The sequence below is a fragment of the Arthrobacter sp. D5-1 genome, assembly GCF_017357425.1.
In the GTDB taxonomy this organism is placed as follows: domain Bacteria; phylum Actinomycetota; class Actinomycetes; order Actinomycetales; family Micrococcaceae; genus Arthrobacter.
On the sequence record NZ_CP014571.1, the window covers coordinates 4003091 to 4058211 of the forward strand.

General features: G+C 62.1%; 61 protein-coding genes and 1 pseudogene (2 of these 62 running past the window's edge). 34 read left to right on the plus strand and 28 right to left on the minus strand.

Annotation, left to right across the window (positions count from 1 at the left end; genetic code table 11):
• Positions 1–113 carry the final stretch of an LLM class flavin-dependent oxidoreductase gene (locus AYX22_RS18370; protein ID WP_207594790.1) on the plus strand. 1024 nt of this gene lie to the left of the window's left edge, so 113 of the gene's 1137 nt are visible here — the last part of the coding sequence; its start codon lies beyond the left edge, outside the window; the stop codon is at positions 111–113.
• 39 nt (positions 114–152) lie between these two features.
• Positions 153–608: a rhodanese-like domain-containing protein gene (locus AYX22_RS18375; protein ID WP_207594792.1), complete on the plus strand. Its 456-nt coding sequence runs from the start codon at positions 153–155 to the stop codon at positions 606–608.
• Here AYX22_RS18375 and AYX22_RS18380 read toward each other — a convergent pair.
• The 4 genes from AYX22_RS18380 to AYX22_RS18395 form a co-directional block, all read right to left on the minus strand.
• The gene (locus AYX22_RS18380; protein ID WP_207594794.1) at positions 572–2116 is read right to left on the minus strand and encodes an MFS transporter; all 1545 of its coding nucleotides are present in this window, start codon (positions 2114–2116) and stop codon (positions 572–574) included. The genes AYX22_RS18375 and AYX22_RS18380 overlap by 37 nt on opposite strands.
• 89 nt (positions 2117–2205) lie before the next feature.
• On the minus strand, positions 2206–3366 hold the full coding sequence (locus AYX22_RS18385; protein WP_207594796.1) for an LLM class flavin-dependent oxidoreductase: 1161 nt from the start codon (positions 3364–3366) through the stop codon (positions 2206–2208).
• 22 nt (positions 3367–3388) lie between these two features.
• Complete coding sequence (locus AYX22_RS18390; protein ID WP_207594798.1) at positions 3389–4048, minus strand: methionine ABC transporter permease; 660 nt, start codon at positions 4046–4048, stop codon at positions 3389–3391.
• A 2-nt stretch (positions 4049–4050) separates the two neighbouring features.
• A complete protein-coding gene (locus AYX22_RS18395) occupies positions 4051–5166 on the minus strand; it encodes a methionine ABC transporter ATP-binding protein (protein WP_207594800.1) in 1116 nt (371 codons plus the stop codon).
• Positions 5167–5388: 222 nt separating this feature from the next.
• On the opposite strand from AYX22_RS18395, the gene AYX22_RS18400 reads away from it, so the two are divergent.
• From AYX22_RS18400 to AYX22_RS18430, 7 genes are all read left to right on the plus strand, one after another.
• On the plus strand, positions 5389–6273 hold the full coding sequence (locus AYX22_RS18400; RefSeq protein ID WP_207594802.1) for a MetQ/NlpA family ABC transporter substrate-binding protein: 885 nt from the start codon (positions 5389–5391) through the stop codon (positions 6271–6273).
• A gap of 83 nt (positions 6274–6356) precedes the next feature.
• Positions 6357–7706: an LLM class flavin-dependent oxidoreductase gene (locus AYX22_RS18405; RefSeq protein ID WP_207594804.1), complete on the plus strand. Its 1350-nt coding sequence runs from the start codon at positions 6357–6359 to the stop codon at positions 7704–7706.
• Positions 7703–8242: a GNAT family N-acetyltransferase gene (locus AYX22_RS18410; protein ID WP_207594806.1), complete on the plus strand. Its 540-nt coding sequence runs from the start codon at positions 7703–7705 to the stop codon at positions 8240–8242. The genes AYX22_RS18405 and AYX22_RS18410 overlap by 4 nt, the downstream gene beginning before the upstream one ends.
• Positions 8243–8436: 194 nt before the next feature.
• Complete coding sequence (locus AYX22_RS18415; protein WP_207594808.1) at positions 8437–9423, plus strand: aldo/keto reductase; 987 nt, start codon at positions 8437–8439, stop codon at positions 9421–9423.
• A gap of 245 nt (positions 9424–9668) precedes the next feature.
• A complete protein-coding gene (locus tag AYX22_RS18420) occupies positions 9669–9839 on the plus strand; it encodes a hypothetical protein (protein WP_198318270.1) in 171 nt (56 codons plus the stop codon).
• A 242-nt stretch (positions 9840–10081) separates the two neighbouring features.
• A complete protein-coding gene (locus AYX22_RS18425) occupies positions 10082–11221 on the plus strand; it encodes a glycosyltransferase family 2 protein (protein ID WP_207594810.1) in 1140 nt (379 codons plus the stop codon).
• Between the two features lie 7 nt (positions 11222–11228).
• Positions 11229–11405, plus strand: coding sequence for a hypothetical protein (locus AYX22_RS18430; protein WP_207594812.1), 177 nt, complete (start codon positions 11229–11231; stop codon positions 11403–11405).
• Between the two features lie 97 nt (positions 11406–11502).
• On the opposite strand, the gene AYX22_RS18435 is transcribed toward AYX22_RS18430, so the two are convergent.
• Positions 11503–12828 carry a hypothetical protein gene (locus AYX22_RS18435; RefSeq protein WP_207594814.1) on the minus strand — a complete coding sequence of 442 codons (1326 nt, stop codon included), beginning with the start codon at positions 12826–12828 and terminating at the stop codon, positions 11503–11505.
• Positions 12829–13125: 297 nt separating this feature from the next.
• Between AYX22_RS18435 and AYX22_RS18440 the strand changes: the two genes are divergently transcribed.
• Positions 13126–13605: an NUDIX domain-containing protein gene (locus AYX22_RS18440; RefSeq protein ID WP_207594816.1), complete on the plus strand. Its 480-nt coding sequence runs from the start codon at positions 13126–13128 to the stop codon at positions 13603–13605.
• Between the two features lie 74 nt (positions 13606–13679).
• Here AYX22_RS18440 and AYX22_RS18445 read toward each other — a convergent pair.
• Positions 13680–14435 (minus strand): annotated as a pseudogene (locus AYX22_RS18445) (SDR family NAD(P)-dependent oxidoreductase); the annotation flags it as partial.
• Positions 14436–14459: 24 nt separating this feature from the next.
• Here AYX22_RS18445 and AYX22_RS18450 point away from each other — a divergent pair.
• Entirely contained in the window at positions 14460–15059 is a 600-nt protein-coding gene (locus tag AYX22_RS18450) for a TetR family transcriptional regulator (protein ID WP_207594818.1), read from the plus strand.
• On the opposite strand, the gene AYX22_RS18455 is transcribed toward AYX22_RS18450, so the two are convergent.
• The 3 genes from AYX22_RS18455 to AYX22_RS18465 are packed head-to-tail and all read right to left on the minus strand — an operon-like array spanning position 15056 to position 16515.
• Positions 15056–15835, minus strand: a complete 780-nt coding sequence (locus AYX22_RS18455; protein WP_207594820.1) for an alpha/beta hydrolase — start codon at positions 15833–15835, stop codon at positions 15056–15058. The two genes, AYX22_RS18450 and AYX22_RS18455, sit on opposite strands and share 4 nt — an antisense overlap.
• 54 nt (positions 15836–15889) lie before the next feature.
• Positions 15890–16081, minus strand: coding sequence for a helix-turn-helix transcriptional regulator (locus AYX22_RS18460; RefSeq protein ID WP_207594822.1), 192 nt, complete (start codon positions 16079–16081; stop codon positions 15890–15892).
• Positions 16078–16515, minus strand: coding sequence for a hypothetical protein (locus AYX22_RS18465; RefSeq protein ID WP_207594824.1), 438 nt, complete (start codon positions 16513–16515; stop codon positions 16078–16080). The genes AYX22_RS18460 and AYX22_RS18465 overlap by 4 nt, the downstream gene beginning before the upstream one ends.
• A gap of 64 nt (positions 16516–16579) precedes the next feature.
• Between AYX22_RS18465 and AYX22_RS18470 the strand changes: the two genes are divergently transcribed.
• Complete coding sequence (locus tag AYX22_RS18470; RefSeq protein WP_207594826.1) at positions 16580–17152, plus strand: MOSC domain-containing protein; 573 nt, start codon at positions 16580–16582, stop codon at positions 17150–17152.
• A 72-nt stretch (positions 17153–17224) separates the two neighbouring features.
• Positions 17225–17926, plus strand: coding sequence for a hypothetical protein (locus tag AYX22_RS18475; RefSeq protein WP_207594828.1), 702 nt, complete (start codon positions 17225–17227; stop codon positions 17924–17926).
• A gap of 51 nt (positions 17927–17977) precedes the next feature.
• Here the strand turns inward: AYX22_RS18475 and AYX22_RS18480 are convergent, their stop codons facing one another.
• Entirely contained in the window at positions 17978–19951 is a 1974-nt protein-coding gene (locus AYX22_RS18480) for an ABC transporter ATP-binding protein (RefSeq protein WP_278251938.1), read from the minus strand.
• Complete coding sequence (locus tag AYX22_RS18485) at positions 19948–21681, minus strand: ABC transporter ATP-binding protein (RefSeq protein ID WP_207594830.1); 1734 nt, start codon at positions 21679–21681, stop codon at positions 19948–19950. Before AYX22_RS18485 ends, AYX22_RS18480 begins: the two co-directional genes overlap by 4 nt.
• 155 nt (positions 21682–21836) lie before the next feature.
• Here AYX22_RS18485 and AYX22_RS18490 point away from each other — a divergent pair, with 155 nt between their 5' ends.
• Positions 21837–22322, plus strand: coding sequence for a PASTA domain-containing protein (locus tag AYX22_RS18490; RefSeq protein ID WP_207594832.1), 486 nt, complete (start codon positions 21837–21839; stop codon positions 22320–22322).
• A gap of 27 nt (positions 22323–22349) precedes the next feature.
• On the opposite strand, the gene AYX22_RS18495 is transcribed toward AYX22_RS18490, so the two are convergent.
• On the minus strand, positions 22350–23027 hold the full coding sequence (locus AYX22_RS18495) for an NAD(P)H-dependent oxidoreductase (RefSeq protein ID WP_207594834.1): 678 nt from the start codon (positions 23025–23027) through the stop codon (positions 22350–22352).
• A 123-nt stretch (positions 23028–23150) separates the two neighbouring features.
• Between AYX22_RS18495 and AYX22_RS18500 the strand changes: the two genes are divergently transcribed.
• Both AYX22_RS18500 and AYX22_RS18505 read left to right on the plus strand, forming a co-directional pair.
• Positions 23151–23567 carry a helix-turn-helix domain-containing protein gene (locus AYX22_RS18500; protein WP_207594835.1) on the plus strand — a complete coding sequence of 139 codons (417 nt, stop codon included), beginning with the start codon at positions 23151–23153 and terminating at the stop codon, positions 23565–23567.
• Positions 23568–23610: 43 nt separating this feature from the next.
• Positions 23611–24447: an alpha/beta hydrolase gene (locus tag AYX22_RS18505; protein ID WP_207594838.1), complete on the plus strand. Its 837-nt coding sequence runs from the start codon at positions 23611–23613 to the stop codon at positions 24445–24447.
• 4 nt (positions 24448–24451) lie between these two features.
• On the opposite strand, the gene AYX22_RS18510 is transcribed toward AYX22_RS18505, so the two are convergent.
• The 6 genes from AYX22_RS18510 to AYX22_RS18535 form a co-directional block, all read right to left on the minus strand.
• The gene (locus AYX22_RS18510; RefSeq protein WP_207594840.1) at positions 24452–25975 is read right to left on the minus strand and encodes a CYTH and CHAD domain-containing protein; all 1524 of its coding nucleotides are present in this window, start codon (positions 25973–25975) and stop codon (positions 24452–24454) included.
• Positions 25976–26101: 126 nt separating this feature from the next.
• Positions 26102–26596, minus strand: a complete 495-nt coding sequence (locus tag AYX22_RS18515) for an SRPBCC family protein (protein ID WP_207594842.1) — start codon at positions 26594–26596, stop codon at positions 26102–26104.
• Between the two features lie 114 nt (positions 26597–26710).
• Entirely contained in the window at positions 26711–27064 is a 354-nt protein-coding gene (locus AYX22_RS18520) for a hypothetical protein (RefSeq protein ID WP_198318271.1), read from the minus strand.
• Positions 27065–27540: 476 nt separating this feature from the next.
• Complete coding sequence (locus tag AYX22_RS18525) at positions 27541–27804, minus strand: hypothetical protein (RefSeq protein WP_207594844.1); 264 nt, start codon at positions 27802–27804, stop codon at positions 27541–27543.
• The gene (locus AYX22_RS18530; RefSeq protein WP_198318272.1) at positions 27801–27959 is read right to left on the minus strand and encodes a hypothetical protein; all 159 of its coding nucleotides are present in this window, start codon (positions 27957–27959) and stop codon (positions 27801–27803) included. Before AYX22_RS18530 ends, AYX22_RS18525 begins: the two co-directional genes overlap by 4 nt.
• Before the next feature lie 229 nt (positions 27960–28188).
• A complete protein-coding gene (locus AYX22_RS18535; RefSeq protein ID WP_207594846.1) occupies positions 28189–28953 on the minus strand; it encodes an IclR family transcriptional regulator in 765 nt (254 codons plus the stop codon).
• A 113-nt stretch (positions 28954–29066) separates the two neighbouring features.
• On the opposite strand from AYX22_RS18535, the gene AYX22_RS18540 reads away from it, so the two are divergent.
• The 8 genes from AYX22_RS18540 (at position 29067) to AYX22_RS18575 (ending at position 36498) form a co-directional block, all read left to right on the plus strand.
• The gene (locus tag AYX22_RS18540) at positions 29067–30446 is read left to right on the plus strand and encodes an SLC13 family permease (protein ID WP_207594848.1); all 1380 of its coding nucleotides are present in this window, start codon (positions 29067–29069) and stop codon (positions 30444–30446) included.
• Between the two features lie 27 nt (positions 30447–30473).
• Positions 30474–31721, plus strand: coding sequence for a CoA transferase (locus tag AYX22_RS18545; protein WP_207594850.1), 1248 nt, complete (start codon positions 30474–30476; stop codon positions 31719–31721).
• On the plus strand, positions 31718–32557 hold the full coding sequence (locus AYX22_RS18550; protein ID WP_207594852.1) for an enoyl-CoA hydratase/isomerase family protein: 840 nt from the start codon (positions 31718–31720) through the stop codon (positions 32555–32557). The genes AYX22_RS18545 and AYX22_RS18550 overlap by 4 nt, the downstream gene beginning before the upstream one ends.
• A gap of 65 nt (positions 32558–32622) precedes the next feature.
• Positions 32623–33228 carry an AAA family ATPase gene (locus tag AYX22_RS18555; RefSeq protein ID WP_207594854.1) on the plus strand — a complete coding sequence of 202 codons (606 nt, stop codon included), beginning with the start codon at positions 32623–32625 and terminating at the stop codon, positions 33226–33228.
• Positions 33229–33510: 282 nt separating this feature from the next.
• Positions 33511–34407: a phosphotransferase gene (locus AYX22_RS18560; RefSeq protein WP_207594856.1), complete on the plus strand. Its 897-nt coding sequence runs from the start codon at positions 33511–33513 to the stop codon at positions 34405–34407.
• Positions 34404–34877, plus strand: coding sequence for a hypothetical protein (locus AYX22_RS18565; protein ID WP_242703401.1), 474 nt, complete (start codon positions 34404–34406; stop codon positions 34875–34877). Before AYX22_RS18560 ends, AYX22_RS18565 begins: the two co-directional genes overlap by 4 nt.
• Before the next feature lie 340 nt (positions 34878–35217).
• Positions 35218–35673, plus strand: a complete 456-nt coding sequence (locus AYX22_RS18570) for a hypothetical protein (RefSeq protein WP_207594858.1) — start codon at positions 35218–35220, stop codon at positions 35671–35673.
• 561 nt (positions 35674–36234) lie between these two features.
• Positions 36235–36498, plus strand: coding sequence for a hypothetical protein (locus AYX22_RS18575; protein ID WP_207594860.1), 264 nt, complete (start codon positions 36235–36237; stop codon positions 36496–36498).
• A gap of 1373 nt (positions 36499–37871) precedes the next feature.
• On the opposite strand, the gene AYX22_RS18580 is transcribed toward AYX22_RS18575, so the two are convergent.
• The 3 genes from AYX22_RS18580 to AYX22_RS18590 form a co-directional block, all read right to left on the minus strand.
• Positions 37872–38177, minus strand: coding sequence for a hypothetical protein (locus AYX22_RS18580; RefSeq protein ID WP_207594862.1), 306 nt, complete (start codon positions 38175–38177; stop codon positions 37872–37874).
• A 91-nt stretch (positions 38178–38268) separates the two neighbouring features.
• Positions 38269–38826 (minus strand): RNA 2'-phosphotransferase, encoded by a 558-nt coding sequence (locus AYX22_RS18585; RefSeq protein WP_207594864.1) that lies wholly within the window; start codon positions 38824–38826, stop codon positions 38269–38271.
• A 47-nt stretch (positions 38827–38873) separates the two neighbouring features.
• The gene (locus AYX22_RS18590; RefSeq protein WP_207594866.1) at positions 38874–39230 is read right to left on the minus strand and encodes a hypothetical protein; all 357 of its coding nucleotides are present in this window, start codon (positions 39228–39230) and stop codon (positions 38874–38876) included.
• Between the two features lie 229 nt (positions 39231–39459).
• Between AYX22_RS18590 and AYX22_RS18595 the strand changes: the two genes are divergently transcribed.
• Positions 39460–40119, plus strand: coding sequence for a uridine kinase (locus AYX22_RS18595; protein WP_207594868.1), 660 nt, complete (start codon positions 39460–39462; stop codon positions 40117–40119).
• Positions 40120–40169: 50 nt separating this feature from the next.
• On the opposite strand, the gene AYX22_RS18600 is transcribed toward AYX22_RS18595, so the two are convergent.
• A complete protein-coding gene (locus AYX22_RS18600; RefSeq protein WP_207594870.1) occupies positions 40170–40388 on the minus strand; it encodes a hypothetical protein in 219 nt (72 codons plus the stop codon).
• Between the two features lie 278 nt (positions 40389–40666).
• Between AYX22_RS18600 and istA the strand changes: the two genes are divergently transcribed.
• The gene (gene istA, locus AYX22_RS18605) at positions 40667–42220 is read left to right on the plus strand and encodes an IS21 family transposase (RefSeq protein ID WP_071416161.1); all 1554 of its coding nucleotides are present in this window, start codon (positions 40667–40669) and stop codon (positions 42218–42220) included.
• On the plus strand, positions 42217–43005 hold the full coding sequence (gene istB, locus AYX22_RS18610; protein WP_071416162.1) for an IS21-like element helper ATPase IstB: 789 nt from the start codon (positions 42217–42219) through the stop codon (positions 43003–43005). Before istA ends, istB begins: the two co-directional genes overlap by 4 nt.
• A 69-nt stretch (positions 43006–43074) precedes the next feature.
• Here the strand turns inward: istB and AYX22_RS18615 are convergent, their stop codons facing one another.
• On the minus strand, positions 43075–43956 hold the full coding sequence (locus tag AYX22_RS18615) for a hypothetical protein (protein WP_207594872.1): 882 nt from the start codon (positions 43954–43956) through the stop codon (positions 43075–43077).
• 110 nt (positions 43957–44066) lie between these two features.
• Between AYX22_RS18615 and AYX22_RS18620 the strand changes: the two genes are divergently transcribed.
• Positions 44067–44747, plus strand: coding sequence for an ASCH domain-containing protein (locus tag AYX22_RS18620; RefSeq protein WP_207594874.1), 681 nt, complete (start codon positions 44067–44069; stop codon positions 44745–44747).
• A 1166-nt stretch (positions 44748–45913) separates the two neighbouring features.
• On the opposite strand, the gene AYX22_RS18625 is transcribed toward AYX22_RS18620, so the two are convergent.
• Positions 45914–46702 (minus strand): MOSC N-terminal beta barrel domain-containing protein, encoded by a 789-nt coding sequence (locus AYX22_RS18625; protein ID WP_207594876.1) that lies wholly within the window; start codon positions 46700–46702, stop codon positions 45914–45916.
• A 714-nt stretch (positions 46703–47416) separates the two neighbouring features.
• Positions 47417–47806: a tautomerase family protein gene (locus AYX22_RS18630; RefSeq protein WP_207594878.1), complete on the minus strand. Its 390-nt coding sequence runs from the start codon at positions 47804–47806 to the stop codon at positions 47417–47419.
• 668 nt (positions 47807–48474) lie between these two features.
• Here AYX22_RS18630 and AYX22_RS18635 point away from each other — a divergent pair.
• Together AYX22_RS18635 and AYX22_RS18640 are read left to right on the plus strand one after the other, a co-directional pair.
• The gene (locus AYX22_RS18635) at positions 48475–48858 is read left to right on the plus strand and encodes a DUF1304 family protein (protein ID WP_089596237.1); all 384 of its coding nucleotides are present in this window, start codon (positions 48475–48477) and stop codon (positions 48856–48858) included.
• Between the two features lie 211 nt (positions 48859–49069).
• The gene (locus AYX22_RS18640; protein ID WP_207594880.1) at positions 49070–49903 is read left to right on the plus strand and encodes a GNAT family N-acetyltransferase; all 834 of its coding nucleotides are present in this window, start codon (positions 49070–49072) and stop codon (positions 49901–49903) included.
• A 165-nt stretch (positions 49904–50068) separates the two neighbouring features.
• Here the strand turns inward: AYX22_RS18640 and AYX22_RS18645 are convergent, their stop codons facing one another.
• Entirely contained in the window at positions 50069–50803 is a 735-nt protein-coding gene (locus AYX22_RS18645; RefSeq protein WP_207594882.1) for an NUDIX domain-containing protein, read from the minus strand.
• Positions 50804–50906: 103 nt separating this feature from the next.
• Here AYX22_RS18645 and AYX22_RS18650 point away from each other — a divergent pair, with 103 nt between their 5' ends.
• The 3 genes from AYX22_RS18650 to AYX22_RS18660 all read left to right on the plus strand — a co-directional run bounded on the left by AYX22_RS18650 (position 50907) and on the right by AYX22_RS18660 (position 53874).
• On the plus strand, positions 50907–51923 hold the full coding sequence (locus tag AYX22_RS18650) for an SPFH domain-containing protein (protein ID WP_207594884.1): 1017 nt from the start codon (positions 50907–50909) through the stop codon (positions 51921–51923).
• An 8-nt stretch (positions 51924–51931) separates the two neighbouring features.
• Entirely contained in the window at positions 51932–52834 is a 903-nt protein-coding gene (locus AYX22_RS18655; RefSeq protein ID WP_207594886.1) for an NAD(+)/NADH kinase, read from the plus strand.
• 92 nt (positions 52835–52926) lie between these two features.
• A complete protein-coding gene (locus AYX22_RS18660) occupies positions 52927–53874 on the plus strand; it encodes a hypothetical protein (RefSeq protein ID WP_242703402.1) in 948 nt (315 codons plus the stop codon).
• Here AYX22_RS18660 and AYX22_RS18665 read toward each other — a convergent pair.
• Both AYX22_RS18665 and AYX22_RS18670 read right to left on the minus strand, forming a co-directional pair.
• On the minus strand, positions 53871–54374 hold the full coding sequence (locus tag AYX22_RS18665) for a GNAT family N-acetyltransferase (protein ID WP_207594887.1): 504 nt from the start codon (positions 54372–54374) through the stop codon (positions 53871–53873). The two genes, AYX22_RS18660 and AYX22_RS18665, sit on opposite strands and share 4 nt — an antisense overlap.
• A 17-nt stretch (positions 54375–54391) precedes the next feature.
• Entirely contained in the window at positions 54392–54781 is a 390-nt protein-coding gene (locus AYX22_RS18670) for a hypothetical protein (protein ID WP_207594889.1), read from the minus strand.
• Between the two features lie 156 nt (positions 54782–54937).
• Here AYX22_RS18670 and AYX22_RS18675 point away from each other — a divergent pair, with 156 nt between their 5' ends.
• Positions 54938–55121: the 5' portion of a hypothetical protein gene (locus tag AYX22_RS18675; protein WP_207594891.1), read on the plus strand. 215 nt of this gene lie beyond the right edge of the window; the window shows 184 of its 399 coding nt (coding positions 1–184); the start codon lies at positions 54938–54940; the stop codon falls past the right edge of the window.

Sequence of the window (55121 nt, forward strand, 5' to 3'; positions counted from 1 at the left end):
GCACGCTGCAGCGGGCCACAGGCGCCCAGGAACTGCTCATCACCACCATTGCCCATGACCCCGCCGATCGGCAGAGCTCGTACCAGTTGCTCGCCGAGGCCTGGGGTCTCTAGCTTTCCGATTTTCCACCCACCACCAACAAAGGGAGCACCATGTCCATCGAAACCGCCGTAACGGAAAACGACGTGCAGGATACCCAGCTGATCACCGCCCAGGAAGCGGCCAAACTCATCGAAGAAGGCGCGCTGCTGATCGATGTCCGCAGCGAAGGCGGCCGCGCCAGCACCGGAGCCGTCCCCGGTGCCGTGGTGGTCAACCGCGAGCATGTGGAGGAGGACTTCAGCCCGGAGTCCACCCACCGCCTGGCCCAGCTCAGCGGTACGGACCAGAAGATCGTGGTGTTCTGCGGCTCCGTCAACGGTTCACGTCCCGTCGCGCAGAAGCTCCAGGTCCTCGGCTACGCCAACGCCGTCCACGTGGACGGCGGCTTCCCGGCCCTGCGCGACGCCGGCGTCCCCACCACCGGGCCGACCGCCCCGCCCGTCGAATCGGCGCCGCCCGTCGGATCGGCTCAGGCATCCACCGATTCGGTGGCCTCCGAACGCTGAGTACCTCCCGCCGTCGGACGTTCCGGCGGTTGCACTCCCGCCGTCGTCGCGGCTTCCTTTCCGGAGGCCACGACGACGGCACGTACGTTTCGGCGGTTGCTTGCCTCGCGAAGCCAGTCGAGTCCGCCGGCGAGCAGTGCGACCCCCAGCAAAACGCAGCACATCACGATGCCTTGGTGGAAGGCGTCCTTGGAGGCTTGGCTGGTGGCCGCTCCGTGCGCCTGAAGGAACATGCCTGCGGCCGCAGCTGAGCACAGGGCCGCCGCGAAACGTTGGCTGAGTTGGTAGAAGCCTGCAGCCACCCCTGCGGCACCTGCGGGCGCATGGGCGAGGGTGAGTGTCTGGTTTGGCGCCACCACAAGGCCTGTTGCCACACCTTGTATAAGTCCGACGGCGGCCACCGCCAGAGCCGCCGTACCGCCGTCGAGCCCTTGCACGAAGAGGTCCTTGGCAATCAGGCAGGCCAGGCTGCCCACCAGTGCGTAGACGATCCCGGTGCGACCGTATCGGGAAAGGAAGCGCCAACTGAAGCTGGACGCCAACAGCATTCCTGCTGCTTGCGGCGCGAGGATCGCTGCGGCCGCCAACGGCGCCATCCCCGCCCCGGAGAGGAAGTAGAAGGCAGTCACGGCGGCCATTCCGGCACCGACGCCGAACTGGCAGAGTGCCACCACCGTACCCAAGGCGTAGCCCCTTGATTTCACCAAGGAGGCACTGAGCAACGGGGTTCGGCCGCGCCGGTGATAAAGGAGCTCCCAGCCAGCGAAGGCCAGAAGCGTCCCCGCACCGATCGCCAGCGATGTGGCTGCAATGATGCCGGCACCGTAGATCGTGGGAATGAGCGAGGCGATCACCACTCCGCCGAGCAGCAAGGCGCCCAGAACGTCGATGGAGGGTTTCGCGGTTCCGTCGTCGGGGTGTTTGATGGCAGGCCTCGGGAGGAGCCGGAAGGCAAGGGGAACCAGGATCAGCACCAAGGGAACGTTGGCGAGGAACAGGATCCGCCAGCCGATGGATGGGTCGCCCAAGGAAAGAACCACTCCGCCGAGCAGCGGTCCGCAGACCGCAGCCGAACCCCCGGCGGCAGCGTAGGCGCCGAGGGCTTTGGCGCGGTCGTGTCCGGAATAGATGTCCTGCAGGAGTCCAAGGACCTGCGGGTTCAGGGTGCCGGCGCCGAGTCCTTGGAGGAGCCTGGCGATGATGACCAGCGATGGGTCCGTGGCCAGGCCACCCACCAGGCTGGAGGCCCCGAAAACAGCGATACCCGCAATGAAGAGCGTGCGCCGTCCCACGATGTCGCCCAGTCTGCCCGCGGGAACCAGCGCGACGCCGAACGCCAGCGAGTAGCTCGCCAGGATCCACTGCACGGACCCGGAATCGGCGTGCAGGGACGCAGACATAGCCGGTACCGCCAGCACGAACATTGACTGGTCCAACAGCGTGATGAATCCTGCGCCCAGGCAAAGCCACAGGGCGGAACGTTTAGCGTGGTTTCCGTGGCTCCTCATAGCGTTCCTTCCTGACCTGCTTTGCCGCCTTGGATGCTGAGAAACAACCAAAAAGGTTTGATATTGCTGGTTGTGGCGCTGAAAGTGGGTCAGGAAGGTACGCCCACGACGCGTGCCCGGGCGGCGGCATGACTTGCCCGGATTTCCTCGGCGGTGCGGCCCTGCTCCCGATGCGCCACTTCCTGCTTCAGCTGTGGAATGACGTGCTGCCCGAACTCAAGGGCATCAGGAACGAAGTCGTAGCCACGGAGGCCGAAGATCTCGAATCCGAGGTCGTGGTAGTCCAGGATCGCCTGGGTGACAGTGTCGTAGGAGCCAACCAACGCCGTCGCGCTTCCTCCCCCGCCACCTGCCGCTTTGGCAAGGGCCGTCCACAGCGCGCGGTCGTGGAGGTCCCCGCGCTCGGCCGCGGCGAGGAGTCGCTGGGTGCCGGCGGCCTCGGGCTTCTGGTTGTAATGCCGGACAGGATCAATCACCTCGCCGGCCGACCGCCGCGCCTCGAAGGTACTCAGGATGGCGTGCGCCTTCTCCCACGCCAACTCGTCCGTTGCCGCCACGATGGGTCGGAAGGCAATTTGCCAGCGCAATGGTTCAACCCGTCCCAAGGCAGCGGCCCGCGCAAGGATCTGCTCCTGTTGCGATGCGGCATCGGCAAGGGGTTCGCCGAACAGTGCGTAGATGTCAGCCTCTGCAGCGCCCACCTCCCACGCCGCCTCGGAGGACCCACCGAAGGAAATGCCTGGACGCTTGCCGGCAAAGGGCCCCAAGCCAGAGGCAAAGTTTTCAAATCGGTAATGCTCGCCGGACCAATCGAATGACCCACCGGACCATACCCGCCGCACGATCTGCATGTACTCCTGCGTTCGGCCATAGCGCGCATCCTTGGCAAGGAAGTCGCCTTCGCGGGCCTGATCCGCCTGGCTGCCGCCGGTGATGAAGTGCACGGTCAACCGGCCTTGCGCGATGTGGTCCAACGTCAGGAAGGATCGCGCTGCGAACGTCGGGTGGGAAACGTTGGGGCGGTGCGCCAACCTCAACTGGATCCGTTCAGTATTTGCTGCAACCCATGCCGCGTGGACTGAGGGATCCTGTGTGGTGGAGTTGTAGGCGAACAGGACGTGGTCCCAATTGTTGTCCTCGTGGATCCTGGCGATCCGGGCCGCGTACTGGGGGTCGAAGAACGGCGTGGTGGCAGGCGAAGTCTCCGTGGAGTCGTTGCCGGCACCCATGCCGAGGAATTCGATAGGCATTGTTGTTCTCCTGGGGGAAGAGTCAGCGGCGGAGGATGCGCTGCGCGAGGAAGTTGCCCAGTAACTGCGCGGCCTGGACCATGACGATGATGATCAGGACGGTCACGAGCGTGACCTCCCAGTTGAACTGCTGGTAGCCGTACATGATGGCGAAGTTGCCCAAGCCACCGCCGCCGATGTACCCGGCCATGGCGGACATATCCACGATGGCGATGATCATGAACGTGTAGCCCAGGATCAGCGGCGCCAGCGACTCGGGAATCACCACGGACCACAGGATGTGCAAGCGGCTGTCACCCATAGCCCGGGCGGCTTCCACAACACCGGGATCGGAGGCCACCAGGTTCTGCTCCACCACACGCCCAATCACCACACCGGCCATCAGCGCCATGGGCAGGATCGCCGCAGTAGTACCGATGGTTGTCCCCATCACGATCAGCGTCAGCGGGGCGATGGCCGTGATGAAGATGATGAACGGGATGGGCCGGATGATGTTGACCAGGAAGTTCAGGACCGAGAACACCGCCTTGTTGGCGAACAGGTTTCCCGGCCTGGTGGCGTAGAGCGTGACACCCAGAGCGAGCCCGGCAATGCCGCTGAGCAGCACGGTGATGACCACCATGTAGATGGTCTGTTGGAAGGATTCGCCCAGGACGGGCAGGAGGGTTGTCCAGTCGGTCATGGCTATTCTCCGGCGTTCACGGGGACAGGCAGGTGCGGTACGGCAATGTCTGCGGAGGCCGTCTTTTGCTCGACGGCGGCCGTTTGGCGTTCGACGGCGGTGATCTCGCCTAAGTCGGCGAGCGCGGCGTCAATCGATGCGTCGCTTCCGGTGAGTTCGTACGTCAGTGTCCCTAGGATCTTGTTCTGGATTTCGGTGACTCCGCCGAAGACGACGCTGGAGCCGACACCGTGCCGTTCGAAGGTGGACGCCACCAAAGGTGTGGGCGCAGCCTCGGAGATGCCGATGGAGACGAGCCGGCCCGGATGCGCGGCAGCAAGCCGGGTGACCGTATCTGGTTCCGGTGTGCCGTGCACAGCCGTGGAGACGAAGCGCTGGGTGGAGTCGCTCTGGGGATCGGCGAACACGGAGTACGTCGGCCCGGCTTCCACCACGCGGCCAGATTCCATCATCACCACGGTGTCGCAGATTTCGCGCACGACGTGCATTTCGTGAGTGATCACCACAACGGTGGTTCCGAGTTCCTTGTTGATGCGCCGGAGCAGGCGCAGGACGTCGCGGGTGGTCTCCGGGTCCAGGGCGCTGGTGGCTTCATCGGCGAGCAAAATGTCCGGGGCGTTCGCCAGCGCACGGGCGATGCCCACGCGCTGCTGCTGCCCGCCGGAGAGTCGCCGCGGGTAGGAACCGGCTTTATCTGCGATGCCCACGAACTCCAAGAGTTCGTCCACGCGCGGCTTGATCTTCGCTTTGGGCCAACCAGCCACTTTGAGCGGGTAGGCCACGTTTCCGGAGACAGTGCGGGACTTCAGGAGGTTGAACTGCTGGAAGATCATGCCGATGCCGGCGCGGACCTTGCGCAGCTGGCCTTCGGGAAGCGAGGAAATGTCCTGGTCCCTGACGAACACCTGGCCTTCAGTGGGTCGCTCCAGGCCGTTGAGCAGGCGCACCAGCGTGGATTTTCCGGCACCTGAGTAGCCAACAATTCCAACCACGGTTCCTTCTTCGATGTCCAGGCTGACGTTGTCGACGGCGCGCACTGGTTCCGTGCGCTGGCCGCGGTTGCTTCCTTGGACCGGGAACAGTTTGCTGACGCCGCGCAGCGAAACGATCGCGCTCACCGGAGCCTCCTTTTGGGGTTGTTTGGGTCCCCATTCCAACAGCGCCACAGCGCTCGCATCGAACCCAATGACCCCCTGTGACCTGCGGTTTCTTTCCTTGACGATGCGCGTCGGAGTGTTGCGAAGGCGTTCGATTCCCACGGGGCCAACTGCCTAGCGTGAGGCAGGGGGAACACCCCGTACCTTCCATTCGCATCAAGACCCTTTGTACGGAGAAGCATCATGAAGAACCGCTTGTTAGTTGCCGCCGTCGGCCTGGTTGCCGCCCTATCGCTATCGGCTTGCGGGGGTGCGTCAAGTGGTTCGTCAACCAGCGCCAACACCAAGGTGGTCATCGGTGTGGACGACGGTGCCGAGGAGCACTGGACCCTCCTGAAGAACAAGCTGAAGGATCAGGGCATCGACCTTGAGGTCAAGAACTTCACCGATGGTGCCCAGATCAACACCGCCACCCAGCAGGGTCAGGTGGACATCAACCTGTTCCAGCACCTGAAGTACCTGTCCCAGTTCAACGTCAACAGCAACGGCACCCTGATTCCTGTTGGCGCGACGGCCGTGTACCCGCTGGCGTTGTACTCGGAGAAGTTCAAATCCCTGGAGGAACTGCCGGCCGATGCCGAGGTTGCCATCCCCAACAACCCCACCAACCAGGCGCGCGCCCTGCTGAACCTGCAGACCGCAGGACTTCTCCAGCTCAAGGATGGCGGCAACTCGCTGTCCACACCCGCAGAGATCACCTCGAGCAAGATCAAGGTTGTCCCGGTGGACAGCAACCAGACGGTGAACGCGCTCAAGGGAACCACGGATGCCGCAGTCGTCAACAACACGCAGGCCCAGAAAGGCGGACTGGGCGACGAGAAGATCATCTTCAAGGAAGACCTGAATTCGGAATCCCTGGCGCCTTACATCAACGGCTTCGTGGTGAAGGCTGACCGCAAGGACGATCCCACGTGGAAGAAGATCGTCGACGCCTATCACACGCCCGAAGTTGAGGCTTCGGTGACCAAGCTCAACGACGGCAACCTTCAGTTCAAGGCTGACTGGACAGCGGCCAAGCTGCAGGAAGTCCTGACCGCTGAAGAAGAGGCCATCAAGAAGACCAAGTAGCACGCGAGGGGCGGCGGCCCTGCGTCACAGAGCGCCGCCGTCCCTCAACCATTTCCTGACTCCGAACAGCACTGAACAGGCCCATGAACCAGATACTCACCCGTGAACGCCAGCAGATCCACTTCTTCGCCTACCTGGTGGGCACCGGCATCCACTTGGCTTCATGGCGCCACGAAACAGCGTTCCCGAAGGCCAGCATTGACTTTGAACACCAGGTGCGGCTGGCAAGGGTCGCTGAGGACGCCAAGTTCGATGCGGTCTTCCTGGGCGACTCCCTGGCGATCGACGAGACGTCCAACCCGGGTATCCTCAACAGGTTCGACCCCATCGGCCTGGTCACGGCCCTTGGCGCGGTCACCAACAGGATCGGCCTCATCGCCACGTCCTCCACGTCTTATGACGAGCCCTACAACTTTGCCCGAGCAGCTCTCACCGCGGACCACATCAGTGGTGGCCGCGTCGGTTGGAACATCGTCACCACCCGGGACCTGACCAACAGCACGGCAGGTAATTTCAGCGCCGATCAGCACTTCGACCACAGCCTGCGGTACCGCCGCGCCGAAGAGTTCGTCGAGGTCACCCAGGGCCTGTGGAATTCCTGGGACCAGGACGCTTTCCTTTACGACAAGGAGGCCGGCAGGTTCTTCGACCGCCACAAACTCAGCCGGCTGGACTACAAGGGCGAGTTCTTCAAAGTTGCCGGTCCGCTCAACATCGGGCCCTCCCCACAGCACTCCCCCTTGTTGGCGCAGGCGGGCACCTCGGTTCCGGGGCAGCAGTTGGGGGCACGATTCGCCAACGCCTTGTTTGCCAGCCACGCGGACATTCCCCAGGCGAGAAAATACAGGGACTCGGTCCGTGCCCAGGCAGAGGCATTCGGACGGAATCCAGACGAACTCTACGTCTACCAAGCCATCTCGCCCGTTGTTGCGGACACCCCCGAGGAAGCCCTGGAACGCATCCGCGAGCTGGACAGCCTCATCACCGATCAGCAGGTCCTGGACTTCCTGCAGGAATACTTCGCGGGCCAACTCGACTTCACCGGGCTGGGACCGGACGCCACGGTAGCCCAGTCCGGCATTCCCACCATCGCGCGGCCGCGGACCGATTTCCGCTCCGCCGGGGAACAGATCCATGGACGTGAGGACGAGGTCACGCTCAAGGATCTCTACTCAATACTCACCGGCGACAAACGAAACCACGACTTCATCGGCACCCCGCAGCACGTGGCCGATTCCTTGGAGCGCTGGCACGCCGAAGGCGCCGCCGACGGGTTCAACCTGATGTTCTCCCTCCTCCCCCAGGACTTGGAGCGCTTCACCTCCGGCGTCATCCCGTTGCTGCAGGAGCGCGGACTGGCCCGCACTGAATACACGGGGGCCACGCTGAAATCGCACCTCGGACTCGATCCACAGCCGAAAGGACAATCATGACCACCACGCAGACCGTCGCCGCCGACACGTATGTGATCCGCGAGGCGCTTCCGGAAGAGTACGACGCCGTGGGGCGGCTGACGTACGAAGGGTTCGGTCATCATCTCCCAGGCGCGCATCAGCCCGACGAAGAGCGCCTCGGCCTTTTGCTGGATGCTGCGGCCAGGGCCCGCGAAGGTGTGCTGCTGGTTGCGGCAGACGAAGAAACCGGGCGCCTGGTGGGTACTGCCAGCCTCCTGCCCTTTGGCTCATACCTCAGCCGGCAGGCAGAAGAAGGCGAGGTGGAACTCAGGTTGCTGGCTGTGCTCCCTGAGGCCCGCCGTACGGGTCTTGGCCAAAAACTCCTCGACGAATCCGCCCGCCTCGCCGCATCCCGTGGTGCCGGGCGCGTGGTGCTGGACACCGCCGTCGACAATGAGACGTCTCAGCGCCTCTACCGGCGCCTGGGCTACGTCCGCCGGCCGGAACGTGAGAAGGAGCGGCCTGCGCCGAAGGTGCAGCTGGTGGTCTACACCCTGGATTTGCCGCCGGCCTAAGGGATCAGTGGAGTCTCCAGTGAAGGGGGTACCAGTGGGGACTCCCTCTGCGGCGGTGGCCGGAATAGCGTTGTCTGTATGAACGCCAGGGACGATGCAGGCCAGTTCCTGCAGGCCCGGACTGGCGGTTCCAGGGCACCGTCGCTTGGCGGGCTTCCGCCACTCAAGGACACGTTCACCACGAAGGACTGATCATGCACACCAGAACACTCGGCCAGGGCCTGAAGGTCTCCGCACTGGGACTAGGGGCCATGGGCATGTCCCAGAGCTATGGTCCCAACCCCGGCAGCAGGGACGAGATGGTCGCAGTGCTGCGCTCGGCCGTCGACGAAGGGGTCACCTTCTTCGACACCGCGGAGGCCTACGGGCCCTACGTCAACGAGGAACTGGTTGGTGAGGCTCTGGAGCCGATCCGCGACCAAGTCGTCATCGCCACCAAGTTCGGTTGGGACATTCGCGACGGCAAGAGCGTCGGCCTCGACAGCCGGCCAGACCAGATTCGCCGCGTCGCAGAGGAATCTCTAAAGCGGCTGCGTACCGACGTGATCGACCTGTTCTACCAGCACCGGGTTGACCCCGCCGTGCCGATCGAGGACGTCGCCGGCACGATCAGCGAACTCATCGCCGAGGGCAAGGTCAAGCACTTCGGCCTCTCGGAGGCCTCCGCGGACACCATCCGTCGTGCTCACGCAGTGCACCCAGTCACTGCTGTCCAGAGCGAATATTCGCTCTGGACGCGCGATCCCGAGGCCGAGGTGCTGCCTGTCCTTGCCGAGCTCGGCATCGGGTTCGTACCGTTCAGCCCGCTGGGCAAAGGGTTCCTCACCGGCACCGTGGACACCTCCACCAGCTTCACCGAGGGGGACATCCGCTCCCGGGTCCCGCGTTTCGAGGCAGGGAATCTCGCGGCCAACCAGGCACTCGTTGACCACGTGAAGACGCTCGCAGCGGCGAAGGGGGCGACGCCCGGGCAGATTGCCCTGGCCTGGCTGCTGATGCAGCAGCCGTGGATCGTGCCGATCCCGGGCACCCGCCGCACCGAGCGCATCCAGGAAAACGTGGCCGCAACGCAGGTCGCGCTTTCCGCCGATGAGCGCGCCGACCTCGACGCGATCGTCCGGAGCATCGGCGTCCACGGTGATCGGTACAACGCCCAGCACATGGGCTACGTCAACGGCTGACCAGGGGCGCCAGCGGGTTGGACCGCTGGTGGGAGCTCACTGTCAGCACCGGTTACACAGGGTATTCAAAAACGTGTAATCGGTCACACTTGGCCGGATTCGCTTGTCAACCGTGGTGGGCAACATGAACCATGAATGAGGGAATTCGTTCCCATACAAGCTGAATCAGCAATCCTCACCGACGAGGATGCGGCCCCGGGCGAAGAGGCTTGGGGCTGATACCGGCCTGAGTGAAAGTACTGACAATGACGACACATACTGACTCCATCACGCTGAAAATCTGGGACAAGTCGGCCATCGACCACACCATCGATGCCGCCGTCCAGTCCCTCTCACACCGGGCAGCTGCAGAAAACTGCGGAATCGCAGTCACCCTGAGCGGACCCAAAACCTTCACCGTGAGCCTGAGCCGCTAAGCAGCTCACAGCAAAAGCAAGAGGACGACGCCGGTACTTGCCGGCGTCGTCCTCTTGCGTTTAAGGGCCCCTCCGGAAGCATCCAAAAACGTACAAGTGGTCCTCGAATCCGCTTCGTGACGGCGTTCCTGAACTCCTGAGCAAACCTTGATATTTCCTTGACGCTTTCCCTGCGCATTTCTTGCGTTGGCGTTGGAACTCTAAGTGAGTCAACGCTTCAACGCACGAACGGAGGGATCACAATGCTCACGGAAATCACGGACTACACGGCCGACGCAGACTCACCGGCAACGGCCGCCGCACCCCGCGGGTCCCACCGCGCGGCCGGTGGTGTGGTCACCGTTCTGGTGCCGGCACACAACGAATCCGCCGGCATCACCGAGACCCTCACCTCGTTGAACAACCAGTCCCTCCGCCCGGACCGCATCATTGTGGTGGCGGACAACTGCACCGACGACACCGAGGCTCTCGCGCTTGCCCAGGGCGTCGAGGTGCTGCGGACCGTCGGCAACAAGGACAAGAAGGCCGGAGCCCTGAACTTCGCCCTCAGCGAGCTTCTTCCCGAGGCCGACCCCGAGGACTTGATCCTGGTTCAGGATGCGGACTCCCAGCTCGCCCTCGACTTCATTGAAAACGCCACCAAGAACCTGTTGGCCGACGAACTGCTCGGCGCAGTGGGCGGAGTGTTCAGCGGCGGTCCCGGCGGCGGTTTCGTCGGACACCTGCAGCGCAACGAGTACGCCCGCTATGCCCGCGACGTGAAGCGCCTCCACGGCAAGTGCCTGGTGGTTACCGGAACGGCAGCCCTGTTCCGGGTCAAGACGCTGCGCGACGTGGTCTCAGCCCGGCTGGAAGGCACACTTCCTCCGGGCAACGGCAAGGGCGGCGTCTATGACACCTCGGTTCTGACCGAGGACAACGAACTCTCCTTTGCACTGTTGACCCTCGGCTACCGCATCGCATCTCCTTCCAACTGCACTCTGGTCACCGAGGTCATGCCCACATGGCGTGAACTCTGGGCACAGCGGCTTCGCTGGAAGCGCGGCGCAGTTGAGAACTGTGTGCAGTACGGGTGGACCAAAATCACCAGGCCGTACTGGGGACGCCAATTCCTGTCCATGATCGGTGTCATGGTGACACTGGCCTACTTCAGCTCCATCATCTTCGCCTTCATCACCGGAGCGGGCCTGAACCTCCACCCCTTCTGGATAGCTGTTACCGCAATCTTCGTCCTGGAGCGCATCGTAACCCTGCGTTTCCGGGGCTGGAGGTACATGTTGCTGGCCGCAACCATGTACGAAACCGTCATAGATATGTTCCTCCAGGCCGTTCACGCCAAGGCGTACCTGGATGCAGCACTCAACAGAAAGAAAGTTTGGTAATCGACTCATGTACAACAATCCAGCAGCCCCCCTCGCAGGAGCCACCGCAGCCGGAATGGGCTCAGGAGCACTTGCAGTGACCGGAGCGGGCGATCTCTTCTGGTTCGCACTGGCTGCTTTCGCCATGCTGGCACTCGGCCTCGCCGTCAAGAGGATCGTCCCCGTCAAGGCGCAGAAGAACTAACCAGGCCTGGCAGTCCCGCAGTTGTGTCGCTTACCCCCCAGCGCGACACAACTGCGGGTTTGTCATTTAAATCGCCCCTGATTGTGTAGCCCGGAGATCAGGTGACCGGAGCCGAAACCGCCGAGAACTTGGCCACCGTTGTGTAGCCGGCCTTGGTGCCGGTGACCCTGACCCTCATGGTGTCCGCCTGGTCAGCGCTTACAAGGGTGTAGGTCTTGGCGGTGGCACCGGTGATCGCAATACCCGAGCGGTACCACTGGTACGTCAGCGTGGTTCCGGACGTCCAGGTACCTGGGTTTGCTGTCAGTGTGGAGCCCACGCTCAGCGTCCCGGTGATGGTTGGTGTGGGTGCCACCAGAGTCCCCGCAACCACTGTGGCTGTGGGCGCTGATTCCTTGGTGGTTGTTGCGTACCCGGACTTGGTTCCTGTGACCCTCACTGTCAGTTTGGTACCTTGGTCGGCAGCCGCAAGAACACGGGTGGCGGTCGTCGCACCGGAGATCGCCGCACCGTTCCTGTACCACTGGTAGGTCAGGGCAGTTCCAGTGGTCCAGGTTCCGGGGTTGGCTGTCAGCGTTGACCCCACAGCCGCTGTGCCATTCACCGTTGGAGTGGGAGCCGTCAACGGAATGCCCGGCACGAAGGAGAAATCACGGATAGTGACCGTTTCAGGACCGACATGGGCAGCATCGCCGCCTCCGCCCCCGGTCACCCACAGGTTGAAGTGGATTTGTTCTTTGGCCGGAAGCGGAACCGTGGATCCTTGCAGGATGGTCTTTTTCAGCAGCGTTCCGCTGTAGCCTTCCCCAGCGAAGGTCTCAAAGGTCAGCTTGCCCGGTTCCCAGACCATTCGATGGGTGAGGATAGGAGCGTTCGTGACGTCGAAGGTGACGGTGTTGTTGCCCTGGCCTGGAGGCTTCGTTGCATCGAACCAGTACCCGTGACCTTGGGTGACAGGCCAGTCTTCACCGTAGGCAGCCCCGCCACCCCAGGCCGATGCCTCACAGAGGTCGATCTCCGTGTATCCCGGTTCCGCTGCGGGATCGTAGGTGAAGAGGCAGCCCCACACCACTTCCTTCTGCAGCGCGCTGACGTCCTTCTCCACCGTGGTGCTGTACGTGCCGTAGCCGAAGCCTTCGCGTGTGGACTGGAATTCCGCGCCCTTCGGAGCGGATCCGGTGGGGTTGGAGATGGAGAGTTTCACGTACCCGTCAGAATCAGGATTGCTGACGTTGTTGGCATCCCAGCTTGCGTTGTACATGGGCGCCCCGCCCCAAAAACGCTTCTGCCAGTTGAACCCTTTCCAAGCAAAGCTGCCCACCGGTCCAGGGTCCTCAGCCATGGGCGTGGTGTCCGCGGCGTGTGAGGGGCTGATACCCGTGAACAGTGATAAACCTACCGCCATGACGACGGCCAAACCCATTACTTTTCTTCCCCCGGTAGGAAGGAGCCTCATTGACGATGCCATAGCTGTGTCCTCCTGCTGATGCGCCCAGAAACGCCTCCGGCAATTGCCGAAAGCCGCAGTCACGTTCCACCCCCGAGGAACGTGCAACTCCTCGATTATCAATGAGCAGGGACGCTGCCGGAAGCGAATTAGGCATTGAATATGACTGTTTCAACATCAATTGGATAACGGGGTTAACGCCCCCGCAGTACTCTGGACAGATCCGTACCTCATAAGACAGCCCGTTACGCAGCACGTCCTTCAGGAAGACACATGCCTATCCGCAGTGCCGGAATTCTTCTCTACCGAACCGTGAGCAGCGGCGAATTGCAGCTGTGGATCGCCCACATGGGCGGTCCTTTTTGGGCGCGAAAGGATCACCACGCCTGGTCCATTCCCAAAGGCGAATTCCCTGAAGATGAAGACCCTTTGGCAGCTGCGAAACGCGAATTCGCAGAGGAAATAGGCTCACCCCCGCCGGCCGCCGCCTACGAGCTGTTGGGCGTTTTCCGGCAGCCCTCAGGAAAGCTCATCACTGCCTTCACGGCAGAAGCCAATGACTTCCAGCCGGAGCAGATCATCAGCAACACCTTTCCCATGGAGTGGCCCAAGGGGTCGGGTGTCATGAAGGATTTCCCGGAGATCGACGACGCCCGCTGGTTCGAAGAATCCGAGGCCCGGACCAAACTCGTCAAAGGGCAACTGCCTATTGTGGACGCGCTGGTCCGGCACCTTGGCGCTAAAACCCTATAGAGCCGACCACCCGCCGTCGGATGCAAAATGGCGCCGTTGATATTGGTGCCGTCGTCACTCAGCAGGAACGTGATGGACGCAGCCAGTTGGGCTGCCGTGGCGGGGGTTGGAATCGTTGCCTGCATCAAAGGGCCAAGCCGTTCGGCAGCGAGCTGCGATCCCCAGTTGGCCACAATGTTCGTGATGGTGGGGCCAGGAGCCACGGCGTTAAAGCGCAATCCCTTGGGTCCGTACATCACTGCCGAGTTCTTGGTAAGGCCAACCACGGCGTGCTTGGATGCCGTGTAGGCCGCACCGGCAGCAGAACCACGCAGCCCTGCCTCGGACGCGACATTCACTACCGATCCGGTTCCGGCCTCCAGCATGAGTGGCACCACTGCACGGGTCAGGCGCATGAGAGAGGTGACGTTGATGCGGAAGACCCGTTCCCAGAGATCATCGTCCACCTCATGGATGGGGGCGAAGTTGTCCATGATGCCGGCGACATTGGCCAAAGCATCCACCCGCCCGCCGGCGGCTGCCAGAACCGCGGCCACGGTCTCTTCCGTGGAGATGTCGCCAGCTACGGGCACCAGGTCCAGACCGCTGTTTTCCTCCGCCAGGGCCTCCAGGCGGTCCTTGCTGATGTCGGCCGCAATGACCTTGCCGCCTTCTTTGGCGATGCGCAAAGCGGTGGCTTGGCCAATACCCGAGGCCGCTCCCGTGACAATGATGGTCTGACCGGCGAAACGGCCAGAGGTGATGGCCTCCTGCCATGAAGCGTCGTTGCCCATGATGTCCTTCCGATGGTTGCAGAGTGGTCCACCCCAGCTTATGACACTCTGTGTCATTATGTAAGAGTGAATACTGGAGGGATGATTTCGGAAGATGCCAAACCGGCACGCGCCAGCGGTCGCCCCGCCACCATCGACGCCGACGCCGTGGCCGGACTCGCCTTGGACCTGTTCGCCGAGCACGGGTATGAGAACACCTCCATGGAAGACATCGCCCGCGCTGCCGGTATCGGCCGCAAGAGCCTCTACCGTTACTTCGCCAGCAAGGCGGACCTGGTCTGGGGTGGCACCGAACCCGTGGTCGAAGCGTCAACGCTCGCCTTCGGATCGTTCCACCAGCACGGAAAGCCCGACGGCGATGTGCTGGCCGGGCTGCGTGAGGCGGCGGCCGCCGGGGTCGGGGTCATTCCCGATCTGGCCGTGACCCGCGGACGGCTCCGGTTGATCGCCGAGCACGCCGAACTGACCAGCCGCAGCTACGAGTCCCTGGCACCACAGCGCGAAAGGACGCTCGCCTTCCTTGTGGAGAACGGTCTTTCCGACTCCGCGGCACGCTACTTGAGCGCCGCGTACCTTGCCACCACCTTTGAGGCATGGATGCAATGGGCGGCGGGGTCAGATCCGGATCCGATCCCGTACCTTGTGGCAGCGCTCGAGGTATTGAGGGTTCCTGCGCGTTAGCTGGCCTTTCGGGCGATAAATTGCCGGATCCAGTCAACCGTCTCCGGGTGATCCAGATGAAGGCCGTGTCCAGCTCCGGGGACACGCACCAGTACCGAGCCGCGAATGTGCTCGCGAAGCAGGAGTGCATTGGGCAAGGGGGTCAACGCATCCCTGGTGCCGTGAAGGATCAGGGTGGGGGCTTGGATGGCATTGAGACTGCTCCAGGCATCATGCTCGCGGCTGGCCCTGAAGTGCCGGGCTTTAGCCCACGCCGATGAGCGGGAATTGAAGAATGTGTGGGTCGCTTCGGGATGTGCGCGGACCCACTCAGCCTCGAAGAAGAGCTCTTCCAATCGGGACATGTCCCCACTGACCAAGGCTTCCAGGGCAGCCTTTTTCGGCTGGGCGCTGGCATCCGGCCAAATGCCACCGCTCGTGGCTGCGAGGATCAGCGTACGAACTTTCTGGGGGTGATCAATGGCCAGCCATTGGCCAATACGCCCGCCCATCGAGTGGCCGTACACATGTGCTGAATCCGCGCCGGCGGCTTTGAGGACCACAGCAGCATCTTCGGCAAGCAGCCTCGTGGTGTAGCGCTCAGCGTCGCCCTTCCCGCTCCGCCCAATCCCGCGGTGATCGAAGCTGATGACACGGTAAGAGCGGGACAGAAGCTCCGCCGTCGGGCCCCAGCCATCCATGGAGGTTGCCTGTCCGGCGATCAACAGCATTGGCTCGCCTTCGCCTTTTGACGCCCAGGCGAGTTCGGTGCCGTCGGCAGCCTCAGCAAAGTTCACCGTGCCACAGTATCCGGGAGGCGGCCAAAGCGCTGCGGCGTAGGCCACAGCGCTTTAATCGGTAGTGAAAATGTCCTCGATGGCGCAGTCGAACGTCCTGGCAATGAGGAACGCCAAGGGCAGCGAGGGGTCAAACTTTTCCCGCTCGATGGAAATGACCGTCTGCCTGGACACCCCCAGGGCAGCAGCGAGGTCAGCTTGTGTCCATCGTCGCCCGGCCCGGCGCTCCGCGATGTTGTTCTTCACTTCAGCGCACGGTGCCGAACGGCAAGGTAGCGCAGGCCGGCATCCAAGGCGCTCAGCGCCACAAGCCCGAGCAAGACCGGGAGTGCTTCGATCTGAAACCGGCCAACCGCCAGGACCACGGCAGCAACGATGGTGGCAACCAGCACGTCGAGGAACGCTCCGGCACCGGCCTGCCGCATCCACTGGAGCTCCACACTCTGCTCGCCATGCTGATCACGGGTGACGGTGTGGCGTGAAACGAAGACCCTGGTTCCGAGAGACATGGCTGGGTAGGCGGCACACAGGGCGCCGATCCCTGCCGCAGGCCAAAAGTCGCCCGGGTTTGACGCTCCCACCAACAGTGCGACCGCGATGGTCAGGATGGCGCCGAGGATGACAGCAAGGACGTAGTGATGGACCGGCGTCCGCCTTGATGTAAAGGAAGCTTTACTCATGAGGGAAGTAAAGCACCCTTTACTTTTAGAGGCAATACTTCCGTCAGGGGATTAGCGTTGAGGGATGACCACCGAGTACAGGTACGACGTCGAGGTGCTTCACCTTTTAGTGTCGCCGGCGCACGCCTACTTTGGCCGTGCCCGGGAGGGCGCCGCCGATGTCACCACCACTGACGCCGACCAAGCGGAACTGGTGACTGGCAAAGGAATTGTTGGCGACAGGTTCTTTGGCAAGGCAGCGCACATGGACGCTGCTGTGACGGTTTTTGCCGTAGAGGCTCTTGAATCGATCGCCGCGGAACTCGGAGCCGGTCCCCTCGATCCCCTGCTGACCCGACGGAACGTGATGGTGCGGGGAGTCGAGCTGGCTCCACTGCTTGGCCATGAGTTCACCCTTGAGTCCGGTGGAGATGTGGTGCGGTTGAAGGCCGGCCGCCCAGCCCACCCGTGTGCTTGGATGGACGAAATGCTCGCTCCAGGGGCCCACAAAGCGATGCGGGGGCGCGGCGGCGTCCGATGCCAGGTGGTTGCCGGCGGCTTGCTGCATCGAGGGCCGGCTGTCTTGGTCAGTCCGGTGCTCTTGGACCCCAACAAGGCAGGGGACGCCAACGTGCTGAGGCCCTCCAGATTGCCGTGATGCTCGTAGCTTGCCGTGCCCATGAAAGGCAGGAGCCTGTCATTCGCCGTAGCACCCGCATAGGGTGATCATGTGGAGACATTGAGCAGCAAGATCCAAGCCATTGCAGGGTTCGCGTTTGCTGAGGTATTCCGGGCGATCAAAGCAGCGCGACCGCACCGGCCGATCCATCCACAGGGCATCCGCTTGGTCGGAACCTTGGAAAGGGACACCGGTGCTCGCCTGCCGTCCGGCATCCCATGGTTGGACACCGCCGGCACCAGCGAGGTGGAGGCCCGGCTCTCGCGATCAATCGGGCTCCCGTATGCCCTCCCTGACATCATCGGGCTTGCAGTGCGCTTTACAGAGCAGGACAAACTGGCGGACACGCTCCTCGCCACGACTGGACCGACCGGCGTTGGCCGTTTCATTCTCCGGCTTCGACGGGACGCCGCATTGGCCGTTTTTTCGAGCATGATGCCGTACAAGTCAGAGACAGGACCTGTTCTGATAGCAGCACGAACCATCGACGGGCCAGCCAAGCTACCTATGGAACCTGGTACTTTCCGTTCGATCCTTGGTAACGAATCCTGGACACTGGAACTGCATCACGCCACCCCTCTCGGTGCGTGGACCAGGTGGGGAACCCTGACGCTCACGCTTGCCGACGGTTTGGGCGAAGACACCACAGAGCGATTTGATCCGGTCCTCAATCCCCTGCCCACAGCCGGTACCTACGACTGGACGAGGCGACTCCGCGAACCTTCCTACGCTGTGGCCCGCCGGCGCGGGTAGGACCGTTGTTTCCTCCAATGTCCCTGTTGGCGAACAACCAAGCCGCCGCACTTAGGGCTCAAAAGCCACCGGAGCCGCGAACTGCGCCTCGTACAGCCGGGAGTAAGCCCCACCCGCAGCCAGCAGCTCCGAGTGGGTCCCCTGCTCCACGATCTGCCCGGCTTCCATCACCAGAATGAGGTCGGCGTCGCGGATGGTGGAGAGCCGATGGGCGATCACAAAGCTGGTCCGGTCCGAGCGCAGGGCGTTCATGGCTTTCTGCACCAATACCTCGGTCCGGGTATCCACAGAGCTGGTGGCCTCGTCCAGAATCAGTACGGACGGATGGGACAGGAACGCCCGGGCGATGGTCAGCAGTTGCTTCTCACCAGCCGAAACGTTGCCGCCTTCGTCGTCCAACAAGGTGTCGTAGCCTTCGGGCAGGGACCGCACGAACCGGTCCACATACGTTGCCTGCGCGGCTTCAATAATCTCGTCCTCGGAAGCAGAAGGCCGTCCGTAGGCAATGTTGTCGCGGATGGTCCCACCAAAAAGCCACGTGTCCTGGAGGACCATGCCCATCCGCGAGCGCAACTCGTGCCGCGGGATCGAGGCGACATCCACGCCGTCGAGCGTTATCCGTCCTGAGTCCAACTCGTAGAAGCGCATCATCAAGTTCACCAAGGTGGTCTTGCCCGCGCCCGTAGGCCCTACAATCGCGATGCTCTGCCCCGGCTCAGCCACCAAACTGAGGTCCGTGATCAGGGGCTTGTCGGGCGAGTAGCGGAAGGATACGTTCTCGAACACCAGCCGTCCGCGCGCCGGACCGGACTGTGGAACAGGATCAGGTTCGGCTGACTCTTCCTCCTCATCGAGCAGATCGAAAACGCGCTCCGCGGAGGCAACACCGGATTGCAGCATGTTGGCCATGGATCCGAGCTGCGCCAACGGCATGGTGAACTGCCGCGAGTACTGGATAAAAGCCTGCACATCACCCAACTGCATGGAACCGGAGGCCACCTGCAGGCCGCCCACCACGGCAATCCCCACGTAGACCAGGTTGCCGATGAACGTCATGGCCGGCATGATCAGCCCGCTCACGAACTGCGCCCCGAAGCTCGCCTGGTACAGCTCGCTGTTCTTCGCGCGGAACTTCTCCTGCACCTCGTTCTGCCGTCCGAACACCTTCACCAGTGCATGCCCGGTGTAGCTTTCCTCGATCTGGCCGTTGAGTTCGCCGGTGTTCTTCCACTGCGCCACGAACAGCTTCTGCGAGCGCTTGGCAATCAGGAGCGTTGTTCCGAGGGTGAGCGGGATGGTCACCAGCGCAATCAAAGCAAGCAGCGGCGAGAGCAGGAACATCATCACCAAAACACCCAGCACCGTCAGGAGGGAGGACACCACCTGGCTGATGGATTGCTGGAGGCTTTGGGAGATATTGTCGACGTCGTTGGTCACCCTGCTCAGCAGCTCACCGCGTTGGATGGAGTCGAAATAGCGCAGGGGCAGCCGGTGGATTTTCGCTTCGATCCGCTCGCGGAGTCGGTAAACGGTCCGCTGCACGACGCCGTTGAGAACGTACGCCTGCATCCACCCGAACGCTGAGGCCAGGACATACAACGCCAGCGCCCACAGCAGGACAGAGGCCAGCGCTGGGAAGTCGATTCCGACGCCGGGCGTCAGGGTCATGGCGCCGAGCATGTCCGCCTTGCTGTCATCACCCGCAGCGCGCAGCCCCGCAATGACGTCGGCTTTGGAGACACCTGCGGGCAACTGTTGGGAGACGACACCGGCGAAGATCAGGTTGGTGCCTTCGCCGAGCAGCCTGGGTCCGATCACAGACAACGCAACACTGACCACGGCGAACACCAGCACCAGGATCAGCCAGAACCGCTCCGGCCTCAGCGTCCCCAGCAAACGCCGGGCTGAGCCAGAGAAGTTGGACGCCTTCTCAGCAGGGATGTTCATCCCCGCGAACGGCCCACCTCGACCAGGACCCATCGCCGGCCTTTGGGGACCGCGCGGCCCGGCTGATACAGCGCTCATGCCGCCTCCTCCGCCGCGAGCTGGGAGGACACGATTTCCTTGTACGTTTCGGACGTCTCCAACAATTCTTCGTGCGTTCCGCGCCCAACGATCCTGCCGTCATCGAGCACCAGGATCTGGTCCGCGTCGGCGATGCTGGAGACCCGCTGGGCGACGATCACCAGCGTGGCGCCGTTGGTGTGGCGCTTGAGGGCCTGCCGGAGCCGGGCATCGGTGGCGGTGTCCAGGGAGGAGAAGGAATCGTCAAAGATGTAGAGCTCCGGCCGCTTCACCAGGGCCCGGGCGATTGCGAGCCTCTGCCGCTGCCCGCCGGAGACGTTGGTGCCACCCTGAGAGATGGCAGCATCCAGGCCACCTTCCATGTCCTCCACAAAGTCCCGGGCCTGGGCAACGGAGAGCGCCTGCCACAGCTCCTCCTCGGTGGCATCGGGCTTGCCGTACTGGAGGTTGCTGCGGACCGTCCCGGAGAACAGGTAAGGCCGCTGCGGTACCAGCCCGATGTGGCCCCACAGCAGGTCAGGATGGAGTTCACGGACGTCCACGCCGTCCATCAGAACGAACCCGCTGGTGGCGTCGAAGAGACGTGGCATCAGGTTCACCAGCGTGGTTTTCCCAGCACCCGTGCTGCCGATGATCGCTGTTGTCTGCCCGGCCAAGGCTGTAAACGTGACCCCGCCCAGCACTGGCTGCTCGGCACCCGGGTAGGCGAATCCGACGTCGCGCATTTCCAACTCGCCGCGGCGGATGCCGCCGATGACGGGGTTCGACGGCGGCTGGACACTTGAGTCGGTCTCCAGCACCTCGCCGATCCGGTCGGCGGAGACGGACGCACGCGGGATCATCACAGCCATGAACGTGGCCATCATGACCGACATAAGAATCTGCATCAGGTAGCTCAGGAACGCAATCAGCGTGCCCACCTGCATGGAACCGTCCTCGATCCTGAAGGACCCGAACCAGATCACCGCCACGGACGAAACATTCATGACCAACATGACCACCGGGAACATGAGTGCCATCAAACGCCCGGCCCGCAGCGCGACGTCAGTGACGTCGTCGTTCGCTTTACCGAACCTGGCGGTTTCCAAGTCTTCGCGGACGAACGCCCGCACCACACGGATACCGGTGAGCTGCTCGCGGAGGACACGGTTCACGGCGTCGATCCGGACCTGCATCTTGCGGAACAACGGCACCATCCGGGTCACAATCAACCCAACAGCCAGCAACAGCACCGGCACGCTCACTGCGATCAGCCAGGACAGCTGGGCGTCCTGGCGCACGGCCATGATCACTCCGCCAATGCTCAGCATGGGCGCCGCGACCATCAGCGTGCAGGACATCAAGACCAATTGCTGCACCTGTTGGACGTCGTTGGTGGACCGCGTGATCAACGACGGCGCCCCGAACCTGGTGACCTCCTGCTCAGAGAACTCCCCCACCCTGCTGAAAACCGCGTCGCGGAGGTCACGGCCCATCCCCATGGCAGCCTTCGCGCCGAAGTAGACCGCAACCACGGCACACGCGATCTGCAGGAGGGTGATCAACAGCATCAGCCCGCCCATGCGCAGGATGTAGTCGGTATCCCCGGTGGCGACCCCGTTGTCGATGATGTCGGCGTTCAGCGTCGGAAGGTACAGGGATGCGATGGACTGGGCCAATTGGAAGACGACGACGGCGATCAGCAACCGCTGATGCGGCCGCAGGAAGCGAACAAGTACCTTCCACAGCATGGGATCTCCGAGCCAGGCGATGTGAACCGAAGGCCAGTTTACGTCTGGTTGCTGCGGGCAACTAGAGAAATAGCGCTAAAGTTACCGCTGGTATTGCACCACGTGGGGTTGGCAAACCATGAGCCGGCCAGCGGACTATTTTGGGGGTATGACATATGAAGAAGACCGCAGCATTGGCGCTGGCATTGGTGATCGGCGCAGCGCTGGCAGGATGCTCCGGCGGTACGTCGGAAGCCACGCAGGCCAAACCCTCTGAAACCGCGGCCTCCAGCCCTGCAACGAACCTCACCACCGTTCCGGACATCGCAGGGAAGCCATTCGCCGATGCCAAAGCTGCTTTGGCATCGGCCGGGCTGACCATCTCGATCGTGGGACCTGATGGAACTCCTTGGACCACGCTCGAGCCGGGTCAGCAAGTAGCAGCCGTATCGACGGACCCTTCAGCAGGCTCCGAGACGGACGCCAAGACGATCAAAATGGTTGTCGATAAGACTGAAGTGGATCAGCAGATCATGAACGACGCCATCGCTGCAGCTGAGGGTGCCGTGGGCTCCGCCAATACTGCGGCCTCGGAAGCAGCAGCTGCGGCTGAAGCGGCTGCCGCTGCGGCCGCTTCAGCCGCAGCGAACTCCGGGAAGTAACCTGCCTGACGGGGTCGTCGTCGTTTCCTAGTCGTTCGCCAGCTGCAGCTTTGCCGCAGCACCGAGCTTGCCCGCGAACAGGAGCGCGGCGTCGGTGAGTTCATTCTCGGCAACACGGCGGGTTCCCTCTACGTCTGCGTTGAGGACGGTGGGTGCGAAGCGAACGTGCGTGGCATCCGCAATGCCCACAAAGCTCAGCCAATCGGCAAAGTAGGTGCTGCCGAAATCGGAGCCGAAAGCCGGCGAAACCCCGGGAGAATAGACCCCGCTGGTGTGGATGGCCAGCGCATGCTTGCCCTCCATGAGGCCGGTGTAGCCCGTTTCGGCGTCGAACCCGAAGCTCCACCCGGGTTGGGTGACGATGTCGATCCATTGCTTCAGGGCGTAGGGCACACCGGAGTTCCACAACGGAATATTGAAAACGTACGCATCGGCCGAGGCGAACTGCTCAAATACGGCGCGGGCGGACTCCCACGCCGCAATTTGATCCGGAGTCTGGTCCTGGCCGGTGAAGACAGCCATCTTGGCAGCCGCAGCTGTCCGTCCGAAAGCCGGCAACGCGCCGTCGTCGAACAGGTTCAGGGTTTCCAGCTCGAACGTCTCCGAAGCCGCAGCCTGAACCGAGTCAATGAAATGGCGGGCCAACCGCAGCGAATCGCTGGCGGCATAACGGGGTGAGGCGTTGATGTGGAGGATGGAGGGCATGCTTTTCCTTTCAGGCAGGGGACCCTTTGGCCCCTCATCGATCCTCACCCGGGGGTGTCACGCAGCGTAAGAACGCACTTTATTGTGCCCAGGGCACCTCCACGTTCCTGCAATGATGAGGTCATGACACTCACGGCTGAACAGAACCGTCGGAAAGCGCAACACCACTACAACGCTTCCTTGGAACTCTGCCCGGCACGCCAATTGCTGGAGGCGATCAGCAGCAAATGGGTGACACTTGTCCTGCTCGCCTTGGAAGAAGGGCCGCAACGCCACAGTGAGCTGCGCCGACTGATCCCGGGGGCGAGCCAGAAAATGCTGACCTCCACACTCCGCTCCCTGGAGCGCGACGGCCTGATTGACCGGGAGGTCACCGCGTCGGTTCCGGTCCGAACGGATTATGAGCTCACTGCACGCGGCCGTTCGCTCCTCCCGATCATCTTCGACATGAAGGAGTGGGCGGAGGACAACATGGACGCCGTGGCGGCGGCGCGTCAACTCCACGACAGGGCCCGTGCCGGCGCACCAACAGAACAGTAGGCTGGAAACGTTCGTGTTGAACCGCATCGAAGGGACTTGAGTTTTGGCTTACATCACCGTCGGAAACGAAAACAGCACTGAGATTGAGCTTTACTACGAGGACCATGGGACCGGCCAGGCTGTGGTTTTGATCCACGGCTACCCGTTGGATGGTTCGTCCTGGGAGAAGCAGACCGCTGCCTTGCTCGAGGCCGGTTATCGCGTCATTACGTACGATCGCCGGGGTTTCGGAAAATCCAGCCAGCCCACTGAAGGCTATGACTACGACACCTTTGCCGCAGACCTCAAGACCGTCCTGGACACCTTGGACCTGAACGACGCCGTCCTGGTGGGCTTCTCCATGGGCACCGGCGAGGTGGCGCGCTACATCAGCACGTATGGCTCGGCCCGTGTTGCCAAGGCAGTCTTCCTCGGTTCGCTGGAACCCTTCCTCTTGAAGACCGATGACAACCCCGACGGCGTGCCGCAGGACGTGTTCGACGGCCTTGCCGCCGCCGTCACCGCAGACCGCTACGCGTTCTTCACCGACTTCTTCAAGAACTTTTACAACAGCGATACCTTCCTGGGCACGGACCGGCTCAGCCAGGAAGCCGTGGACGCCAGCTGGAATCTGGCCAGCAAGTCCGGGGCCTTTGCCTCGGTGGCCGCGCAGCCCACATGGCTCACGGATTTCCGGGCCGACATCCCCAAGATCGACGTCCCGGCCCTAATCGTCCACGGCACGGCTGACAACATCTTGCCCATCGACGTCACCGGACGGCGTTTCAAGGACGCACTGCCCAGCGCTGACTACTTGGAAATCGAGGGGGCACCGCACGGCCTGCTCTGGACGCACGGCGCCGAAATCAACGACGCGTTGCTGACGTTCCTCAAGAAGTAGGTTCCTATTTCTGGAGCCTGAGCTTCAGCGCCTTCTTGCTGTGACGAAGATATTGCTCTTCCGTGGCGTCGGCGGCACTGCGTTCCATGGCGTGCAGGAGGCCATAAGTAAACGCAGCGCTGCTGATGCCGGGCGCAGAACCCAGCTTCAGCAGCTCCGCGCGGGCCACCACGCTGTCCTGGTGGTCACCGAGGATCGTTTGGATTTTGTGGGCTGCATCCCCCAGCTTCACGGCCCGCTTGCCGTGGACACCTTCAACGGCCGCGGCGGCAAACCGCAGCTTCTTGGCGGCCTTCCGGACTTCGTGAAACGCTGTGTCACGCCGGGGCCCGACGGCGGCAGCCACCGCGGCGTCATGGCGTTTGCCGAGGTGCTTGGCGGCTTTGTTGACGAGCTTCGCCGTGGTTTTCCGGGCCTTCGCCTCCCCTTGCGGCGTTACCGGTGGGGCTTCGATGAACGCCTCGAGTGCGTCCAAGAACTTAAAATACCGGGGGCTGTTCAGGCGGTTCTTGACAGCTCCCATTGCGGTGTCCGCCCTGACAGCCATGCGCTGGTCCAGTTCGTCGTGCAGCGGGCCCAGTACGAGGTTCGACGGCAGCTCGTCAAGGTGCGTCCTCAAGCGTGCGTGCAGGACCTCCGTGTCACGGTACCGGCCCAAAGTCTTGGCCAACGACTTCAGCTCGCGCTCAAGTTCCTTCACCGGGGCAGGCTCAAAGAGCTGGCGGTATGAGTGCAAAACCGATCGGACACGGCGGATCACTGACCGCATTTGATGGACTGAGTCATCCCGTCCCAACCGCACGTGGGCATCCTGAAGCAGGAGGTCGGCCTCTTGGTCCTGGAGATAGGTGAGTACCGGGGCCATTGCCGAGCCCTTGTCATAGGCCTGGTTGCGGCCGTTTCCTTTGAGATCCGGCCATGAATCACCCACGGCAGTAGCCAGCTTGGAGGTTCGGTTGCTGGGCTTCGCTCCTGCGTCTGAGAGCTGTCCCACGAGGCTTTCCAGGAGCGCATCGTCGGCGCCGTCCTGCGCGGTCAGCTCGACTTCCCACTCCCGCCACTCCGACCCGCGGGGCTCACCAAGGGAAACCTGGGCCCGTACATAGTCGTCAACGAAGTCGGCCAAACGTTCGCCGCCGTGTCCGTACAGCGCGTAGCTGGTGCGTTCTGTGGTGAGTGTGGCCACTGCGGCCACTGCATGGCCCCGCGTGTAAGCGAGCACGCGATCCATGAGTTCCACCGGGACCGTGTCAGCGGTGCCCAGCGGTGCGTGAATCTCCGTCCGCTTCCCGGGACTAAGGGGCAGTTTGAGGTGCCAGCCGGCGTCGGGTCCACCGGTGCGGCGCCGCAACGTTATTCCGCGGGCAGCCAGGGCGAGGTGGCGGGTATCGAAGTAGATGGCCTCCAGGCTGTAACTTGCCGGTTTACCCACTGCCCCCACCCCGTCGATAGTGTGCAGTTCGGGCAGCGGAGTCGATGCGTCGGCATCGAACTTCCGCTCGGACTCCACGGTGCTGGACACTGCCATGGCTGTCAGGACTCCCTCTGCCGTTGATGGTGCGTACGCCGGAGGGCCGGCCCGTAACGGTGGCCGGCCCTCGTTGGAGCTATCTATTGGTGCTGTATCCAGTGTGAGCCAGTCCCGGGCTTCGCGCTAGGGACGGACTCCGGGCGTCTGCCCCGTATCATCCACATCGCCGCCGGATACCGTGCCGCGCCAGGCCCCGGTTTCATGCCCCTGCGCCTCAATGAACTTCTTGAACTTGTCCAAGTCGGCACCCACGCGCAGTTCATCGACGTGCAGCGCCGATCCCGCCTTTTCCGCGAGGCTTTCGGGCTCCCAATCGATCGCCACGGTCACTCGGGTGCGGGCCTCTGCGAGCGGTTCGAAGCTGACCGTGCCTGCATTGCGGGGTCCATCGACGCTTGCCCAACTGACAAGCGCGTCCGGGACCTGCTCAATGATTTGGGCGTTGTACTCGCGCTTCACGCCGCCCACGTTCGTCGCGAAATGGAGTGCTGTGTCATCGATCTGTTGCACCGACTCCACACCGTTCATGAACTCCGGGAAGGTCTCGAACTGCGTCCACTGGTTGTAGGCGACAGATACGGGGACATCTACATCGATTGACTTGTTGACCGTAGCCATAAGGTTGCTCCTTCGATCGCGTCTCGGGTGCTCGTGCTGTACTGCTGGTGGCGCGCCAGCCAGCTGGCTGCTTAACCAGTGGCGCGCCTGTCTAAAGCGCGCCAGCCAAAGCTCTTAGCCGGCGTCGAAACTTTCTTCGTCATCGTCGTTGGGCGACTCTTCCTCGGGAAGGTCGTTGCCACTGCCATCCGGCAGGCTGTCATCGTTGCCGTCGGGCACGGTGGACTGCTCGGCGTGGGCCTGCTCTTCGGTTCCTCCGAAGCGGCCGGCTCCGGGCTCGCCTGCACTGTCTGAATCCTCCGGATCCAGGTGGCTGAGGTTCGGCGCGCCGGTACCTTCTCCGAGGCCGGCCTCTTCGATGTCCTCTTCCACGCGGGGCTGTGCCTGGCCTCCGCCGGCTTCCTGCTCTGCCGTAGGAGTGCCGTAGCCTCCCACTTCCTCTTCCGGTGTGGCATTCTGCTTGTCCATATGACCTGTCCTTTCCCTGAGCGGTGGAACGTGTTGATGGAACACTTCGAACCTATAAGGGTACTTAGTGTCATGTCCATGTCGAGACCAAAATCGTCAGTAATCTTAGCAATTTGTTGACAAACGTTGTATGGTGCGGCCTCGCGTCATGTCAGGACGGCTGCGGCACCTCACACCCGCCCTGAGGGTCCAGGCCCGTGTAATTCAGGGGGCCGGCGACGATATTCAAAGCTATGGTTGCAAACTGCGAGCACTGCGCAGGCGGGGCGCTGAAATAACCCCGCTGGCCGGCCGCAATTGCGCCGATGACGAGCCAAACTACAACGATCAGCCCGATGATTGAACCGATGCGCATTTTCTTCCGCCAATCGCTAAACTGACGACTTTTCAGGAATTAGTGGCAAACACCCGCCAGGGGTCACCAAGAACGCGGCCGCGGACAGGAAACCTCCCCGCCCGCGGCCGCGCTGCTCCGATCAATCCGTAGGATTGGTTTCGGTGGTCAGACCACGGTTGTCCGTGGTTCCTTCGTCCTTCTCTTCTGCCGGCCCTGGCGGGTTGGCTGACTCGCTGGGGCCAGCATCGACGGCGTCGTCCGGACTTTCCGACGAGGCGTCACCTACAGGTACCTGCCCGCTGGATTCAGGCATCCCCGGATCCCTGGGAATGGGATGGCCGGGGGTGGTGGTTCCATCGCGGACCTGGGCAAAACCGGCAACTTCGCTTGGATCAGTTGTCATACGCGCGACCGGCCACGGCCAAGAACCCAGCCCAGAAGGGCCAGCACCAAGAGGATGATTCCAACCCACAGCAGGAAGCTGAGGGCTTGGTTGAATCCGCCCACGAGGAGCAGGATGATCGCGATTACGCCGGCGATTATTAAAAGTGTGTTCATTGAGCTACGCATCCCTTCAATAAATTTTGTCTATTCAGGAAGGCGTCCGCTGGTACCCCGATAAGGGGCGCCACCCATGCCAACGGGCACCGATCGAAGAAATAGTTCTCCATATCGCTTTAGTACCCTCCGGAATCGGGTTCAAACGAAACCAATACTCCAAAGAAGCACGTCCACAGCATCATGATAGGCGCGCTTTGAGTTGCGGCGAAGTATTTTGACAGGAAACTTAGTAGCCCTTGGCGGAGAACGCCCCCAAAGCCCTGCTGATCTCACGCGCGGTGCCGGTGGCCGCCTCACCGTATTCCTGGTATTTGGCGGGGACTATCCTGCTGGAAGGCCCCGAGATGGAGATGGATCCGGCAGCGACACCGCCCGGCCCCAGCAGCGGCACGCCGATGGAAGTGATCCCCGTACTGAGGCCTTGTTCGTTGATGGAGTACCCACGGGCACGTGTGTCCGCGATCATCTCGCGAAGCCGTGTGGGATCCACCACGGTCTGCGGCGTCAGCGCTTCCAGCGGGCCAGCCAGGTAATCGTCAACGAAGGCCTCGTCAGCAGCCGATAAGTAGGCCATTCCTGTAGAGGAGGCGTGCATCGGCAGGCGCGAACCCAGCGGGAGGAAAGCCCTCAGGACGTGCGGGGTGTCGAGTCGCTCGATGATGAGCATGTAGCCGCGGTCCGGGACCGCCAAGTGAACCGTTTCCGTCGTGTCCAGCTGCAGCGCGTTCAAGGGGCCCATTGCCGCGTCACGGATCACTGATCCGCTGCTGCCACGGCTTGCCACAGCGAAGGCATGGTTGGTCAAAACCCACTTGCCGGCCTGGACCTCGGACTGCGCCACCCAGCCCAGTTCGGCCAACGTCCTGAGCATACGGAGCACGGTGGCCTTGGGCACGTCCACCTCGCGGCTGAGCTCGGACAAGCCTGCGGGCTGGTTGTCCGAGACTGCTTCCAGCACCCTGATGGCCGTGACGACGCTTTGCGTGCTCATGCAACCCTCCCGCTTGACCGACTAACTCCAGTGCCCTACATTACAGGCGACTTCCCAAAATGAACCGATGGTTCATCCAGTGAACCGACGTAGTTTGATTGGAGAACGGGCTTATGGAATTACAGATACTGGCCCTCGCCATCTTTGTAGGCGTCTTCGTCCTGGCCACCCTGCGCAAAGTGCACATTGGAGTGCTCATGTTCGCAGCGGCCGCCGGCGTGGGTGTGTGGATGGCCGGGATGACCATCGAGAAGGTGGTGGCAGGCTTTCCCATCGGAATCCTTGTCCTGCTGGTTGGCGTGACCTATTTCTTTGCGATCGCGCAGGCCAACGGGACCATCGACCGCATCATCGAAATGGCCATCACCAAAGTGGGTGACCGCGCCTTCTTCCTTCCCTTGGCTTTCTTCGCCCTCACCATCGGCATCTCTGCCATGGGCTCACCCCTGGCCGGACTGGTCATGGCACCCATCGGAATGCCCCTGGCCAAGCGGTACGGCATCGACCGCATGCTCATGGGGTTGGCCATCGGATCGGGGCTCAGCGCGGGCGGATTCGCACCCACCAGCCTGTTCGGCATCGTCACCTACGGCACCGCGAGGGCAGCCGGAATCGATCTGGATCCCCTGGTCCTTTTTGGCGTGGCCCTGGGCACCAACATCCTGCTGCTGGGGGCCGCCTACGTGCTCTTCGGCGGTTTCAAGCTGCTCAACACCCGCACGGCTGACGGTTTCGGCACCAACCTGCCGCGCTTCAGCGCAAGCCGCCCGACGCCGTCGCACCCTTTTGAACGCGAAGGCACCATTGCACGGGGCAAGAAGGCCGCCGAACAGGCCGTTCAGGTCCTCGACGAACTGGCCCCCGCGCCGCAGCCTTCGCGGCTGGACCGCAACCAGATCATCACCGTGCTCTGCATGGCCGGATTGGTTGCCACCGTCATCCTGATGTCCGTCCTCGGCGCAAGCCCGGACATCGGTGTCCTGTGCTTCGCGTTCGCCTCGGTCCTCACGCTGTGCGACCCACAGTCCGGGAAATCGGCCGTAGCCAAAATCGACTGGTCCACCGTCCTGCTGGTAGGCGGGATCATCACGTTCGTCGGAGTGCTTCAGACCATGGGAGCCGTCGCGTTGCTCGGCGAAGCAGCCGGCGCCGTCGGGACTCCCTTGCTGGCCGCGCTGGTGATCTGCGCTATCGGTGCCCTCATTTCCGCCTTCGCCTCCACCACCGGGATGCTCGCTGCGCTGGTTCCGCTGGCACTCCCGCTGGTGGCCTCCGGGGACGTCGCCGGATGGGCGGTTATCGCCACCCTTGCCGTGTGTTCGTCCATTGTTGACGTCTCTCCGTTCTCTACCGTCGGCGCCACGTTCGTGGCCACCGTCGACGCCGATGAACGCCCCCGCATCACCAGGTTCCTCACCCGTTGGGGCTTGTCCATGGTGGTGGCCGGGCCGCTCTTGCTGGTTGGCGCCCTGGTGCTGCCCTCCAGCCTCTAAAACCGTCTCAAAGTTAGGACAGCAATCATGCTCAAACCACTCCGCGGAATCACCGTGATCGACCTCAGCCGGGCCCTCGCCGGCCCCTATTGCACCGCACTCCTTGCCGACATGGGCGCCCGGATCATCAAAGTCGAAAGCGTCAATGGTGGCGACACAGCCCGCCAATGGCCGCCATTCCAGGATGGTCACAGCCTCTATTTCGACTCCGTCAACCGCAACAAAGCCTCCGTGTGCTTGGACTTCTATTCAGTGGAAGGTCGTGAAATCCTCTCCGGTTTAATTGCCGATGCGGATGTCCTGGTGGAAAACTTCAAGCCCGGCACTTTGGAAAAAATGGGCTTCACAGCATCCCGGCTTGAAGAGCTGAACCCGGGACTCGTGGTGGGATCCGTCACCGGGTTCGGCAACACCGGCCCGCTCAAGGACGACGCCGGACTGGACCAGGTCATCCAGGGAATGTCAGGGCTGATGTCCGTCACGGGGCCTGGCCCAGGTTCCGGCCCCGGCGAGGCCTACCGGGTCGGCATACCGATCGTGGACATCACCTCCGGGATGATCTGCGCCTTCGGAATTGTGTCAGCGCTCCTGGGGTCCCGGAATGGCGAGCGCCCCGGCCGCGTGTCCACCTCCCTGCTGGAGACGGCCCTGAATCTGTCCGCGTTCCAAGGGCAGAAGGCGCTCAGTCTCGGTGAAGCACCAACGCCGCAGGGCAACGACCACCCGGTCATCGCCCCCTACGGCATGTTCGCCACAGCCACGGAATCCATCAACATCGCCGTGGGAAGCGACAAACAATGGCGCGCGTTCTGTGGACTGCTCGAGATGCCCACCGCCGTGGAGGATCCCCGTTTCGTCACCGGCGCGGACCGCTCGGCCAACAGGGATCAGTTGACGGAGCTCATTGAAGCTGCCCTGTCCGCGAAGCCGGCAGCCGAATGGGTTCCGCTGATCAGCGCGGCCGGGATCCCGTGCGGCCCCATCTACAACTACACCCAGGCACTGGCCTCGGACCAGGTCGCCGCCCTGGGACTCGTCCAGCACAGCAGGCGTCGTGATGGGTCCGAACTCCCCCTGCTCCGCGGCCCGCTCAGCCTGGACGGAGAGGCCAGCAAAATCCTGGCTCCCCCGCCGCTGCTCGGCGAGCACACCGCCCAAATACTCATGGAGCGTGGAATGACGCACGACGACGTCACCCGGCTTGAGCGAGAGGGCCGCCTCGTCTGCGTGCCGGCTTCCGTCCTGGTTCCGGAAACTTTGGGAGCGCAGCGATGACCGTAGTATCCCCGGCAGACACTGCCCGTCCCGAGGTTTCCCGTGCCGGCGGCATCGTCGTCGCGATATCTGCCGGCGTGGCAACCGTGGAAATCTGCAACCTTGCGCAGCGGAATGCCCTGACCCGGGCCATGTGCCTGGAGATCCAGGAACTGATGCCGCAGTTGGACGCCGATCCTGACGTTGCCGTGGTGGTGCTGCGCGGCGCTGGGAACACGTTCTGTGCCGGGGCCGCCATCAGCGAACTCGCTTCCGTCCTGATCGATCTGCAAGAGGACGGTTCCACGGTAGATCACCTCAGCGCCGCAGACTCTGCCATCGCTTCCCTCGCCAAGCCCGCGGTGGCGCTGGTCGATGGCGCCTGCATGGGTGGCGGCTGGCAGATCGCCTCCGCCTGCGACTTCATCATCGCCAACGAACGGGCAGTCATCGGACTGACGCCGGCCAAGATCGGTATCATCTACCCGCGACCGGGCATCGAACGGCTTGTCCGCCTGGTGGGTCACGCCAACGCCAAGTACATCCTCCTCACCGGACAGACGTTCAGCGCCACTGAAGCCCGCGCGCTCGGCCTGGTGGCCGACGTCGTGCCTTCCGAGTTCTTTGAGGAGAAGTGCGCAGCACTGATCAATACGCTCCGGAGCCGTTCGCAGTTCTCCATGCATTCGATGAAGCGGCTGATGAACTTGACTGACGCCAGTTCCGGCCTGGCGGTAATTGACCAGGAGTGGGCGGAGGCGTGGGCGGCGATGCCGGACAGCCCGGACATGGAGATCGGCATCAAAGCGTTCCTGGACCGCGAGCAGCCCCGGTTCACGTGGCGGCCTGTGGGCTGACTCACGCCGCATCACGGCACAAGACGGCACCTCCCTTCGTTGGTAAGGAGACGAGGGGAGGCCTCATGCTCATTGTTCTGACTGGAATTGACGGTTCGGGAAAAACGACGGCGGCCCGCGCCTTGGTCGATTCTGCCCGCGCCGAGGGGCGGAATGCGCTGCTGCTCAGCAACCACGCCGCCCGGCGCCGTATGTCGCTGGTGTCCGAGCGGTTTGGCTGGAAATTGCCACCGCGGCCAGCCGACGTCATTGAAACCGGCGTCAGGTTGTTCAACGTGCTTCTCAACCATGCGCGCGCCCACAAGTTCGACGGCCTGGTGGTGATGGACCGTCACCTGCACTGCCAGCTCGCACTGCGTCAGGCCAATGGTTTAGGCCGCGGCCGGCTGCTTCCGTGGCTGCTGGGAAAGCTCCCAGCGCCGGACCTCTCAGTCCATTTCGACGTCGACCCCCGTCTCGCCCACCAACGGGTCACGGCACGCGGGACTGACAACGAAACACTGGCTGACCTTGAGGCTTTCCGCGCCGCATACCGTTCGCTGCCCGAGTTTGACGACTTTGAGGTGGTCGACGCAGGCGGGAATCCGGAGCAGGTGTTTGCCCAGCTGAACCGGGTGATCGCCGCCGGCGGGGAAGCTGCGGTCCCCCGACCCCACCAAGCCACGGCTTGACTTGCTCCCCGGCTCACGACGGATAGGCTCGCCCCATGCCAACTACGGCGTTCCTTGGGGGGAATTGATGAGCGTTAAAACCAGACGTAGCCTGCTGATCTTCGTGTTCGGATTCGGGACCTACGCCGTTCTTTTATCGACGTTGGGTCCGCTCCCATCTTTGGCATTGGGTGGTGTTGTGGCCGCCCTCGCCGTTTTTGTTGACCGGTGGATTCGGATACGGCGGGGAACCCCTATGACTCAATCACCCGATAACGCCTCCACTCTGGGTCAAGGGCATCCTTGAGTCAGGCCGCTGAACGCACGACGGCGGACATCGCCTTTGCAGTCGCCGCCCGCCGGGGTGCGGGTTCGGTGTCGTTGGGAGGAGCCGGGACCGAGTTCCTCTTTTATGAAGCCGCCGGTGGCTTAGTTCGTGAGGGCTACCGGATTCCCCGTTCGAGTGAATTCAACACGGCGAACAACAGGGATGTCTCAGCCGAGACCCTACAACGTCAGGAAATGATGTTGGCGCACTGGGCTTCGGACAACGGCATCCCCAGCGCCGCCGCCATTGATCTTGTGATGCAAGACGGCTTCCCCGTACTAATTCTGGAAGTCGTAGACGACGACGGTTCCGATCTGGATTGCTCGGCACTTGGATCAGTTATCGCCTCTATGCACCGTCTGCCAGTTCCCGGCCTTCCTTTGGTTGCCCAAGCAGGAAGGCCTTGGGATGCCCGGCTCGTAGACCGGCTGGAGGAACGATACTCGCGTCTTCGGATCCGCCATTCGCTCCCCAACCTGCCTCCCTCAGCAACACTGCAGGCAACGCTCGAACGCAACTCCAGCGAGCCCCGCCTTATGCATATGGACCTTCGACGCCAAAACGTCAGGGTCCGCAGCGGTCAGCCGCTTGCGATCTTCGACTGGAGCAACACCCTCGCAGCACCTCCAGATCTGGAGATCGCAAGGATCAGTGAGTACTCCGTCATCAGGGAAAACGGCATCGACTATACGGCCTTCCTGGACGGCTACTCCAAAGGTGGCGGGAGCATCGACGTCGGAAGCCTGTCCTGGCCCATCTACACTCTTGACGCTGCGGTGATGCTCGCGGGAGTCTTCGACACCGTTGCCCCGGATCCTGAAGTGCGCGAGCACTTTCTATCCCGCGCGCGGGCACTGGTGCGTGAACTGTGAACGGGACATCAACGCTGATTTCAGAGGCCCGGATCAGTCGCGGCTCCCAGAAGGTCATCGCAAGCGTGGTGGGCATGCTGTGCATATTCATCGTTGTGACCTCCATTCCCAGCGGTGTACTGCTGATCAGCGCAGGGCTGGTGGCGGTCATTGCGCTCCTGACAGTTTCGGTACTCCGCATCAGGGTGACCGTTGAAGCCACGGAGCAGAGCCTGACCGTCAGATGCCGGCCGTTCTATTCGAGGGCGATCCCGCTGAAGGACGTCGTCGATGCCTCCCCGGCGCCGTCCAGTTCAATGACCGAAGGCTTCGGCGTCCGGTACTTGGGCCAGCGGACGTGGGGGCTGCTGGTCGGCGGCCCGGCAATCGTCTTGGAGACCCCCGGCCGCACCTGGCTGATCTCCACGCCGGACCCGGAGTCCACAGCCGCGTCCGTCCTCGCCCACGCCGGCAGGCTGAAGGACAGATAACGGCAGGTGGTTTACCACCATCGTGGCAACAGTTTCGATGAACATACACGGTAGAGGGCCAGCTCGAAGAGCACCTCTACATTCAACGTGGACGTGTAGCGTTTAGGGCCCTTCACCGGGCAATTTTGCGGGCGGGTCTTACGGGAATCCGAGGCCCCAGGGAGTTACGGGGAATTGGCTCGGAGCTTCTCAGGAGTGAAGAGTGGCCGGTGGAGGACCGGTTTACGGGCACCGGTTCGTCTGGGCCTCAACGATGGCTCGCGATGAGTTGCCTTATTCGGTTGAGGTATCTTTTGGCGCAGTCTCTGGCCGTGACGGTTTCCTCGTGGATAATCAGGGCATGCTCATCCGAGAAGCCAAGGACCGATTAGAGCAGATGCTCGCGGAAATAGAGACAGGCGAACGCAGCGACACCTTAACCCCGGGAGCGGTGGTGAAGGCCTTCCAGTCGTTCGCGGCCATCCCAGCCAGCGACTGCGCTCCCGTCGACGAGGATGGCGACGGCGTTCTGGCCCAATTCGGAACCAACGGGTCGCGTGGCACACAGGAATTCAGCGTGGACCTCTCGCGTCAGTTCATTGAGGCCGGCGACGACGGTTCGACATGGCAGCTGTCGTGCACCCTTTACTGGGATCCAACACCCGACACCACGGCACTTGGTAGCGGCAGCCTGTGGTCCTTCGACACTTCACCCGAAGACTTCTTCAGGAACGCGGTCCTCCTTCCTGGCTGGAAATGGGCGCTTGGCACAAGCAAACGACCCAACTCACGGGACATTACGCTCGACCAGGCTTAAGAAGGCAGCCGTCCGGTAATGGATAGGCTTACGCGCGCACTACTGCTCCACCACTTATGCGCCATTAGCCCTCCAAAATGTCAGGGCCTGGCGATACCTTCCTAATACCGTGCAAAGGGCCGGTTGAATCTATAGGGGCAACAATGAGCGCACCGGATCGACGAGTTCGCGTTATCTTCAGCTGCAAGAGAGGTCACCAACACGAGCTTTGCGTGAGCGTTGATCGCCAAGTACCACCTGAGCTTCGTTGCACCCCAGATGCTGGTCAAGGCTACGGCGCCGGAGACGGAGCTGGCTGCAAGGTGTCGGCCAATTTGAACGAGGTAGTGGAGCGTGAGTTGCGTGACGCTTTCCAAGAAAGCAAACGCCGCCGCCACGTTCTAGTTCGCGAACATTAGAAGTAATCGTGCGGGCGGCCAGTTTCATAGTCCGGCCGCGGGTAACTGCGTAGCAGATGCTTGTGCTCGACTGCCCGTTTCGGGATCCTTTGCCGGGCAGGATCGTCTGGCTGGCAGCAGAGGTAGGGTCATCTGCATGATGTCGAGAGGAGGTTGATTCGAGATGGATACGATTCATCGCAGTATGAGCCAACAGCGCAATTGGCTGAAGATGCTGTTTTATGGCTCGATCGCCAGCGGAGTGTTGGCGCTACTAACGGCAGGATTGACCTTAATCCTGTTCCAGGAAATTGAGAGCAGAGGTGACGTTACCAACGCGCAGGATTTCGGCTGGCGCGCAGTCGCGCTTGCCGTGTTGTCCGTCGTGCTCTTCACTGTCTACCTCATCCGTCGCAATGCGCAGCGTCGGAGATTCCCACAAACGTAGAAGTGTCCCTCAACCCCGTTAAGTCCTTACAGTCCGCTGAAGGATCCCTAATCGGCGCCGGCCGGATCCCTCAGAGCCATGCGGGGGCATCAGGATGGTGCTTCAGTTTTGCTCGTGGGTACGAGGATGTTGCCTTGGATCTTTGCCCATCCAGAGGACTCCAGCTCGGTAGTGTTATACCCATCTGCTACGAGGATCGCCGTTACTTGATCCGGTCCAGACGTCCTAAGCAATTCGCCTTCTGTGGCGTCGCTGCAACCGGAATTCCACAGCGTCGGATCTGCAGGAACGGCAATTAGACATGTGTTCTTACCGTCGGTGCTTCGCCCCAGAAAATACTTCTTACCGCCAGCCTCTGCAGCGAGCACAACTTTGTCCAACTCGATATCCGACAGAGTGACGGCAGGAGGAAGCTCGTTGGTTGATGCTGCCGTACTCTCTAGGATTTTCAGGCCGGGTGCGTAGGAACATCCGGTCAGAAGGATTCCGGCAGTGAAGAGGATTGCTAGAAATGAGAAAGTTCCGGTCTTGATGGCGCTGCCCCCTCAGGCTGTCGTATGCCGACATCATAGCCTCGCGAATGTCCTTCCTCTGGGTCAACCGACGCTTGGGTCACTGAACCAAGTCTTCCGAAGCGTCACGACTCCCAAGGAACGGAGAAGCCAGAGACTGCAGACTGCCCGGTGAAGGATAGGCATACGGGCAGCTCGGACAGCCGCGCCAGCGCGATCTTTAGCCCTGTAGTCCGGGGTTAGACTGGGCCTGGTATGGACGGATTGGGGGATCCAAGACGGCGCACAGCGCTGTTCGGCTGGTCGGTCGCAGCCCGCGAAACTATAGGAACGACAGTGACCTTCTTTCAGGACTTTTCGATTCCGGAACCGCCTCCTCGTCCACGGATGCCCCGGTTCATGCCACCTCCTTGGACGGCCCCGCCCCGCCACGAACTGCCCGTTATCGTCCCTGTAGGACGGTTCGTCCACAAGTCCCAGGCCTTTGTGATGGCCATTGACGCCGTAAGGGTCCACTCCGCGGGGTGCGTCATTGACCTGCTGCCATGTCCTCTCAAAAGCTGGAGGAAACTGACCACGCTGCCCAGCCGCCACCCGGTGCCGGCTCGCCTGTGAGGGATCCCTCACCGGGCACCGCGCCTTTGGGGGCTCCGTGCGCTAGGGAGTCAGCGCAGGTTGCCGTATGGAGGCAGTGTCTCGGAGGGGCAGCCAGTACGGACGCTTGAGATGTTCGAAGAGCCACCGGCTTACAGGCGTGCTGCCCGCCACTGGAGGGCTAAAGGCGACCGGATCGTGCGATTCACAGTGGAACAGCCCGGAGCCAAGACGTTGGAGTAGCGCGCCTTATGCACGTAAAGGCCGCTAGGGCTCTACCCGTCGGAGTTGGACCGCGTAATGCGTTTGGACGTCTGCGGCCAGATCCGGGCCAGCGTGACCGGGCAAATTGCGGTGCCACCAGAATGCAGGCTCTGGTAAGACGGATGGCCCGGCGTGCAGGAGCGAGGCGAAACGTTCGTCAATCTCGGCAACAGCTTCCGCGAAAATCCGCAGTTCAGGGTACGAACCGAGTTCCGGAGCAGAGATGACCCTGCCGATGACATCCCTGACTTCGAGTGCATTCTCGTACTCGTAGATGCTCCACTGGTAGCCTTCTTCGCACTCCACCACGAAAGAATTCCACGCGTCAATGTATCCAGCCGGTGACCAGCTTCTTCTGGCTCCTTTTTCGCCTGCGACATCACGAAAGCCTCGGATGAACTCACTCATCTTCAGGAAGGACCGAGATAAACCTGGCGGGAACGCTGTCTGCCAGCCATACTTTTTCGCCACCTTGGTAAAAGCTGACGTGCTCTCCGTGTGCGGCCGCGCTGTCAATGAGAAGGAGAACCGGGTCAGTGTCCTTTCGTTGTCCTACCTGCTTGGCCATTTCGACGTCCTCGGATAGGTGGACGTACTGGCGTCGCATGGGTTGCAAGCCCTCTGACTGAATAGCTCCGAGGCTTTCCCTGGACGTCCCATGAAACAGTTTTTGAGGTGGACTTTCTTGTGGCTTCACTATTCGGGCAGGGACACTGTGACCGTAGAAAGCTCGAATGCGGTCACCACGGAGTTCATGACGCCGTTTAGGCGAGGACAGGAGCATACCCTCGAGATCGGTGAATTCAAGGTTCACCCAATCGGGGGACTCTCGCCTGAGCGCCTGAAGAAGGTCCTCCACAGACGTCCACCCTTCCTCGTCCAGCTCCAGTTCGTAAAGCCACGGCTCGTGGCGCAAAGCATGCGATACAGCCCGGCTGAGCTTCGGGTAGTCGGTCATATGCCTCGTGCTTTCTGCAGTTACTTCCTAAGCGATTGGGCGGGCGGTCAGCGAAATTCAAGCATGTCGTCGATGGCTGAATGAAGCCATGCTGCGAAATCAGGAAATCCTCGGTTCCCGCGTGATTCCCATCCTGGGTCGGCGAAGTCATGCACGATCGAGATCTTGCCCGTTGAGAGATCCCAGCACGCCACGTCATCGTTGTCCTCTCGCCGGGCGAGCGGCACGACTCTGCGGTCTGGATAACGGCCCTTCAGCCCCTGGTAGTGCGTCCGCAACCGCTCACCAGTCAGAACGAACCACGGCTCAAGATAAATAATTTCCATGGCCACAAACCGGATGAAGTCCGATGGATACTCGAAACCGACGGGCAACTCCTCGGCGGTCAGAAGTGTCTCGCTCATCAGTTTTCTTTCCATCCTGTCACCGCTGAACCCTTGCTGTCTGCATGGAACACTTTGCTTCCGATACGCAATCTAACGGCCCCGACAGCGTTGGGGCAAAGCGAGAAATCCCAGGGTCCCACGTTCACATAGAGTGCCCGGTGAAGGATCCCTTACCGGGCGCTTTGAACCGTCCGGAGAGCCACCGGCATACGGGCGCTGCGCAGGGTACTTCTGTGAAGATGACGATATGAAGAAGTTCATGCGATCGCTGGCAAGCAATATTCTCGACGTCACCGGGCCAGGGCGCCGGCTCGTCGCAATCGACGGTGTAGACGGCAGCGGCAAGACATCCTTCGCCGCAAACCTGGTATCCGAGATCCGGAATCGCTTTGTGACCGTCATTCACGCCGACGACTTTCTAAACCCCTCGGCCGTCCGGCATGCCAAGGGCCGTGCCTCACCGGAAGGGTTCTGGAAGGACACGTACAACTACGCTGCCCTGCAAGACCAGTTACTCAGACCGCTCGGCCCAAAAGGGACCGGCTGGTACTCACCGGCCTCCTACAATGCGGTGACTGACCAAACCGCGCAAGTGGATGTCATGCTCGCCCCATCAGATGCACTCGTCTTTGTGGAAGGCATGTTCCTGCACCGCGATGAACTGGCCTCCTATTGGGATGCTTCCGTATTCCTGGACGTTCCTTTCACCGAAACCGCGGCACGAATGGCAGTTCGGAACGGCAGCAACCCGGACCCCGAGCACCCAACGATGCGCCGATACGTAGGAGGACAGCGCCTCTACTTCGCCGCGGCACGGCCATGGGAACGCGCCACGTTCGTGGTGGATAACTCGGATTTCACGTCACCTAGAGTCATCAGCCCCGACCTGGTTTCAAGTGCACGGTGATCGACCGGCTTACGGACTGTCCGTAACCGGCCTGAACTGAGTTGGTCGGGCTATTGGTTACCTGGATCGGGCGCGACGATCTCCACCTGAATATTTTCAAAGCTGGCCCCGGCTGCCACGTGAAATCTGTATTCATCCTTGTAGTCGATGTCGCAACGACCACCGGGATGGTGTCTTACTTCTTGGATTTCCGACGTGAGAGAAAGCATCGGGTATTCCAAAGGGCCGGCCGCCAGATCTGCTTCGCTCGCGACCAGCTCGGCCTGCACACGTCTTCCGGTTCTAATGCATGGCAGTGGCGAGGGTTGCGAGGACCCATTTCGGTCACCCAACGGATCATCGATTTCCAGGGCTGTTAGCGGCCATGAAAAACTGCCCATAGGCGGCCACGAAAGTGCCCACTGACGGCCAGTAAAACTGCCCGATGGTGGCCATGAGATCTGCCCACTTCCTTACTGAACCGACCGCGTCTTAAGCGGTGGGAGCCTCTCCCTGGGGTTTGATGACGGTGTCTAAGCGCACCAAGCGAACCAGGAAGAGGCCCTGTATGAAGTCTGACGGAGAAATCATGGAAATTCTTGCTGCCTACGACCTGACCGGATCGTTGCGCGCCACTGCGGAGCTCACGGGCTGCTCGCACCACACTGTTGCCAAACACGTGACCGCCCGGGACGCAGGCCGGCCGATCGGGGAACCGACGGCACGGGGCCGGGTCACCGACCCGTTCCTGCCCAAGATCGAAGAATGGGTGGAAGCCTCCAAGGGCCGGATCCGCGCTGACAAGGCCCACGAGAAGCTCCTCGCTCTGGGCTATGCGGGTTCGGAGCGCTCCACCCGCCGGGCGATTGCGCAGGTCAAGGACGCGTGGCGGCTGGGCCACACCCGCGTCCATCGGCCGTGGATCACTGAACCTGGGATGTGGTTGCAGTACGACTTCGGCGACGGGCCACGGATCGGCGGGGTGAAGACGATCCTGTTCGTGGCGTGGCTGGCGTTCTCACGCTTCCGCATCGTGATCCCGCTCAAGGACAGGACGGCGCCGAGCGTGTTCGCGGCCCTGGACCGGTGCTTCCGGATCCTCGGCGGAGCACCGACCTATGTCCTCACGGACAACGAGAAGACCGTGACCACCTCCCACGTTGCCGGGGTCCCGGTGCGGAACCAGCAGACCCTGGACTTCGCCCGGCACTACGGGGTGACCGTGCTGACCTGCCAGCCCGCGGACCCGGCCACCAAAGGCGGGGTGGAAGCGTCCGTGAAGCTCGCCAAGGCCGACCTCGTGCCCAAAGACACCAACCTCCGCGACGAATACGCCACCTTCGCCGAGCTCGAGGCCGCCTGCACGGCGTTCATGGACGAGGTCAATCACCGTGAGCACCGGACGACGCGGCGCAAACCCGCAGCCATGCTCGCCGAGGAAGCCCCGCGGCTGCACCGTATCCCGGACACCGCCCACACGGTCGCCTTCGGACTCGCCCGCATGGTTCCGGAGAACACCCCAATGGTCACCTTCGAAAACGCCCAGTACTCCGTCCCGGCCCACCTGCTCGGAGCCCGGGTGTTCGTCCGCACCCACGGGACCGGGCCCGGCGAGCAGGTCATCATCGTCCACCACGGCACTGCAGGGCCCGTCGAAGTCGCCCGCCATGATCGGGCCCGGCCCGGCAGTCCCGCCATCAACGACGAACACTTCCCGGGAACCCGGACCAGGGTCCCCGGCGATTACGAGGTCAGGGCCCGCAGCGCGGACGAGGCAGCGTTCCTGGCCATCGGCGAAGGCGCCAGGACCTGGCTGATGGAGGCCGCCGCGGCCGGGACCGCACGGATCAACGTGAAAATGGCAGAAGCCGTCACGCTGGCCAAAATCGCCGGCACCGACCAGGTCGACCGGGCCCTGGGCGACGCCGCACTACATGGCCGGTTCGCGCACCAGGACCTCGCCTCGATCCTGAACGCCAACATCCGCCGCACGACCACCCACGCGGCCAACGAAGCCACCTCCCTGACTCAGGGAACCGGCGCGTGGGCCGCGATCGGCAACCCGACCCTGAACACCACAACCAACACCACGACCAAAATCACGCCGGAGGAGGCCCGATGAGCCCCGTCACCACAGCCAACACCGCCGCTCCGCCGTTGCCGGCGGACCTGGAAGCCCTTATGCGGTCCCTGAAAATGCCCCACGCCCGTGCACTGGCACCGGACCTGATCGCGACCGCCCGCGCCCAGCGGTGGGAACCAACCGAGGTCATCAAAGCACTCTTCACCGAGGAAGCCGCCGGTCGGGCCCGGTCCATGCTCGCTTCCCGCCGCAAAGCAGCAGGCTTCCCGACCGGGAAGACCTTCGAGGCGTGGGACCCTGCAGCGTCCTCCATCCCTGCCCCGACCCAGCAGGCCCTCCGGACCCTGGAATGGATCACCCGCAGGGAAAACCTCGTCGTCTGCGGGCCCTCCGGGACCGGGAAGACGTTCTTCCTCGAAGCCCTCGGCCAGCAGGCCGTTGAAGCCGGAATGCGGGTCGCCTGGTTCAGGCTCGAAGACCTCGGCGTCCTGATCCGCGCCCACCGAACCGACGACAGCGTCACCCGGGCCGTGGCCAGGATTCTCCGCGCGGAGCTCGTGGTCATTGACGATATTGGCCTGTTGCCGGTGGCCACGGACGCCGCCGAAGGTCTCTACCGGGTCGTGGACGCAGCCTACGAAAAACGGTCCATCGCGATCAGCTCCAACCTCCACCCCGCCGGATTCGACGAGCTCATGCCCAAAACCCTCGCAACCGCCACCGTTGACCGGCTGCTGCACCACGCCCACGTCTGTCAGACCAGCGGCGATTCCGTCCGCCTCACCCAGGCCCTCGCCGGGAAAGGAGTAACCCGACTGAACTGATCAACCCCACGATGGCCAATCCCGCCGAACCAATCAGTGGGCAGATCTGTTGGCCATCACCGGGCAGTTTTACTGGCCACCAGCGGGCACTTTTAGTGGCCGTCCATGGGCAGAAACAACTGGCCATTGACACAGGGCGTTCAGGATCGCTCGGCGTATGGAAGCCCAGAGCTCTCCGAGGCGCGAAGATGAGAGTGCTCTGATCTTCGAGATCTCGAGGTACCCGTGTTCGAAACCATCGCTGGCCTGCCTCGCCTGCGAATATAGGTCATGGTTTCCTTCAAGCACACATCGCTCTCGCACTGATGAGTCCAGTTTCTGGATGACTATGCCCCAGGCCTGAAGGAGCGCGTCTCTTCCTCCCGCTCGGACGATTTCACGCTCACGGAAGATCGGGGTGAGGGTTTCCGCCACGATCCACAAATGAGCCAGTGCCATGATTTCGTGCCCCGGGACAGCATGACGCAATGCGATCTCGTACTGCGCCAACGCCCGCGACATCCGCTCGGCGTCCGGATGCGATGAGACCGCCCCTAGGACCGAAACGAACGCCTCAGTGCCCAACACCCTCGAAGAGCGTGGAGGCCCCGGCAGAGGGAGCAAGTTCTGCATGAAAGGTCTCCGGTCAGACTGTCGGGAGCAATCGAAGACGAGCTCGAGCTGGAGTTCATCGATGGCCGCGTTAGCGGCAAAGGATGCTATCGCCGCGCACGTCGATGCCCTGTCTGCCAACTTCTTAGCCCCTGAATCGAGGTCTCTACTGATCCCTCGGAGTCTGAAGATGAGATCGCTTGGGATGCCCTTCACGGAAGGCGTGTCCTCGTACTGGCTGTAGATCACCACTTCGATGTCGCCTTCGGGATCTGAAAGCTTGGTGACTATCGCGTTCTCGGGTTCAATCCGCACCGCGCTTGTTGCCCTTACTACTGCCATGAACTCTGCCGAAGTCATACGCCAGCCTATGCCGGCCGTGGGGCAAAGCCTCTGAAATCGGCTTTCAAAAGCGTCCGCTGAGGATCCATATATAGGACAAGGGGCAGCGCCTGTTAGCGTGGTCCGTTGTGGAACCACTTGAAACTGAGCGCCGTGTCATTGATGCTGCGGAAGCCTTGGCGCGAAGTCTCGGAGACAACGACAATCACACCGTTGCTGCAGCAGTGATGGATGTAGATGGACGTATTCACCAAGCAGTGAATGTCTACCACTTCAACGGCGGCCCGTGCGCCGAACTCGTTGCCCTGGGAGTCGCGGCCACTGCGGGAGCCGTGCAGCTTCTGACCATCGCCGCTGCTGGTGACCGAGGGCGTGGCCTGATCCCTCCATGCGGTCGATGCCGGCAAGTTCTACTCGATCATCATCCAGACATCCTCGTCGCTGTGCCCTCGGAATCGGGGCCCGTTGTTCGGCCTGTTCGGAAGCTTCTGCCCGACACTTACTTCTACGCGGACGCCCGGGGGCGCCGTATTTTCCGGTTTAATAAGCGGTATCACGACGCCGTACTGTCGGGCGAGAAGACCACAACTATTCGCTGGGATGAACCAGTAACGGCGGGACCGGCGACGTTTGTTTTCGAGGACCACTCCGAGTTTGCGCATGTGGACGGAGAGATCATCTCTGTCGAGCAGACAAGGTTGCAGGATCTCGGCGCTGAGCACGCACGCGGACTCAAAGCTCACTACCCATTGATGCCCGAAGACGCCGTGCTGTCGCGTGTCTCATTCCTCGTCCAGGCTGCCCGGTAAGGGATCAGATTCGACTGAGTACCTACGTCCGTTAAAGGATCCCATTCCGGGACGCACGGCGCGTCAATTAGCGTTGTGAAAGTGCCGCACATCCAACGCAGATGTTCATTGTTCGTCGTGGACAGATTGTTTGTACCGCCATCGGAGGACAAAAGAAACTGCAATGGCGGCTAAGCAGCCAGCTAGCAGAGCGGTCCAGAAGACATATGATTCGGCTGAGAGCGGCTGCACTAGCGAAGCCCCCAACGTTAGTACGCAGAGCACCCCGACAAGGAAGCCGCCACTCATCAGGACGACGACGGCCAACATCTGTAGCTGACGCAAGCGCTCGTTAGATGGGGTCATGGCAGTCCTTATGTTTCACAGACTCAATCTAGCAACGCTGTGAAAGCTCTGTCGCCCGCAGTGTCCATCACCAGTCGCAATGTCCGGTGAGGGATCCTTCACCGGACGCCGCCCCTAACGTGGCTAGGAGCAGGTGCCCCCATACATGGGCACAGAAACTGTGGAGAATTTCCCGGTTGCAGTCTGGGTCACTCTGATAACCACACAGGCTGGCCCTTGGACCAAGGTCATCCCCGGGAACTGCGTAGGCCGGTCCTGACATGCAATGACCGTATAAGAACTCGGTAGGTCGAGGTCTTCTTGTCGGAGCGCTTCGCCGGTTTCCCATTCTGTTGCGGAAGCAACAATGAGTGACGCGTCTGCTGGGGTATCGATGGTGATGGTCCGTTCCCCAGATCCCGCTGCCACAGTTATCGGGGTTTTCCAAGCTCCAAATTCCGTGCCTCCACCGCTCGTGTAGGAATATCCGTTCATCTCGTCTCGGATGGGCCAGGAATAGTTGGTAGGACTGCCCTCCCAGGCAAGCGAGGAAACGCCTTCGGCCGTCGGAGCTTCGGGTGCGGGTGGAGGACTACCTTCCCATGCATCTCCGCAGGTCAGCGTAGAGGAAAGGTGAAGCCGAGGGCTGGCGGTATCCGGGACCGGATCCGATTGTGTCGGGGTGCAACCAGTGGCTCCCACTAAAACAGCCAACACCGCTGGCGCGAGGTTCCGAATTGAGTGCATAGCTGGCCCCCGTTGAGCTATTGAACAGCTCTAAGCACAGCACAGAACACTTCAAACTGGTACCCCAGCACGATGAGGGATCCTTTGCCGGGCGCTCAGCAGCTCGTTCGCACTTTGTAGGTGCCTTGAGCCAGCGAAGTTGAGGCTGCCGGTACCTCCGGACGACGGAGGATGACTCTGTCACCAATGCGAACCTTTCCAGGACGACTGGTGTGTGCCTGCAATCCTAGATTCGTATTGTGGTGCGTGCCGAGCAGTTTGAGGATTTTCTGTTCGACGGCGACGCCTCGTTGCGACTGGTCGATCATTAGGCATCGGGGCATACCTTGGCCCAGACGCACACGTACCTGGTCACCAATGACCAATTCAGCACCAATCCAATTGTCTTCTTGGAAGACAGGTTCGGTTCCGGTGTCGATGATGATGTTGGCGCGGAACCGGCGCTCGTCCACCGGTTGTCCCGATAGTACGGCAATCGCTGCCAGAGATGACGTCGTCACCAGATGCAGTGGTGTCTCGTCGTGGTGCTTGATTGTTGTTTCTCGGCGCAATCTCAACTGCTGGCCCAACACCTCGGACAGCGCCTGCGGGGCCGCAGGGTCATCGGCGTGATATTGAATGCCCTCCGGGCTTACCAGTATTGGGATGTCGTGACCGTCTTCTATTCGGGAGGACCATTGCATGAGCCCAAGGACGGGACGAAAACGCCGGGTACGTTTTCCGCTGGCGATGCCTCCATCATCGGTGTACACGGCCCACTTACGATCGTGCTGCAGTCCACCCGCCGTCACTCTGGCTATGCGCAGCGCCTCACCGGCGGTCGACTTGATGGGATAGCGGTACAACGATCGGACCGTTCCAACTAAGGTTCCCTCGTGTGTCATTCTGGCATCATTCCACGCATGCGCTGGGGTGGTCCTACCCTACGTTCCTCGTGTGCAATTGGTTCCAATCGTCCAGGCAGCGACCCGAGTCCGGTTAGGGATCGGCTTGCGCACCGTTCCGCCGGCTATTCATAGAAGGACAGCCCATACGAGTAGCTCGTCATTCTCGGTCTCCTCCTTGGAAGGGGCGGAAAAGGGGACTTCTCGCAGCCTATCGAGCTGATGAATCCAGGAGTCTGGTCTGAGAGTATCCGGTCTATGACTAGGGCTGAATCATTGGTCGTACGGATTCTGCCTCCAAAGGGCAACCGGCTTTGCGAGGTGAGTGAACAACGCAGTTGGCCAGCCTGCTCGTCATACCAAGCGTAAAAAGTTCCACGATGTGGAGCCGCTTTGAATCGGTTCCGCAGTCCATTGACGACTTCATCGAGCGCGGCAGCAAGATCTCCGGCAGAAGAACGGGGCAAAGGAGCCACAGAGTACGCCCAAGTGTTTGCTCTCAACTCTTTCTCTGGGTGATCCGGCAACAGCAATATGTCTGGATCGTCAAGATAGGACGCGACCTGGGCGGCAAGTGTTTCAATCACGGCCGAATTCTATAAGGCATGTGTCTTGCGAGGCAGCCAAACCGGTTTGAGCTTGGCCCGGTGAGGGACGCTTGCCGAACAAAAAAGGGCACGGTGAGCCATCCGTTATCGTTCACGATGCTGCCGGTCAGACCTCTACTTTGTAGCCAAGAGCGAGGTCAGCGGCGTTCAATCCTCTGATGCCCCAGTTCACCTTGGGAGTCTCGGTAATCGTGATCTCAAGACTGTGCGGCGCGATCCCGGCTTCCGCCTCGATGCGATGGAAAAGCTCTGCGATCAACGCACGTTTGGCATCATCAGAGCGCCCCTGAAACATGGAGATCTCAATAATTGTGTAGTCGGCACCGCGATCCTCAGGATGAACGAAGTCCTCATCGTCCAGCAGGATAAAGCGCTGAAAGCACTTGTCTGCCGGATACTCCAAAGCGGCCATGACAGCACCGTGAATCGCAGTCTTCAACGTCGCCCGCCGAGGGCCAAGTGTCCCTCGATGCCCGTAAACGATAATTTGTGCCATGCGAGCACCATACCTGTCTGCGGGGAATGAAGCCGGCGGCCGAACGGGCACCAAAGCGTCCGGTGAGGGATCCTCCACCGGGCATTGCACGTAGACTCCCAGCGCGCCAGCACCCGCTGTGGTCCCGATCCACTATCGGACGCTCAGAACCAATTCAGGACATCTTGCATTAGCCACATGACCAAGCCGAAGAGCAGGAAGATCGGCATGAGGTACAACACCCAGATGCCGTGAATTTTCCGCTTTGTCATGCGAGGCTCCTTCCGTTGACTGCGAGTTTACCCAGAGCCGCAGCCCGAACCTGCCTAGTATCGAGACAAGTCCTGCATATTGCGCAACGGAGCGAGGGGCATCAGCCAACTTTGGATATCCCTGTCGCGCAGCTCTTGGATTGAAAATTTCTCGGCTGCCGATTGAGCGCCCGTAAGCCGATCGTGTGGCGGCCGCTGGTCAGCGATCCTTTGGCTTGGCGGACGTCGGCGCTGTGGTTGAGGAGCCGTAGGTCAGCGGAGACGGTTGCGTTCAAGGCGGGCTGTTGCGGCCGGGCTGGAGGCGGGCGGGCATGGGTAGTGGACTGCGTTTGCAAACCAGCCCTTGAAGGTCTTCGCGCCTGAAGCGTAACCTGCACGCAAGAAGCGGAGATTGCAAGATTGGCCTAGGAGCGCGGCATGAATGTGCTGAGCCAGATACTCGCCGGATCCACCAGCCTGGCGCTGATAAGCGTTGGCATCCTGGAGATCTTCTTCCATGGCGATCAACGGTTCCACCGGATCTTCCTGATTAGGCCGGAAGACGTGCGCGCCGTGCGGATGTGGGCGATGAATGTTGGCGCCTACAACATCACCTTCGGCTTGGGCATCGCAGTGGGCCTGTGGCTGGTGAACTTCTCAGGCAATCCCGCCAGCGGGTCGGCCATAGTTATCTTCTGCTGCTCGTGCCACGTCTTCCTTGGTTTCTGGCTGTGGGTCACAGAGAAGCGCCTTCTGGTCAGCGCCATCGGCCAGGCGCTCTTCCCGGCGCTGGCAATCGTCTTCTACGTTCTCTTTCACTAGGGGGTGGTGGTTGGCGAATGCTAGTAGCGGCGTTTTTGGTTGCTACGCGCCACAGCAGCGCCCGTAGGGGATCGGCCTGCGGACGTTCGACGAGCCGTCTGGGGGTCTGATCGGCAGACTACCGTGTCACACTTCGCTGGCTTTGGGCCCGGCCCGCCAGCAGGCTTCGGAGACGTTGAGTGGGGTCAACGCCCGGCACCCTTGAGGAAGCATGCTTGAATGGATCATCATGGAAGCCGCGAATTTTCCGCTTGGCTCTGAATCCGATCTGCAGCACGCGATGGAACAGAATCTAGCTGAGCATGCCAGTCACTTGCACCGTAACCGCCTCGGTGCCTCCGTCGCGAAAACAGCCGATCTCCTGATCGCCGATAGCGGCCTGGCCGACGACACCTTCAACATCGTCGCCGCAGCCCAATTTGCTCAGGACACAGCGCAAACCCGCACCGCGGAGACGGTCCGAACCCTGGAATCCACCGGCCGCCCGTTCTCCTGGTGGGTAGGCCCGGCCTCGACTCCTGGCAATCTTGCCGAATACCTTGAGAACGCCGGCCTCGAGGCGTCAGAGACAGAGACAGGCATGTGGAAGGGCCTGCACGGCGATCTCCCTGAGACGCGAGTAGAAGACCTGACAATCCGTCAGGTGACCACCCAGGAACAGCTCGCCGATTACGCCGCGATCCTCGCTGCAAACTGGAGCCCGCCAGCAGCCACGGTCCAGCAATTCTTTGCCGAGGCCGCAGACTCTGCCCTCGCCACCGATTGTCCCGCTCGCTACCTGGTCGGATACATAAACGGTCGCCCCGTCTGTTCGGCCGAAGTGTTCTTGCATTCGAGCGTCGCCGGGATTTACAACATTGCCACGCTCGCCTCCGACCGCCGGCGGGGTTACGGCAGCGCAATCACCGTGGCCGCACTCGACACCGCGCGCGAAGCCGGATACGAAACCGCAGTATTGCAGGCCTCCGAGGACGGAGAACCCGTGTACCGCCGTCTCGGGTTTAAACCCTGTGGCCACTTCACGGAATACGCCATCAGTCCCTAACTCCGCCTTGCCACCTCACGTCCCCTCATCGGCACAAGAAACCCCTGTCCGTCACAGAGCCGATGTGATTGTCCGTGGAAGTGTGCGTGAAGGTTCATTCTCGCTGGCTCTTCAACGTCCTGAACTCTGGGCGAATCGGGACTGCCCAGTTCAGTGTCACCCGCTTTACTCCCTCGGCCGCATCAGCGGCGGGTTCAGCACCGCGCGGGCGGGTTGGCCCGCCGTCGGACGCGCAGCGGGGGCGAGCCTGAACAGCGCAGCCGGCCGACCGGCGTCGCCCGCTGTCATTCGCCCGGTGTCCTCAAGGAAACCGGGTGTCCCGGTCGCTTTTCGGTGGAAGTTCCGCGGGTCCAAGCGGGTCCCCCACACGGCCTCGTAAACGGCGCGAAGCTGGGCGATGGTGAATTCGTCGCCACAGAAGGCAGCACCCAGCGGCGAGTATTCCAGCTTCGACTTGGCCCGCTCCAAAGCGTCGTCGAGGATGCGCGCATGGTCAAAGGCCAGCTCGAGCCTCCCATCAAGGACCTCCCGCACCGGATACCAAGCCGCCTGTTCAGCGTCGCTGCCCGCCGACAACACCGGAAAGTCGGGCGCGAGCAGCAGGTGCGCGACGGTCAGGACGTCGCCGCGGGGGTCGCGCCCCCTGGGGCCATAACTGCCCAGTTGCTCCAGGTGCCCGGGAAGATGCTCGACGCCGGTCTCCTCCGCCAGTTCCCGACCCGCCGCTTCGAGCAGGTCCTCGCCCGCCAGAACGAAGCCACCCGGGAGGGCCAGCTTTCCTTTGAAGGGCTCGATGAGTCGGGTAATGAGCAGGATATTCAGCTCACCGTTGCGCACAGTAAGGGCGACGACGTCGACCGTCACCGGGAAGCGCTCGGGCGCGAAATGGGATGCAGGCATGTATCAAGCATAGGAAGTTATCGTCATGTTGACAATAAAGCTGAGTACGCCCTAGGGTGTAGTTATCGTCAAGTTGACGAGAATAACTGAAAGCGAGAACATCATGGCCACCATCAAGCGCTACCCCTGGCTCAGCCACTTCCTCGGCAGCCCCACCGGCTACGTCGTCCACCTTCAAAAGGGCGCCGTCAAACACCAAGGCGTGGGCCAGGCTTTCTTCTTCCGCCCTGCGAACTCTGTGCTGAGCGAGGTTCCCGTGGACGACCAGGAACTGCCCACCCTTTTCCACGCCATCACCCGCGACCACCAGGACGTCAGTGTTCAGGCCAACGTGACCTACCGATTCATCGACCCCGTGGCCGTCTCCACCCGGCTCGACTTCGGACTGCAAACCGCGGGCAAGGCGCCGTCCACCGGACGTGAGCAGGTCTCCACGATCATCGGCCAGCTGTGCCAAAGCCACGCGATCGACCAGATCGCCACCACCACCCTCGCCGAGGCGCTCGAACGCGGCGTCAGCCAACTCCGACTGGTCCTCACGGAGGCCCTGCGGGCAGATGCCAGACTGCAATCCACGGGCATCGAAATCCTCGGCGTTCAGGTGTTGGCCGTCCGGCCCGAAGCCGACGTCGAACGCGCCCTGCAGACTCCGGTCCGGGAGCAACTTCAAGCCGAAGCGGACCGCGCTGTTTACGAGAGGCGGGCAGTCGCCGTCGAACGCGAACGCACCATCTCCGAGAACGAGATGGCCAGCCAGATCGAACTCGCCGTACGCCGCGAGAACCTGGTGGCCCAAGAAGGCACGAACGCCCGCCGCGCCGCAGAAGAGAAGGCCGCCGCTGGATTGATTGAGGCGCAGGGTTCTGCTGAACGGCAAGGAATTGGCGCAGCAGCCGAGGCAAACCAAATCCGCCTGGTGGGCGAAGCAGCCGCCGCCCGCGAAGCCGCCACTATGGAGGTTTACCGCAATATGGAACAGGCCACGCTTTTGGCTCTGGCCCTGAAGGACGCTGCCGGAAGCCTGCCGAACATCGGGAACCTGACCATCACTCCGGACCTGCTCAGTGGAGCACTTGCCGGGCTGTTCAAGGAACCAGCCACAACTGAGCTCACCAAGTAAGGATCGTCATGGCCACCCCGCGCATCGTCATCGTCCACCGGCGGACCGAACTCCAGGAACTCCTGGACCGGCACGCCACCCGCGGCCAGGCCGAGTTCTTCCTCAGCACCCGCGGCCGCAGCATCCAGGACGTGCAGGAGCGTCACGATCACCTCACCGCAGCCTTGGCCACAGTCCGTTCTGCCGTGCCTTCCGACTGGCGGCAGGCCGAAGTGGAACGCGCAGACCTCAGCCGCTTCCTGCTCACGGCGGAAGACATCATCGCCGTGGTGGGGCAGGACGGCCTGGTGGCAAATGTTGCCAAGTACCTGAACGGGCAGCCGGTCATCGGCATCGACCCGGAGCCCGGCGCCAACCCCGGAGTCCTGGTCCGTCACACACCGGCCGCGGCCGCTGCACTCCTGGCCACTGGCGACGTTGGGCGGCTGCACTGCCAGGACCTCACCACACTGACGGCAACGCTCGACGACGGGCAGCAGCTTTCGGCGCTCAACGAAGTTTTCATCGGGCACGCCTCACACCAGTCGGCAAAGTACACCGTGACGGCGCCCAGTTTCACCCAGCCCGGCGGGCAAACCGAGCGGCAGTCGTCGTCGGGCCTTATTGTTTCCACGGGCACCGGCGCCACCGGCTGGTGCGCGTCGATCGCCCTGGAACGCGGTGGGCGTGTACTCCCGGCTCCGACCGATCCGCGGCTCGCGTGGTTCGTCCGCGAAGCATGGCCCTCCCCCGTCACGGGCGCCTCACTCACCGAAGGCGTACTCGAAGCCGTCGAGGTGCTGCGGATTACCGTGGCATCCGATCAGCTGGTGGTGTTCGGCGACGGCATGGAAGATGACCGGCTGACGGCATCTTGGGGGCAGGAGATCACCGTTCAGTTGGGGAAGCGGCCGCTGCGGCTGGTTGTTTGAACCTTCGGATTTAGTCCACTCGGTGTAGTATTGGCGGTTGGCCCTCCGCCTATAGGCTCGGGCACTCCAGTCAGACTCAAACGAGGAGCCTCGTGAGCCACCCCGAGCAAACTGCACAGCACTCTGTCCCGTCCGGGAAGCCATCGAACACGGCCGCCCGGGACGCGCTGCGGGGGTGGTTGATCGGACTCCTGGCTGGCGTTCTTGGACTCGCACCGTGGTGGATTACTGGTGCTACTCTGCCTCTTCAGAACCTGTGGGCTACGCAGGTGATGCCAGATCTGATGCCGACGGCCCTGCTGCCTCTGAGTCAATATGAGGCGACCACCATCCTGGCCCTCCTCACGGTTGGTGGGGCTGTTGCCGGGCTTACAGTTCGCATCTGGTCACCCGCCCGCCGTCGACTCGTCACGTGGTGCGCCCTATCCGGAGTCCTCGTGGTTCACGTCGCCGCCACCATCCAGTCATTCGTGGTACTCAGGGAGGGGCTCTTGCCCGGAAGCCTGCCCGGGCTCTACTTCGGAGGTCTTCTGGCCGGCGTCATCGGTTGCCTACTGGCAGCGCTGGTCGCGTTGTTACTTATCGCTTCGTCTTCAACCGTAAAGGCCACCATCGGATTCGGGCTTATGGCCATCCCGGTCACGTCGTGGGCCGTGGTGTGGGTGGTGAGCGCGGTGGGCTTCCTCAGCGTTCCCACCGCCGTACCTACTGTTGCCCGATGGGTTCCTGCCGTCCTGGTGGGTTGCGCGCTGGCGTGGTGCGGCCTCCGGCCCGCCCGTCGAGCGGTTGCCTGGGTGCTCAACATCCTCTTCCTGTGGCTGCTCCCGGCGCTTTTCACCGCCGTCCAATCCGTCCTCGGCACACGTGTACTGGCAGGAGACATCCCGGCGATGCTCTCGATGGGACGCGATGTATTCGGGCGGGGCCTAGGTCCCGACGGAGCCGCGCTGCCCACGATTCTGCTGGCCTTGGTCATAGGCCTGACGGGTGTTGGCGCCCGGTTCGTTATTGCTCGTCGGAACTCCTTGGCATCGGGCTAGTTTGTCTGAAAGGTGCGGACCATCCGGATGTCCCTTACGCCGTCTTCGACCTTCACCGCTCCGTCGGCAATGAATCCGTTCTTCCGGTAGAAGGCTTGGGCTCGCGGATTAGGGTCGGCCACCCACAGCACAGCAGGTGCGGAAGGGCTGATCACTGCGTCGAGAAGCGCCGCTCCCACGCCCGAGCCGTGGGACGATGCATACGCGTAAAGGACGTACAACTCCTGCGGCTCCTCAGGAAGATCAGATGAGGGGCCTGACATGGCAATGCCGATCAACCTGTTGTCATGCAAAGCGACGGCGACGTTGTTCTTTTCATAGCGGGGATCAGTCAGCGCTGCGGTCCAGAATTTCTCCCGCCACTCCAGGAGACCGGGATCGTCCAGCTCCGAGTCGCTCATCAAGCCCCGGTAGGTTTCGCGCCAGGTATCCACATGTACTTTTGCCATGTCGAGCGCATCCGCAGGCTCGGCACGACGCACGTCAAAGTTGATTGCCATGGCTCTACGGTACATACTCAGCGAGTCGGTACCACCACCACCTGAACGTCGTCTTCGTAGAGGACACGTCCTGGCGTTGATGAACGAAGTTCTTCCCATTGCACCCCGTGGCGATTCAACAACGCCAGATAGCCGGGGACCCTGTCCAGTAAATGCACGGCACTCGTCTTGAACCACGCTTGGGCGTGGAGATTGATGGTGCGGTCATAAACTGTGGGATCCATGAGATTCGGGTCAGGGTAAGCGGCGTCGTACCAAGCATTCGCGGTCTGCCACCAACGATGGTCTTCTTCGCTTAGCTTTCCGTCCTTCGCCAGTCCGTTAGCCAGGCCAAAGATCCCGACGTGGATTCCGCGCGTATTCACTTTCGTTGATTGGTACCTGACGAATTCAAGGGCGGCGGCCATCAACCTACTTCCCTCATGACGTTTCCAGGACACTTACAACCCAGACTGAATACCGAGCCTACAAGTCCAGCGAGATTGGGTCTTGATATCCGGTGTACCGTTGCGTCGACTTAGTGGTTCCAGGTCGACGTAGTGGTTCCAGCCAGAGAGGCTGCTATGACAGCAAAGATTGTAGAGATCATCAGGCACGTTCTGCAGGATGTGAGGTCCAGCGGTCTTGAGGAGCCACGCATCGAAGATCTTGCTTGGAACGACGACCCGCGGGCACTCTCGGCGATGATTTACAGCGTCCGCGACTCATCGGGACAAGGCGTGTCGGTCAGGCGCGACCTACCACGGG

Bases quoted from the DNA above. Each gene is read 5' to 3' on its own strand.
- AYX22_RS18470 (WP_207594826.1), top strand. From the start codon at position 16,580: ATGACCACCGAGTACAGGTACGACGTCGAGGTGCTTCACCTTTTAGTG.
- AYX22_RS18530 (WP_198318272.1), bottom strand. From the start codon at position 27,959: ATGAACACACTTTTAATAATCGCCGGCGTAATCGCGATCATCCTGCTC.
- AYX22_RS18440 (WP_207594816.1), top strand. From the start codon at position 13,126: ATGCCTATCCGCAGTGCCGGAATTCTTCTCTACCGAACCGTGAGCAGC.
- AYX22_RS18645 (WP_207594882.1), bottom strand. From the start codon at position 50,803: ATGCCTGCATCCCATTTCGCGCCCGAGCGCTTCCCGGTGACGGTCGAC.
- AYX22_RS18540 (WP_207594848.1), top strand. From the start codon at position 29,067: ATGGAATTACAGATACTGGCCCTCGCCATCTTTGTAGGCGTCTTCGTC.
- AYX22_RS18410 (WP_207594806.1), top strand. From the start codon at position 7,703: ATGACCACCACGCAGACCGTCGCCGCCGACACGTATGTGATCCGCGAG.
- AYX22_RS18595 (WP_207594868.1), top strand. From the start codon at position 39,460: ATGAAGAAGTTCATGCGATCGCTGGCAAGCAATATTCTCGACGTCACC.
- AYX22_RS18585 (WP_207594864.1), bottom strand. From the start codon at position 38,826: ATGACCGACTACCCGAAGCTCAGCCGGGCTGTATCGCATGCTTTGCGC.
- istA (WP_071416161.1), top strand. From the start codon at position 40,667: ATGAAGTCTGACGGAGAAATCATGGAAATTCTTGCTGCCTACGACCTG.
- AYX22_RS18515 (WP_207594842.1), bottom strand. From the start codon at position 26,596: ATGGCTACGGTCAACAAGTCAATCGATGTAGATGTCCCCGTATCTGTC.
- AYX22_RS18375 (WP_207594792.1), top strand. From the start codon at position 153: ATGTCCATCGAAACCGCCGTAACGGAAAACGACGTGCAGGATACCCAG.
- AYX22_RS18380 (WP_207594794.1), bottom strand. From the start codon at position 2,116: ATGAGGAGCCACGGAAACCACGCTAAACGTTCCGCCCTGTGGCTTTGC.
- AYX22_RS18420 (WP_198318270.1), top strand. From the start codon at position 9,669: ATGACGACACATACTGACTCCATCACGCTGAAAATCTGGGACAAGTCG.
- AYX22_RS18655 (WP_207594886.1), top strand. From the start codon at position 51,932: ATGGCCACCCCGCGCATCGTCATCGTCCACCGGCGGACCGAACTCCAG.
- AYX22_RS18650 (WP_207594884.1), top strand. From the start codon at position 50,907: ATGGCCACCATCAAGCGCTACCCCTGGCTCAGCCACTTCCTCGGCAGC.
- AYX22_RS18570 (WP_207594858.1), top strand. From the start codon at position 35,218: ATGCTCATCCGAGAAGCCAAGGACCGATTAGAGCAGATGCTCGCGGAA.
- AYX22_RS18665 (WP_207594887.1), bottom strand. From the start codon at position 54,374: ATGGCAATCAACTTTGACGTGCGTCGTGCCGAGCCTGCGGATGCGCTC.
- AYX22_RS18615 (WP_207594872.1), bottom strand. From the start codon at position 43,956: ATGACTTCGGCAGAGTTCATGGCAGTAGTAAGGGCAACAAGCGCGGTG.
- AYX22_RS18575 (WP_207594860.1), top strand. From the start codon at position 36,235: ATGGATACGATTCATCGCAGTATGAGCCAACAGCGCAATTGGCTGAAG.
- istB (WP_071416162.1), top strand. From the start codon at position 42,217: ATGAGCCCCGTCACCACAGCCAACACCGCCGCTCCGCCGTTGCCGGCG.
- AYX22_RS18430 (WP_207594812.1), top strand. From the start codon at position 11,229: ATGTACAACAATCCAGCAGCCCCCCTCGCAGGAGCCACCGCAGCCGGA.
- AYX22_RS18480 (WP_278251938.1), bottom strand. From the start codon at position 19,951: ATGAGCGCTGTATCAGCCGGGCCGCGCGGTCCCCAAAGGCCGGCGATG.
- AYX22_RS18465 (WP_207594824.1), bottom strand. From the start codon at position 16,515: ATGAGTAAAGCTTCCTTTACATCAAGGCGGACGCCGGTCCATCACTAC.
- AYX22_RS18415 (WP_207594808.1), top strand. From the start codon at position 8,437: ATGCACACCAGAACACTCGGCCAGGGCCTGAAGGTCTCCGCACTGGGA.
- AYX22_RS18405 (WP_207594804.1), top strand. From the start codon at position 6,357: ATGAACCAGATACTCACCCGTGAACGCCAGCAGATCCACTTCTTCGCC.
- AYX22_RS18400 (WP_207594802.1), top strand. From the start codon at position 5,389: ATGAAGAACCGCTTGTTAGTTGCCGCCGTCGGCCTGGTTGCCGCCCTA.
- AYX22_RS18485 (WP_207594830.1), bottom strand. From the start codon at position 21,681: ATGCTGTGGAAGGTACTTGTTCGCTTCCTGCGGCCGCATCAGCGGTTG.
- AYX22_RS18510 (WP_207594840.1), bottom strand. From the start codon at position 25,975: ATGGCAGTGTCCAGCACCGTGGAGTCCGAGCGGAAGTTCGATGCCGAC.
- AYX22_RS18630 (WP_207594878.1), bottom strand. From the start codon at position 47,806: ATGGCACAAATTATCGTTTACGGGCATCGAGGGACACTTGGCCCTCGG.
- AYX22_RS18435 (WP_207594814.1), bottom strand. From the start codon at position 12,828: ATGGGTTTGGCCGTCGTCATGGCGGTAGGTTTATCACTGTTCACGGGT.
- AYX22_RS18500 (WP_207594835.1), top strand. From the start codon at position 23,151: ATGACACTCACGGCTGAACAGAACCGTCGGAAAGCGCAACACCACTAC.
- AYX22_RS18390 (WP_207594798.1), bottom strand. From the start codon at position 4,048: ATGACCGACTGGACAACCCTCCTGCCCGTCCTGGGCGAATCCTTCCAA.
- AYX22_RS18535 (WP_207594846.1), bottom strand. From the start codon at position 28,953: ATGAGCACGCAAAGCGTCGTCACGGCCATCAGGGTGCTGGAAGCAGTC.
- AYX22_RS18520 (WP_198318271.1), bottom strand. From the start codon at position 27,064: ATGGACAAGCAGAATGCCACACCGGAAGAGGAAGTGGGAGGCTACGGC.
- AYX22_RS18640 (WP_207594880.1), top strand. From the start codon at position 49,070: ATGCTTGAATGGATCATCATGGAAGCCGCGAATTTTCCGCTTGGCTCT.
- AYX22_RS18495 (WP_207594834.1), bottom strand. From the start codon at position 23,027: ATGCCCTCCATCCTCCACATCAACGCCTCACCCCGTTATGCCGCCAGC.
- AYX22_RS18450 (WP_207594818.1), top strand. From the start codon at position 14,460: ATGATTTCGGAAGATGCCAAACCGGCACGCGCCAGCGGTCGCCCCGCC.
- AYX22_RS18670 (WP_207594889.1), bottom strand. From the start codon at position 54,781: ATGGCCGCCGCCCTTGAATTCGTCAGGTACCAATCAACGAAAGTGAAT.
- AYX22_RS18555 (WP_207594854.1), top strand. From the start codon at position 32,623: ATGCTCATTGTTCTGACTGGAATTGACGGTTCGGGAAAAACGACGGCG.
- AYX22_RS18425 (WP_207594810.1), top strand. From the start codon at position 10,082: ATGCTCACGGAAATCACGGACTACACGGCCGACGCAGACTCACCGGCA.
- AYX22_RS18550 (WP_207594852.1), top strand. From the start codon at position 31,718: ATGACCGTAGTATCCCCGGCAGACACTGCCCGTCCCGAGGTTTCCCGT.
- AYX22_RS18590 (WP_207594866.1), bottom strand. From the start codon at position 39,230: ATGAGCGAGACACTTCTGACCGCCGAGGAGTTGCCCGTCGGTTTCGAG.
- AYX22_RS18625 (WP_207594876.1), bottom strand. From the start codon at position 46,702: ATGACACACGAGGGAACCTTAGTTGGAACGGTCCGATCGTTGTACCGC.
- AYX22_RS18525 (WP_207594844.1), bottom strand. From the start codon at position 27,804: ATGACAACTGATCCAAGCGAAGTTGCCGGTTTTGCCCAGGTCCGCGAT.
- AYX22_RS18490 (WP_207594832.1), top strand. From the start codon at position 21,837: ATGAAGAAGACCGCAGCATTGGCGCTGGCATTGGTGATCGGCGCAGCG.
- AYX22_RS18545 (WP_207594850.1), top strand. From the start codon at position 30,474: ATGCTCAAACCACTCCGCGGAATCACCGTGATCGACCTCAGCCGGGCC.
- AYX22_RS18385 (WP_207594796.1), bottom strand. From the start codon at position 3,366: ATGCCTATCGAATTCCTCGGCATGGGTGCCGGCAACGACTCCACGGAG.
- AYX22_RS18635 (WP_089596237.1), top strand. From the start codon at position 48,475: ATGAATGTGCTGAGCCAGATACTCGCCGGATCCACCAGCCTGGCGCTG.